Origin of the sequence: Tardiphaga sp. P9-11 (assembly GCF_008329525.1) — a bacterium.
In the GTDB taxonomy this organism is placed as follows: domain Bacteria; phylum Pseudomonadota; class Alphaproteobacteria; order Rhizobiales; family Xanthobacteraceae; genus Tardiphaga.
This window is the reverse complement of sequence record NZ_NPKQ01000006.1, coordinates 1-56657: the sequence shown is the minus strand read 5'-3', so window position 1 is coordinate 56657 and position 56657 is coordinate 1. Positions and strand designations below refer to the sequence as shown.

General features: G+C 59.6%; 51 protein-coding genes and 2 pseudogenes (1 of these 53 running past the window's edge). 35 read left to right on the top strand and 18 right to left on the bottom strand.

Going from position 1 to position 56657, the window contains the following annotated elements; all coding sequences use genetic code 11:
* The 10 genes and pseudogenes from ilvN to CIW50_RS19740 all read left to right on the top strand — a co-directional run.
* Positions 1-344 carry the 3' portion of an acetolactate synthase small subunit gene (gene ilvN, locus CIW50_RS19785; RefSeq protein ID WP_116660748.1) on the top strand. It extends 199 nt beyond the left edge of the window, so the window shows 344 of its 543 coding nt (coding positions 200-543); the start codon falls outside the window, past its left edge; its stop codon occupies positions 342-344.
* 20 nt (positions 345-364) lie between these two features.
* The gene (locus CIW50_RS19780; protein ID WP_149532909.1) at positions 365-1237 is read left to right on the top strand and encodes an EamA family transporter; all 873 of its coding nucleotides are present in this window, start codon (positions 365-367) and stop codon (positions 1235-1237) included.
* Between the two features lie 7 nt (positions 1238-1244).
* On the top strand, positions 1245-1847 hold the full coding sequence (locus CIW50_RS19775; protein WP_149532908.1) for a LysE family translocator: 603 nt from the start codon (positions 1245-1247) through the stop codon (positions 1845-1847).
* A gap of 154 nt (positions 1848-2001) precedes the next feature.
* On the top strand, positions 2002-3021 hold the full coding sequence (ilvC, locus tag CIW50_RS19770; protein ID WP_089267877.1) for a ketol-acid reductoisomerase: 1020 nt from the start codon (positions 2002-2004) through the stop codon (positions 3019-3021).
* 89 nt (positions 3022-3110) lie between these two features.
* The gene (locus CIW50_RS19765; protein WP_246664374.1) at positions 3111-3482 is read left to right on the top strand and encodes a lysozyme inhibitor LprI family protein; all 372 of its coding nucleotides are present in this window, start codon (positions 3111-3113) and stop codon (positions 3480-3482) included.
* A 33-nt stretch (positions 3483-3515) separates the two neighbouring features.
* A pseudogene (locus CIW50_RS19760) lies at positions 3516-4365 on the top strand (SDR family NAD(P)-dependent oxidoreductase).
* A gap of 73 nt (positions 4366-4438) precedes the next feature.
* Positions 4439-5161: a FadR/GntR family transcriptional regulator gene (locus CIW50_RS19755; protein WP_149532907.1), complete on the top strand. Its 723-nt coding sequence runs from the start codon at positions 4439-4441 to the stop codon at positions 5159-5161.
* A 131-nt stretch (positions 5162-5292) separates the two neighbouring features.
* Positions 5293-6525 carry an ABC transporter substrate-binding protein gene (locus tag CIW50_RS19750; RefSeq protein WP_149533103.1) on the top strand — a complete coding sequence of 411 codons (1233 nt, stop codon included), beginning with the start codon at positions 5293-5295 and terminating at the stop codon, positions 6523-6525.
* A 159-nt stretch (positions 6526-6684) separates the two neighbouring features.
* Complete coding sequence (locus CIW50_RS19745; protein WP_246664373.1) at positions 6685-8454, top strand: sulfatase-like hydrolase/transferase; 1770 nt, start codon at positions 6685-6687, stop codon at positions 8452-8454.
* Between the two features lie 190 nt (positions 8455-8644).
* Positions 8645-10351 (top strand): sulfatase-like hydrolase/transferase, encoded by a 1707-nt coding sequence (locus CIW50_RS19740; RefSeq protein ID WP_149533101.1) that lies wholly within the window; start codon positions 8645-8647, stop codon positions 10349-10351.
* A gap of 71 nt (positions 10352-10422) precedes the next feature.
* Here the strand turns inward: CIW50_RS19740 and CIW50_RS19735 are convergent, their stop codons facing one another.
* Positions 10423-11982 (bottom strand): ABC transporter permease/substrate-binding protein, encoded by a 1560-nt coding sequence (locus CIW50_RS19735; RefSeq protein WP_149532906.1) that lies wholly within the window; start codon positions 11980-11982, stop codon positions 10423-10425.
* A complete protein-coding gene (locus tag CIW50_RS19730; protein WP_149532905.1) occupies positions 11979-12785 on the bottom strand; it encodes an ATP-binding cassette domain-containing protein in 807 nt (268 codons plus the stop codon). Before CIW50_RS19730 ends, CIW50_RS19735 begins: the two co-directional genes overlap by 4 nt.
* 137 nt (positions 12786-12922) lie before the next feature.
* Between CIW50_RS19730 and CIW50_RS19725 the strand changes: the two genes are divergently transcribed.
* Both CIW50_RS19725 and CIW50_RS19720 read left to right on the top strand, forming a co-directional pair.
* A complete protein-coding gene (locus CIW50_RS19725; protein ID WP_149533100.1) occupies positions 12923-13729 on the top strand; it encodes an ABC transporter ATP-binding protein in 807 nt (268 codons plus the stop codon).
* Positions 13726-14514 carry an ABC transporter permease gene (locus CIW50_RS19720; protein WP_149532904.1) on the top strand — a complete coding sequence of 263 codons (789 nt, stop codon included), beginning with the start codon at positions 13726-13728 and terminating at the stop codon, positions 14512-14514. The genes CIW50_RS19725 and CIW50_RS19720 overlap by 4 nt, the downstream gene beginning before the upstream one ends.
* On the opposite strand, the gene CIW50_RS19715 is transcribed toward CIW50_RS19720, so the two are convergent.
* Positions 14511-15125, bottom strand: coding sequence for a TetR/AcrR family transcriptional regulator (locus CIW50_RS19715; RefSeq protein WP_349636750.1), 615 nt, complete (start codon positions 15123-15125; stop codon positions 14511-14513). The two genes, CIW50_RS19720 and CIW50_RS19715, sit on opposite strands and share 4 nt — an antisense overlap.
* A 119-nt stretch (positions 15126-15244) precedes the next feature.
* Between CIW50_RS19715 and CIW50_RS19710 the strand changes: the two genes are divergently transcribed.
* Positions 15245-16180: a DMT family transporter gene (locus CIW50_RS19710; protein WP_149532903.1), complete on the top strand. Its 936-nt coding sequence runs from the start codon at positions 15245-15247 to the stop codon at positions 16178-16180.
* Between the two features lie 47 nt (positions 16181-16227).
* Here CIW50_RS19710 and CIW50_RS19705 read toward each other — a convergent pair whose 3' ends face one another.
* Positions 16228-16689, bottom strand: coding sequence for a cupin domain-containing protein (locus CIW50_RS19705; protein ID WP_149532902.1), 462 nt, complete (start codon positions 16687-16689; stop codon positions 16228-16230).
* A 130-nt stretch (positions 16690-16819) separates the two neighbouring features.
* Between CIW50_RS19705 and CIW50_RS19700 the strand changes: the two genes are divergently transcribed.
* The 11 genes and pseudogenes from CIW50_RS19700 to CIW50_RS19645 all read left to right on the top strand — a co-directional run bounded on the left by CIW50_RS19700 (position 16820) and on the right by CIW50_RS19645 (position 28234).
* A complete protein-coding gene (locus CIW50_RS19700; protein ID WP_149532901.1) occupies positions 16820-17875 on the top strand; it encodes an ABC transporter substrate-binding protein in 1056 nt (351 codons plus the stop codon).
* A 9-nt stretch (positions 17876-17884) separates the two neighbouring features.
* Complete coding sequence (locus CIW50_RS19695) at positions 17885-18592, top strand: NUDIX hydrolase (RefSeq protein ID WP_149532900.1); 708 nt, start codon at positions 17885-17887, stop codon at positions 18590-18592.
* Positions 18593-18658: 66 nt separating this feature from the next.
* The gene (locus CIW50_RS19690; RefSeq protein WP_149532899.1) at positions 18659-19615 is read left to right on the top strand and encodes a polyphosphate kinase 2 family protein; all 957 of its coding nucleotides are present in this window, start codon (positions 18659-18661) and stop codon (positions 19613-19615) included.
* Between the two features lie 546 nt (positions 19616-20161).
* Positions 20162-20639, top strand: a pseudogene (locus tag CIW50_RS19685) (YciE/YciF ferroxidase family protein).
* A gap of 96 nt (positions 20640-20735) precedes the next feature.
* Complete coding sequence (gene uvrA / locus CIW50_RS19680; RefSeq protein ID WP_149532898.1) at positions 20736-23279, top strand: excinuclease ABC subunit UvrA; 2544 nt, start codon at positions 20736-20738, stop codon at positions 23277-23279.
* A 269-nt stretch (positions 23280-23548) separates the two neighbouring features.
* A complete protein-coding gene (locus CIW50_RS19675; protein WP_149532897.1) occupies positions 23549-23956 on the top strand; it encodes a BLUF domain-containing protein in 408 nt (135 codons plus the stop codon).
* Between the two features lie 654 nt (positions 23957-24610).
* Positions 24611-24859 carry a hypothetical protein gene (locus CIW50_RS19665; RefSeq protein ID WP_149532895.1) on the top strand — a complete coding sequence of 83 codons (249 nt, stop codon included), beginning with the start codon at positions 24611-24613 and terminating at the stop codon, positions 24857-24859.
* Positions 24859-25473 (top strand): cell envelope biogenesis protein TolA, encoded by a 615-nt coding sequence (locus tag CIW50_RS19660; RefSeq protein WP_149532894.1) that lies wholly within the window; start codon positions 24859-24861, stop codon positions 25471-25473. The genes CIW50_RS19665 and CIW50_RS19660 overlap by 1 nt, the downstream gene beginning before the upstream one ends.
* Before the next feature lie 335 nt (positions 25474-25808).
* A complete protein-coding gene (locus tag CIW50_RS19655; protein ID WP_246664379.1) occupies positions 25809-26276 on the top strand; it encodes an alpha-ketoglutarate-dependent dioxygenase AlkB in 468 nt (155 codons plus the stop codon).
* Positions 26277-26303: 27 nt separating this feature from the next.
* Entirely contained in the window at positions 26304-27548 is a 1245-nt protein-coding gene (locus CIW50_RS19650; RefSeq protein WP_149532893.1) for a DUF763 domain-containing protein, read from the top strand.
* Positions 27545-28234, top strand: a complete 690-nt coding sequence (locus tag CIW50_RS19645; protein ID WP_149532892.1) for an alpha/beta hydrolase family protein — start codon at positions 27545-27547, stop codon at positions 28232-28234. The genes CIW50_RS19650 and CIW50_RS19645 overlap by 4 nt, the downstream gene beginning before the upstream one ends.
* Positions 28235-28265: 31 nt before the next feature.
* Here CIW50_RS19645 and rpoH read toward each other — a convergent pair whose 3' ends face one another.
* A complete protein-coding gene (gene rpoH, locus CIW50_RS19640; protein ID WP_149532891.1) occupies positions 28266-29147 on the bottom strand; it encodes an RNA polymerase sigma factor RpoH in 882 nt (293 codons plus the stop codon).
* Positions 29148-29256: 109 nt separating this feature from the next.
* Complete coding sequence (locus tag CIW50_RS19635) at positions 29257-29709, bottom strand: Hsp20 family protein (RefSeq protein ID WP_149532890.1); 453 nt, start codon at positions 29707-29709, stop codon at positions 29257-29259.
* A 661-nt stretch (positions 29710-30370) separates the two neighbouring features.
* Between CIW50_RS19635 and CIW50_RS19630 the strand changes: the two genes are divergently transcribed.
* Together CIW50_RS19630 and CIW50_RS19625 are read left to right on the top strand one after the other, a co-directional pair.
* A complete protein-coding gene (locus CIW50_RS19630) occupies positions 30371-33553 on the top strand; it encodes a GAF domain-containing protein (protein WP_149532889.1) in 3183 nt (1060 codons plus the stop codon).
* A 352-nt stretch (positions 33554-33905) separates the two neighbouring features.
* Positions 33906-34244 (top strand): integration host factor subunit beta, encoded by a 339-nt coding sequence (locus CIW50_RS19625; protein WP_149532888.1) that lies wholly within the window; start codon positions 33906-33908, stop codon positions 34242-34244.
* 380 nt (positions 34245-34624) lie between these two features.
* On the opposite strand, the gene CIW50_RS19620 is transcribed toward CIW50_RS19625, so the two are convergent.
* The 6 genes from CIW50_RS19620 to CIW50_RS19595 form a co-directional block, all read right to left on the bottom strand.
* Positions 34625-34975, bottom strand: a complete 351-nt coding sequence (locus CIW50_RS19620; protein WP_149532887.1) for a hypothetical protein — start codon at positions 34973-34975, stop codon at positions 34625-34627.
* A gap of 65 nt (positions 34976-35040) precedes the next feature.
* Entirely contained in the window at positions 35041-35265 is a 225-nt protein-coding gene (locus CIW50_RS19615) for a hypothetical protein (RefSeq protein ID WP_149532886.1), read from the bottom strand.
* 48 nt (positions 35266-35313) lie between these two features.
* Positions 35314-35553, bottom strand: a complete 240-nt coding sequence (locus CIW50_RS19610; protein ID WP_149532885.1) for a hypothetical protein — start codon at positions 35551-35553, stop codon at positions 35314-35316.
* 525 nt (positions 35554-36078) lie between these two features.
* On the bottom strand, positions 36079-36540 hold the full coding sequence (locus tag CIW50_RS19605) for a low affinity iron permease family protein (RefSeq protein WP_149532884.1): 462 nt from the start codon (positions 36538-36540) through the stop codon (positions 36079-36081).
* Positions 36541-37258: 718 nt separating this feature from the next.
* Positions 37259-37498, bottom strand: coding sequence for a hypothetical protein (locus CIW50_RS19600; RefSeq protein WP_081422159.1), 240 nt, complete (start codon positions 37496-37498; stop codon positions 37259-37261).
* 167 nt (positions 37499-37665) lie between these two features.
* Positions 37666-38415, bottom strand: coding sequence for a DUF1236 domain-containing protein (locus tag CIW50_RS19595; protein ID WP_246664371.1), 750 nt, complete (start codon positions 38413-38415; stop codon positions 37666-37668).
* Between the two features lie 204 nt (positions 38416-38619).
* On the opposite strand from CIW50_RS19595, the gene CIW50_RS19590 reads away from it, so the two are divergent.
* The gene (locus CIW50_RS19590) at positions 38620-38865 is read left to right on the top strand and encodes a hypothetical protein (RefSeq protein ID WP_149532882.1); all 246 of its coding nucleotides are present in this window, start codon (positions 38620-38622) and stop codon (positions 38863-38865) included.
* 272 nt (positions 38866-39137) lie between these two features.
* On the opposite strand, the gene CIW50_RS19585 is transcribed toward CIW50_RS19590, so the two are convergent.
* Positions 39138-39770: a response regulator transcription factor gene (locus tag CIW50_RS19585; protein ID WP_149532881.1), complete on the bottom strand. Its 633-nt coding sequence runs from the start codon at positions 39768-39770 to the stop codon at positions 39138-39140.
* A gap of 26 nt (positions 39771-39796) precedes the next feature.
* Between CIW50_RS19585 and CIW50_RS19580 the strand changes: the two genes are divergently transcribed.
* Positions 39797-41182: an ATP-binding protein gene (locus CIW50_RS19580; RefSeq protein WP_149532880.1), complete on the top strand. Its 1386-nt coding sequence runs from the start codon at positions 39797-39799 to the stop codon at positions 41180-41182.
* On the opposite strand, the gene CIW50_RS19575 is transcribed toward CIW50_RS19580, so the two are convergent.
* From CIW50_RS19575 to CIW50_RS19565, 3 genes are all read right to left on the bottom strand, one after another.
* Entirely contained in the window at positions 41179-41367 is a 189-nt protein-coding gene (locus tag CIW50_RS19575) for a hypothetical protein (protein WP_149532879.1), read from the bottom strand. The two genes, CIW50_RS19580 and CIW50_RS19575, sit on opposite strands and share 4 nt — an antisense overlap.
* 360 nt (positions 41368-41727) lie before the next feature.
* On the bottom strand, positions 41728-42132 hold the full coding sequence (locus tag CIW50_RS19570) for a DUF1236 domain-containing protein (protein WP_068738747.1): 405 nt from the start codon (positions 42130-42132) through the stop codon (positions 41728-41730).
* 1175 nt (positions 42133-43307) lie between these two features.
* Positions 43308-43547 (bottom strand): hypothetical protein, encoded by a 240-nt coding sequence (locus CIW50_RS19565; RefSeq protein WP_068738743.1) that lies wholly within the window; start codon positions 43545-43547, stop codon positions 43308-43310.
* Positions 43548-43810: 263 nt separating this feature from the next.
* Here CIW50_RS19565 and CIW50_RS19560 point away from each other — a divergent pair, with 263 nt between their 5' ends.
* The 4 genes from CIW50_RS19560 to mdoH all read left to right on the top strand — a co-directional run bounded on the left by CIW50_RS19560 (position 43811) and on the right by mdoH (position 48983).
* The gene (locus CIW50_RS19560) at positions 43811-44125 is read left to right on the top strand and encodes a hypothetical protein (protein WP_149532878.1); all 315 of its coding nucleotides are present in this window, start codon (positions 43811-43813) and stop codon (positions 44123-44125) included.
* Positions 44126-44140: 15 nt separating this feature from the next.
* Complete coding sequence (locus CIW50_RS19555) at positions 44141-44752, top strand: hypothetical protein (RefSeq protein WP_149532877.1); 612 nt, start codon at positions 44141-44143, stop codon at positions 44750-44752.
* A gap of 593 nt (positions 44753-45345) precedes the next feature.
* Positions 45346-46809 (top strand): glucan biosynthesis protein G, encoded by a 1464-nt coding sequence (locus tag CIW50_RS19550; RefSeq protein WP_246664378.1) that lies wholly within the window; start codon positions 45346-45348, stop codon positions 46807-46809.
* A gap of 14 nt (positions 46810-46823) precedes the next feature.
* Positions 46824-48983, top strand: coding sequence for a glucans biosynthesis glucosyltransferase MdoH (gene mdoH / locus CIW50_RS19545; RefSeq protein ID WP_149533098.1), 2160 nt, complete (start codon positions 46824-46826; stop codon positions 48981-48983).
* 142 nt (positions 48984-49125) lie between these two features.
* Here mdoH and CIW50_RS19540 read toward each other — a convergent pair whose 3' ends face one another.
* Positions 49126-50136 (bottom strand): DUF1236 domain-containing protein, encoded by a 1011-nt coding sequence (locus CIW50_RS19540; protein WP_149532875.1) that lies wholly within the window; start codon positions 50134-50136, stop codon positions 49126-49128.
* An 811-nt stretch (positions 50137-50947) separates the two neighbouring features.
* Here CIW50_RS19540 and CIW50_RS19535 point away from each other — a divergent pair.
* The 3 genes from CIW50_RS19535 (at position 50948) to CIW50_RS19525 (ending at position 53607) form a co-directional block, all read left to right on the top strand.
* Positions 50948-51196 (top strand): DUF3606 domain-containing protein, encoded by a 249-nt coding sequence (locus CIW50_RS19535; protein ID WP_349636749.1) that lies wholly within the window; start codon positions 50948-50950, stop codon positions 51194-51196.
* A gap of 563 nt (positions 51197-51759) precedes the next feature.
* Entirely contained in the window at positions 51760-51897 is a 138-nt protein-coding gene (locus CIW50_RS29130; RefSeq protein WP_172980395.1) for a hypothetical protein, read from the top strand.
* 1413 nt (positions 51898-53310) lie between these two features.
* On the top strand, positions 53311-53607 hold the full coding sequence (locus tag CIW50_RS19525) for a hypothetical protein (RefSeq protein ID WP_149532874.1): 297 nt from the start codon (positions 53311-53313) through the stop codon (positions 53605-53607).
* Between the two features lie 109 nt (positions 53608-53716).
* On the opposite strand, the gene CIW50_RS19520 is transcribed toward CIW50_RS19525, so the two are convergent.
* On the bottom strand, positions 53717-54043 hold the full coding sequence (locus CIW50_RS19520) for a nuclear transport factor 2 family protein (protein WP_149532873.1): 327 nt from the start codon (positions 54041-54043) through the stop codon (positions 53717-53719).
* Positions 54044-56657: the final 2614 nt, after the last annotated feature.

The following is a 56657-nucleotide window of genomic DNA, read 5'->3' as shown; positions in this document are numbered from 1 at the left end:
TCACCACCGGAACGCCGATGGTGATCACGCAGATCAAGCATCAGCTCGATCGCATGATTCCGGTGCATCGCGTTGTCGACATGACGCTGACCGGCCGCTCCATCGAGCGCGAACTGGCGATGGTCAAGCTGCGTGGCACCGGCGAGCATCGTGTCGAGGCGTTACGTCTGGCCGAAGCGTTTCGCGCGCGCGTGATCGATGCCACCATCGAGAGCTTCGTGTTCGAGATCACCGGCAATACCGGCAAGATCAACCAGTTCATCGACCTGATGCGACCGCTCGGTCTCGTCGAGGTCTCGCGCACTGGTGTGGCTGCGATCAGCCGCGGCCCGGAGGGGATGTAGCCTCCGCGCGCATCGCAGTCATGAAACCCTTCGACATTGCACTGGCCGTTGCGGTGGCCGTGATCTGGGGCGTCGGCTTCGTGCTGACCCGGATGGCGGTCGACGAGATGTCGTCGACGCTGCTCACCACGCTGCGCTTCGGCATTACGGCGCTGCCGTGCCTGTTCCTGCCGAAGCCGAAACTGTCATGGCTCTTGATCGTCGCCACCAGTTGGCTGCTGGTGGCGCAGTTTCTGGCCCAGACCTATGGCATGGCACATGGCGTGCCGGCGGGGCTGACGGCGGTGATCGTGCAGAGCCAGGCGCTGTTTACGGTGGGCTTCGCCGCGCTGTTCTTGCGGGAGATGCCGACGCCGCAGCAGGTTGCGGGGATCGCGATCGCGATGGGCGGACTGCTGTTGATCTGCTTCACCGTCGGTTATGACTTCAGCGTGTTCGCCTTCGCGGTGCTGATGACTGCGCCGGTGAGTTTTGCCTTTTCCAATCTGCTGCTGCGGCGTGCGCAGGGTGTCTCGATGCTCGATCTGTTCGCCTGGATCAGTCTCGTCGCGCTGCTGCCACTGCTGGTCGTCCTGTTCAGTGTCGATGGCGCCAGCGCGACCTGGCAGTCGCTCACGCATGCATCGTTGAAGGCCTTCGCCTGTGTGCTGTTCCTCGCAGTGATCGGAACCACGCTGGGCTACTGGATCTGGGGCCGGCTGCTGCGCGACTATTCCGCGGCGCAGGTGGTACCGTTTGCGCTGCTGGTGCCGTTCATCGGCGCGGCGGCGTCGAGCATCACCTTCGGCGAACAGTTCGGCCCGTTGCGGCTCGCGGGCATGATCGTCGTTGTTTGCGGGATTGGTGTGATGCTGCTCTCGAAGCGGCCACCGCAACTCGTCGAAGTGGCTTGAGGCAAACATGTCGCAGCAACTGTTCTACGCCTTTATCGTGTTCGCCATCGTGATGTTCTTCACGCCGGGGCCGAACAACATCATGCTGCTCGCGTCGGGGCTCAATTTCGGCTTTCGTCGTACGCTGCCGCATGTCTTCGGCGTCACCGTCGGCTTTGCCTTCATGGTCGCCGTCACTGGCCTCGGATTGGGGGTGGTCTTCACCTCCTATCCGGTGCTGCACACCATCCTGAAATATGCCGGCGCGGGGTATCTCGTCTATCTCGCCTTTGCGATCGGGATGTCCGGTCCGCCCAACCCGGGTGACGCCGAACGGCGACGGCCGATGACGTTTTTCGGCGCGGCGCTGTTTCAATGGGTCAACGTCAAGGGCTGGGTGATGGTGATCGGTACCATCACCGCCTATGCGGCGATTGCCAACTATCCCTGGAACATCCTGCTGCAGGTCAGCCTGTCGCTGCTGCTCGGGTTCGTGTCCTGCGTGACCTGGGTGCTGTGCGGCACCTCGCTGCAATCGCTGGTAAAATCGCCTGGCGCGGTCAGGGCTTTCAATATCGTTATGGGGCTGCTGTTGCTGGCCTCCCTGTATCCCGTGCTGGTCGAGCTATGAGCCCGACGCGCAGCGCAAAATCACCGTCGCGGGCTTGTCTCGCGGCACCCGTCGCCCTAGAAACCGGCGGCAATTCATGGTCTTCAGCCATTCGGCGGATGACCGGTTCGAACGGGCAGCTTTGAAATATAGTTGCTGAAGAGAGGAAATACCCATGCGAGTTTATTACGATCGCGACGCCGACCTGAACCTGATCAAGGGCAAGAAGGTCTGCATCGTCGGCTACGGCAGCCAGGGCCATGCCCATGCGCTGAACCTCAAGGACTCCGGCGTCAAGGACGTGGTCATTGCGCTGCGCAAGGGCTCGGCCACCGCGAAGAAGGCGGAAGCCGCCGGCTTCAAGGTGATGGAAGTCGCCGAGGCCGCCAAGTGGGCCGACCTGATGATGATGCTCACCCCCGACGAATTGCAGGGCGACATCTATCGCGACCACATGCACGACAACATGAAGAAGGGCGCTGCGCTCGTCTTCGCACACGGCCTCAACGTGCACTTCAACCTGCTCGATCCGCGCGAAGATCTCGACGTGCTGATGATCGCACCGAAGGGCCCGGGCCACACCGTGCGTTCGGAATATCAGCGCGGCGGCGGCGTGCCCTGCCTGATCGCGGTTCACAAGGACGTCTCGGGCAACGCCCATGACCTCGGCCTCAGCTATGCTTCGGCAGTGGGCGGCGGCCGCGCCGGCATCATCGAGACCTCGTTCAAGGAAGAGTGCGAGACCGACTTGTTCGGCGAGCAGGCTGTTCTCTGCGGCGGCACCGTCGAACTGATCCGTGCCGGTTTCGAGACGCTGGTGGAAGCAGGCTACGCGCCGGAAATGGCCTACTTCGAGTGCCTTCACGAACTGAAGCTGATCGTCGACCTGATCTACGAAGGCGGCATCGCCAACATGAACTACTCGATCTCCAACACCGCGGAATACGGCGAATACGTCACCGGCCCGCGCATCGTCACCTCGGAGACCAAGGCCGAGATGAAGCGCGTGCTCACCGACATTCAGTCCGGCAAGTTCGCGCGCGACTGGATGCTGGAAAACAAGGTCAACCAGGCCTCGTTCAAGGCAACCCGTCAGCGCAACAACGCGCATCCGATCGAGGAAGTGGGCGCCAAGCTCCGCGACATGATGCCGTGGATCAAGGAAAAGGCGCTGGTCGACAAGACCAAGAACTAAGCGCCACTTCAGACGCAGTTATCGACGGGACCGCGGCAACGCGGTCCCGTTTTTTATTGTATGGTCGTTGAGCCCAATCGGAGTTTGCCATGCGCGTCATCGTCGCTGCCGCCGTTTTCTCCTTACTGGCTTCCGCCGCCTACGCGGGTGATCAGGGTGATACCGAGAGGCTGTGCAACAGCGGGAACACGTTCGACATGGTCGAATGCCTCAAGGCCAAGACGGCGCAATGGGACAAGCGGTTGAATGTCGCCTATCAGCAGGCGTTAAAGGACGCGACGTCCGACAAGCAGCGCGGCCAGCTGCGCGATGCGCAGAGGCTATGGATCCAGTATCGCGACGCCAACTGCCTGTACTTCGGCCTCGGCGAAGGCACCATCGCACGGCTCGAGGCCGGGGAGTGCATGCGCCGCACCACCGAGGCGCGTGCTCGCGAGTTGGAAGACACCAGCAAGCAGTGACTGGCCGCTTGGCATATCACCTGGGAAACGATCATGCGATCCATCGTCATCACCGGCGTCTCCACGGGCATCGGCCATGCCACGGCGAAGCTTCTGCTCGCGCGCGGTTTTCGCGTGTTCGGCAGCGTGCGCAGGCCGGTCGATGCGGAGCGCTTGCAAGCTGAGTTCGGCGCGAACTTCGTCCCGCTGCTGTTCGATGTCACGGATGAGGCCGCTGTGTTGGCTGCCGCTGCGCAGGTACGCGCCGCGCAGAACGGCGAGACACTGGCGGGTCTCGTCAACAATGCCGGCGTCGCCGTCCCCGGCGCGCTGCTTGATCTGTCGGTCGACGAGTTTCGCCGGCAGATCGAGATCAATGTGATGGGCCCGGTGATCGTCACCAAGGGCCTTCGCGCCGCTGCTCGGTGCCGATCCCGCACTGGCGGGCACGTCCGGACGCATTGTGATGATGAGCTCGGTGTCCGGCCAGTTTGGCAATCCGCTGCTGTCGCCCTACAGCACGTCGAAATTCGCGCTGGAGGGACTGGCCGAGAGTCTGCGCCGCGAATTCATGCTGTTCGGCATCGACGTGCTGGTGATCGCGCCGGGGGCCGCGCGCACGCCGATCTGGGACAAGGCCGAGGCGATCGATATGGCGCGCTTCAATGCGTCGCCGTTTCTGCCGGCGCTAACGAAGCTGCGCGAGATGCTGATGAAGCTGGCGAAGAGCGGGTTGCCGCCCGAGCGGATCGCCGAACTGGTGTACCGGGCGCTGACCGCATCCCGCCCCAAGGCCCGCGTCGTGGCATCGCCGCAGCCGGTCCGGACATGGATCGCTGGCCGTCTGCCGCGACGCTGGCTGGATGCGATCATGACGAAGCAGTTGGGACTACAGCCAAAATAGCGGGGCCATTTGTCGCCTCGACAGCGCGGTCAAAATCGCTTAACTGGTCCTACCAGATTGGTAGGGTCAATCCATGCTTGCCGCGTTCAGTACCGAAACATCCGACGCCGTTCGGAAAACGCTCGAATTCGTCCGCCATCACCGGCTCGCGAAAGGCGACCGGCTGCCGTCGGAGCGCGATCTGTCGGAGCGGTTCGGGGTGACGCGCGGGTCCGTCCGCGAGGCGCTGGCGGTGCTCGATGCCATGCGCATCACCGAGCGGAAGCCCAAATCAGGCATCTATCTGCGCAACGCGCTGGAAGACAGCGGGCTCGATGCGCTGGTGCTGCAGGCCGACCTTGGCCTTCCATTCGATGCGCAGGTGACGCGCGACGTCACCGAGGCCAGAATCCTTTGCGAGGAACAGGCGTTCCGGCTGGCCTGCCAGCGCCGCACCGACGCCGATCTCGCGAAGCTGCATCAGCTGCTCGACACCTATGCGGCGCTCGTCGCCAATGGCAGCAACCTCGCTGATGAGGACGTCGCATTCCATCTCGCGGTTGTCGCGGCGAGCCAGAACCGTGTGCTGGTGCGCACGCTGACGCCGCTGATGCTGATGAGCACGGGCTGGCGGCGCCGCTATTTCGCCTCCGCGGAGATCCGCCAGCGCTCGCTCATTGATCACCGCGCCTTCGTCGCGGCGATCGCAGCGCGCGACGAAGCGACAGCCACGATGCTCGTGCATCGCCACGTGCAGACCGCCGCCGAAGACGTGCGGGCGCTGGCCGAGCAGGGCGCCGCCGACCGTACGGACTGAGGTTCACGAACAACAAACACACCTGACGAGCCGCTCAACAATCCCGACGAACGGGAAGGCTCGGTTCGAATACGGCAACGGCCGTAGCGGTAATCACCGCAAGCACTGGAAACGCAAAAGAAGGACGCATGATGCGTATGACGACAACTGCCATGACCGCGCTCGCGGTTGCGATTTCTGTGGCGGCGACCAGCCCGGTGCTGGCGCAGAAGAAATACGGCCCCGGCGCCAGCGACACCGAAATCAAGATCGGCAACACCGTGCCCTATAGCGGTCCGGCATCCGCTTACGGCATTCTCGGCAAGTCCTATGCGGCCTATTTCAAGAAGATCAATGACGAGGGCGGCCTCAATGGCCGCAAGATCGTCTTCATCAGCTATGACGACGCCTATTCGCCGCCCAAGACCGTGGAGCAGACGCGCAAGCTGGTCGAGAGCGACGAGGTGATGGCGATCGTCGGTAATGTCGGCACCGCCGCGAATGCCGCGATCCAGAAATACGTCAACGCCAAGAAGACGCCGCAACTGTTTCTGGCGACCGGCGCCACGCGCTGGAACGATCCGAAGCAGTTTCCGTGGACCATGGGCTGGCTGCCGAGCTATCACGCCGAAGCTGTGGCCTATGCGAAGTATCTCCTGAAGGAGAAGCCGGATGCCAAGATCGGCGTGCTCTATCAGAATGACGATTTCGGCAAGGATTATCTGAAGGGATTGAAGGAAGGTTTCGGCGACAAGGCGTCCTCGATGATCGTGATGGAGGCAAGCTATGAGGTTTCCGAGCCGACGATCGACTCGCAAATCGTCAAGTTGAAGTCCGCCGGCGTTGATACGCTGTTCTCCTTCGCTGTCGGCAAATTCGCCGCGCAGTCGATCAAGAAGGTCGCCGAACTTGGCTGGAAGCCGCTGCATATCGTGCCGAATGCAAGCTCGTCGCTGGGCAGCGTGATCCGTCCAGCGGGTTTCGAGAATGCGCAGAACGTTTTGTCGGCAACCTTCGCCAAGGATCCGACCGATCCGCAGTGGAAGGACGATCCGGGCATGAAGAAGTTCTACGCCTATGTCGAGAAGTACATTCCGGAGGGGAAGGCGATGGAGAGCACCGTGCTGTCCGGCTACAGCATCGCCCAGACCATGGTCGAGGCGCTGCGCCTGTGCGGCGATGACCTCACCCACGAAAACCTGATGAAGCAGGCCGCCAACCTCAGGAACGTGCAGCTCGACGGGCTGCTACCGGGCGTGACCGTCAACACCAGCCCGACCGATTTCTCGCCCATCGACCAGTTCCAGATGATGAGCTTCAAGGGCGAGCGCTGGCAGCGCTTCGGCGAGATCATCAAGGGCGAGACGCCGACCGCAGTGCGGTAGAGGCGAGGGATGACGACGGCAGGCGGCACCCGGACCGGCACCGCCTGCGTCGAAAGGTTCATTGTCCGTTCATGACGTCTGCAATACGGTTTTGTGACATTCCGCAGGGGTCCGGGCGCGGTGTGAGCCGGCTGGCCGTTGCCAGACAGGGCAGTTTTCTTGCCGGGTGTTCGCGGGCAAGCGATGCTGCCGTCGTCGATCTCAGTCTCTCCGGCACAAGCCGGCCGCCGCTTCAGGGAGCGATTGGCGGCGTCCTGGCAATATGTTCGGCAGCGGCCGCTGCGCACGGCGCTGATCGCTGCGATCCATGTACTCGCGATCTATGTTCTGGCCTCGGTCGAATACGGCCCGTTCGCCATGACGCTGGCTCTGTTGACCTTGGCCTTGCTCAATTTCCTATTCCTTGCGCTCTTCAAGCGGCCGGGCGTCAGTGCGATGCTGTCGCTGCTGCTGGTCACGGTGCTGATCGTGCTGTCGCAGTTCAAATTTGGCATCACGCAACTGACGCTGACCTTTCTGGATTTCCTGATCATCGATCGCGACACGATCTCGTTCCTGCATTCGATCTTCCCGCAACTGCGCACCTGGCTGCTGATCGCCGCCGCCGTCGCGCTGCCGATCCTGTGGCTGATCTGGCGCGCCGATCCGTTCCGCCTGCGTCGCCGCACGGCGCTGGCCTGTGCGGGCGTCTGCCTGGCGGGGATCGTCGGACTTTCGGCGGCCAATCCCGAAAAGCCGTGGGAGCCGTTCCAGGGCGTCAATCACATTTCCAATCTGGCGCGTTCGGGCGTCGTCTCGGTCTCGCATCTGACGGCGACAGGCTGGATCGAGGCGGATTCCAAGAGCCTCGTGAGCTCGGCGCTGGCATCGCCGATGACCACCTGCGAGCCCGACGTAAAGCGGCCGAACATCGTGATGGTGCTCGACGAGTCGTCCTTCGACATTTCGGCGGCGCCCGGCATCAAGGTGCCGGCCGGCTATCACGATAACTTCAAGTCGTCGGATGGGCAGCAGCGCGCGTTGATCACCGAGTCCAGCGGCGGCCCGACCTGGTACACCGAGTTCAACATCTTCACCGGGCTCTCTGCGCGCTCCTTCGGTGCCCTGAAATTCTATGTGACGCGCATCGCCGCCGGAAAGATCTCGCGCGGCCTGCCGCAGGCGCTGCAGAGCTGCGGCTACAAGACCTTCTCGCTCTATCCGACCTACGGCAATTTCCTCAGCGCCCGCAGCTTCCAAGAGGGTGCCGGCATCGACGGTTTCATCGACATGGCGGCGATGGGCGTCAACGAGGACATGCAGCCCGACAGGTTCTATTTCGATCAGGCTAGGGATCTCATCGCACGCGAGAGCAAGACCGACCAGCCGATCTTCGTGCTGGTTTATCTCACTGCCAATCATTTCCCGTGGACCTCGATTTATCGCGACGACCTGACGCCGGCCGGCTGGCAGGCGCCGGGCAATACGGCCGAGGTGGACGAATATATCCGCCGTCAGGCGATGACGGCTGCGGACTACAAGGCCTTTGTCGCGCAGCTGAAGAAGGATCATCCGACCGAGCCGTTCCTGCTGGTGCGGTTCGGCGATCACCAGCCGGCGATCGCGCAGAAACTGCTGGAGCCCGATCTGCCGCAGCGGCAGCTTGCCGACCGGATCATGACGCATGATGTCAGGTACTACGCGACCTACTACGCCATCGACGCGCTGAACTACCGACCCGAACAGGCATCGGCGCTGCCGGTGCTGGACGCCGCCTATCTGCCGCTCATGGTGCAAGAGGCCGCGCGCGTGCCGCTCGATCCGTCCTTTGTCGAGCAGAAGAAGATCATGCTTCGCTGCAAGGGCGTGTTCTACGGCTGCAAAAGCGGGGATGAAGCCAGCCGGTTCAATCGCTGGCTGATCGATGCAGGGCTGATCAAGGATCTCTGAGCCAGCCGGGCTGCAACGGGTGAGGGCGGGTGCCTGCCTGTTCCGGGGACCCCGTTCGAGCAATTTCATTGCTCGTTCATGACCAGTCCATTACAGTTTTATGACATACCGCAGTTTCCGGCTGCGACATGCGCCTTCTGGCCGTCGCCAGCCCAGGCCCGAGGCCTCGCCGGTGGTGTTGCGTGCCACCATGGCGCCTCCGCTCAATCCAGTACCCAGCGTCTCGACAACTGCTGTCGCCGCGCCGACCAGCGTGTGGCGGCTGTTGGCCGTGGCTGCGCCGCATTTCGGCGCGCTGCTGGTGATGGTTCAGACCGAGACCGATCTGGTCGGCCGGGTAGGCTTCGTGCTGGCCTGGGCCATCCTCAATTGCTTCTGGATTGCGCTGCTGCGCCGTCCCGCGCTTTCGGGAGCGCTGTCGCTGACCTTGGTCGTCATCCTCGTGCTGCTGTCGCGGCTGAAGCACGATGTGGTCCAGATGACCGCGAACTTCGTCGACCTGATGGTGATCGACCGCGACACCGCGGCCTTCCTGTTCACGATCTTTCCGAACCTGCGCTGGTCCGCCATTGGCGCCGCCGTGTTGGTGCTGCCGTTGATGTATGCGCTGTGGTGGCTCGATCCGTTCCGCATCCGGCGGATGCCGGCGCTGGCCGCGCTGATGGCCGGTCTTGCCGCATTGACTGGCTATGCGTTGGTCTGGCCCGATGAAGCCTGGCGCGGCTATTACGATGACGGCTATCTGTCGAAATTCGCGCGCTCGGGCGTCACCGCCGTGTCGGACTTCAGCAGCCACGGTTTCATGGAGTCCGACGCGGTCATCACCGAGCGGCTGAAGCTGCCGCTGGAGGATTCCTGCCATCCGGCGGGACGTCGTCCGCACATCATCATGGTGCATGACGAGTCGTCCTTCGACATCCGTCAGGCCGCCGGCGTGAAAACGCCGAAAGGCTATGGCAGTCACTTCAATTCATGGGATGGCAAGGCGCGCAAATTTCTCGCCGAGAGCAATGGCGGGCCGAGCTGGTTCACCGAATACAACGTACTGGCCGGACTCTCGTCGCGCTCGTTCGGGCCGTTCTCCTATTTCGTCACGCGTATTGCTTCGGGCCGCGTCGAGCGCGGATTGCCATTGGCGCTGCGCCGCTGCGGCTACAGCACGATCTCACTCTATCCGGCCTTCGGCGCCTTCATGAGCGCGCGCAGCTTCCAGACCACCACCGGCGTCGAGCGTTTTCTGGATGCCAAGGATCTCGGCGCGAAGGGCGTTGAGCCCGACAGCTTCTTCTACGATTCAGCGGCGCGCCTGATGGCCGAGCAGCCGCCGACCAATCCGCTGTTCATATTTGTCTATCTCGCCGCCAATCACTTTCCGTGGGAAACCAAATTCCGCCCCGACATGACGCCCGGCTGGCGCGCGCCCGGCAACGTGCCGGTGGTTGATGAATATCTGCGTCGGCAGGCCATGAGCGTCGATCACTACGGAGCCTTCGTCGCGAAGCTGAAGAAGCAGTTTCCAGCGCAGCCGTTCCTGATCGTACGTTATGGCGACCATCAGCCGGAATTCGCGCCGGGCATTCTCGATCCCAACATGGATGAAGCGGGCCTCGGCAAGAAGCTGCAGAGTTACGACCCGCGCTACTACGCGACCTATTACGCCATCGACGCGATCAATTTCGAACCGGTGAAGAGCGCGACGGTGATGGACACGATCGACGGGCCGTATCTGCCGCTGGTCATTCAGGAGGCCGCGGGCATTCCGCTTGACCCGTCCTTCGAGGAGCAGAAGAAGATCATGCTCCGCTGCAAGGGACTGTTTTACGCCTGCAAGGACGGCGCGGAAGCGCGACGGTTCAATCGCCTGTTGATCGATGCGGGGATGATCAAGAATTTGTAATGCGCTTCCTTCTCTTTCGCTCTCCCGCCTAGCGAAGCTTCGCTTCGCACGGGAAGAGGGGAAGAGAAGTGTTACTTCTTCCCGATCTTTTCCCACATCCACCGCGCCACGCTCTCCGGTGAACTCGTCGCATCGTTCCCGGCGGCGCGGAGATTGGCCTCGCGCATCAGCGGCAGATCGATCCTGCCGAGCAGCGGCTGCAACGCCGCACGCAGCGTCTCGTCGCCCGCACGCTTCGGCGCCAGCAGCATGATCGCGTCATAGGGCGGGATCGCGTGTTGGGGATCGTCCAGCACCACGAGATCGTATTTCGCGATCAGCCCGTCGCTGGTGTAGCCGGCGATGACGTCGACCTCGCCGGAGGCGACGGCGGCATACATGAAGTCCGGCTGCATCGTGCGCTGGGTCTTGAATGACAGGCCATAGGCCGTTTTAAGCCCGGCCCATTCCGGCCGCGAGAAGAATTCGTAGTCGCCGGCGATCGTCATGTTGCCGCTCAGCGCCGCGAGGTCGGCGGCGGTCTTGATCCCGAGCGCCTGCGCCTTCGCACGCGGCATCACAATCGCATAGGCATTGGCGAAACCGAGTTCACCGAACAGTGTGATGTTGGCTTTCGCCAGCGTCGTCTTCAGCTCGGTCAGCAGTTGTTCGCGCGGCAGGATCTCGCTGCGGTGAAACTGGTTGGCCCATAGCGTGCCGGAATAGTCGATGTAGACATCGATATCGCCCGAGGCCAGCGCATCGTAGATCACGCTGGAGCCGAGACCCTGCCGCGTAGTGGCAGGCAGGCCGACCGCCTGCAGCCGCTGCGACATCAGCGCGGCCAGGATGTATTGTTCGGTGAAGGTCTTGGCGCCGACCACGATACGTGTGCCGGAGTGAGCGAAGGACGGCGCCAGTGTCGCGATCACCAGCGCCGCGATACCGAGCACGCCGATCGCAGTCCGGACGCGGCTGCGCAGGCGGATGCCGGTCTCGATCAGCGCCAGCAATTGATCGACGGCCAGTGCAAGCACTGCCGCGGCGACGCAGCCGAAGATCACCAGAACCCAGTTCTGTGTCTGCAAGCCTGCAAAGATGTAGTTGCCGAGGCTGGTCTGGCCGATCGGCGTCGACAGCGTCGCGGTGCCGATGACCCACACTGCCGACGTGCGGATACCGGCCATGATGACGGGCAATGCCAGCGGCAGTTCGACCATGGTCAGCGATTGCCGCGGCGTCATGCCGACGCCTTGAGCCGCCTCGGTCAATGCTGGATCGACGCCATTCAATCCGGTGATGGTGTTGCGCAGCACCGGCAGCATCGAATAGAGCGCCAGCGCCAGTACAGCCGGCAGGAAGCCGAAGGCCGAGAAGCTGGCGCCGAGATATTGCAGCGACAGCGCCGCAAGCGCGAGCAGCAGCGGGTAGAACAGTGCCAGCAGTGCGAGGCCGGGGACCGTCTGCACGATGCTGGCGAGGCCGAGCAGGGCGCCGCGCAGCACCGGCCGGTGCCGTGCGACGATCGCCAGCGGCAGGCTCATGATGAGGCCGAGCGCCAGCGCTGCAAGGCTGACACGGACATGATTGCCGAGATAGTCCGGCAGATGCCCGAGCGCGTCGCTCCAGCGTGGATCGCTGAACAGGCTCATGGCGCGCTGCTGCGCGCTGCGTCGTCTTTCGGCAGCAACATTTGAAGTCGTTCAGCTTGCCGGCGCGGCGTACCCAGCAACTCGCCGACATAGGGATCGGTGCTTTCGGACAACTCAGTGGGCGTGCCTTCCGCGAGCAGTTTTCCGGAGCGCATCACCGCGATACGATCCGCGAGCAGGATCGCTTCCGTCATGTCATGGGTGATCATGATGGTGGTGAGGCCGAGGCCGCGATGCAGCGCGCGGTAGTCGTCGCCCAGCGCATCGCGGGTCAGCGGGTCGAGCGCGCCAAATGGTTCATCCATCAGCACGATGCGCGGTTTCGCGGCGAGAGCGCGTGCAACGCCCACGCGCTGGCGCTGGCCGCCGGAGAGTTCATGCGGTAAGCGATCGCGATGCTGCGTGCGATCGAGGCGCACGAGATCCAGCAGTTCATCGACACGTGCAGCGATCTCCCTGGGGGGCGTGCCGAGCAGTCTGGGCGTGATGCCGATATTGTCGGCGATGCTCATATGCGGAAACAACCCGCCACTCTGGAACACGTAGCCGATGCGCCGCCGCAGTTCGATGGGATCGACCTGCGCGACGTCCTCGCTGGCGATGATGATCTTGCCGCTGTTCGGCGCGATCAGCCGGTTGACCAGCCGCATCAGCGTGGTCTTGCCGGAGCCGGAGCCGCCCACGATCGCGAGGAACTCACCCTCCGTGACATCGAGCGAAACGTCATCGACGGCTTTGATAGCGCGGCCGTCGAAGCTCTTGCTTACATGCTGGAAGGCGATCAGGGGCGGGGCGGAGGTCATATCCCGGACTATCACAGCCGTGGCAACCCACCAAGCTCGGCCCAGACGTTGAATTGTCCGCCCTCCAGCGCTAAGCCAGTGCTGGAACAGAAACACTTTGGGGAACGCGCGTGCAGGCAGGTGAGGCCGCGACATCGATGGCGGTGGCGCTTGACGACGCGACGGTGGCGTTCGGTATTGCCGAGAACCGCGTCTATACGGCGGTGGAGCAGGCGACGCTCCGGGTCGCGGATGGCGAGTTTGTTGCCATTGTCGGGCCGACCGGCTGCGGCAAATCCACCTTGCTTAATGTCGCTGCCGGCCTGCTGGCGCCAGCCTCCGGTGCTGTCAGGATATTTGGTCAGTCGCTGGGCGGACTGAACGCACAGGCCGGTTACCTGTTTCAGGCCGATGCGCTGTTTCCCTGGAAGACTGCACTGGACAATGTCGCCATCGGGCTGGAGATCGCGGGCGTCACGCGAGACGAGGCGCGGGCGCGTGCGCAGGAGTGGTTGACCTCCGTCGGTCTCGGCGCCTTCGCCGGGCGCTATCCGCATATGCTGTCGGGCGGTCAGCGCAAGCGCGTCGGTCTTGCGCAGGTGCTGATCCGCAATCCGAAAATCCTGCTGATGGACGAGCCGTTCGGCCCGCTCGATGCGCAGACCCGGCAGATCATGGGCAATCTGCTGCTGGATCTGTGGACGAAAGATCGCAAGGCGGTGCTGTTCGTCACCCACGATCTCGAAGAGGCGATCGCGCTGGCCGACCGGGTCGTCATCATGTCGGCGGGGCCGGGCTCGCGCATCATCGGCGACTGGAAGGTGCCACTGTCGCGACCGCGCGATATTTTCGAAGTGCGGCTCGACAAGGAATTTCATGCGCTTCATCGCGAGATCTGGAGCGTGCTGAAGGACGAAGTGATGAAGGGCTATGCGCAGTCGGCTGGCATGGGAGCCGTGTCATGACGCGTCCTGTATTGCTGCTGTGTCAGGTGCTCGTCGCCGTGGTCGTCATCGGACTGTGGCACCTGCTCACCACCGTGCCGGTGTTGGGCCGCATTCTGCTGCCGCCGTTCTTCTTCTCAAATCCCTGGGATGTCGGCAGCCAGATCTACAGCTGGTTCGCCAGCGGGATCATCTGGAAGCATCTTGGCATCACGCTGCTCGAGTCGGTGCTGGCCTTTGTTATCGGCTCGACACTGGGTGTGCTGATCGGCTTCTGGTTCGCGCGCCAGCCGCGGCTGGCCGCGATATTCGATCCCTACGTGAAGATGGCCAATGCGCTGCCGCGCGTGGTGCTGGCGCCGATCTTTGCGCTGTGGCTCGGCCTCGGCATCTGGTCGAAAGTGGCGCTCGGCGTCACGCTGGTGTTCTTCATCGTATTCTTCAACGTCTATCAGGGGGTCAAGGAAGTCTCGCCGACGGTGCTTGCCAATGGCCGCATGCTGGGCATGAGCGAGCGGCAGTTGATGCGCCATGTTTTCTGGCCATCGGCGCTGTCGTGGATGTTCTCGTCGCTGCACACCGCGGTGGGCTTTGCCGTCGTCGGTGCGGTGGTCGGCGAATATCTCGGCTCGGCGGCGGGGCTGGGTTACGTGATCCAGCAGGCGGAGGGTACGTTCGATGTGGCCGGCGTCTTCGCGGGGATGTTCGTGCTTTCGGCCTTTGTGATCGTCATCGATATTTTCGTGTCGATAGTCGAGAAACGATTGCTGGTGTGGAAGCCCGATGCATCGAATTCACGCCACTAGGGCTGGTCGAGAAGCGCCGCGACCGGTTTGAGTATCCCGCGCAGGAGGTCTGGTTCCGGCCGGGCGCGGGCGAGCACGCGGATGCCGAGCAGGGTGCCGAGCAGGAGTTTGGCAAGATTGTCGGCCGACTGGGATTTTGTGATGGTACCGTCGCGCTGGCCGGCTTTCACGCAACGCAGGAAGAACCGTTCCATCTCCAACAGCACATCGGCAATCACGCGTCCGAGGCGTTTGTCATGGGGGGCCATTTCGACCGCCGAGTTGATCAGCATGCAGCCCTTGCGTCTGGAGTCATCGAGTGACCGCGCGATGATCTCGTCGAAGAAGGCGGTGATTGCCTGGCGCGGCTGAAGATGGTGTTCGATCCGCTCGACACGCGTGCCAAAATTCTGCGCTACGTAGCGATCGAGCGATTTCCTATATAGCGCGCGCTTGTCGCCGAAGGCATTGTACAGGCTGGCGCCGGTCATACCCATGGAATGTGCGAGATCACGTACCGACGTGGCCTCATAACCGCGCGACCAGAAGCACTGGATCGCTGCGTCGAGCACTTTCGTCTCGTCGAATTCCCTCGGCCTTGCCATCCGGCCCCCACATGCATCGACGTGCATATCAGCCACGTCGCCATCACGGCTTGAGTTATAGATCGAGTGATCTAAAACGCAATGGAGAGGCATTCAAGGCGCGGCTGAAAAGCTCCGGTGACCTCCGTGAATCGCGTGAACATGGCATGAGTATCAAGGTCATTCCCGCGCCGCAGGTTGCGGTCGCGTCCGGCAATCGCCAGCGGTTGTCAGGTTTTCTCTGGGCCGCCTTGTCGGTCGGCATCTTCTCTGGCTGGTTCGTGGTGACGCGCTTCAGCATGAGCCATGAATTGCGGATCTGGGACATCATGGCCCTGCGTTTCGGGATTGGCGCTATCCTGTTGTTGCCCTTTCTGTTTGGAGGAAAGACCCCGCTGCCGCCCGGTGCCTGGCGGGAAGGAATTCTGTTTGCTGTTCTGTGGGGCGCCCCGTTCGTGTTTCTGGTCGGCCTCGGTTTACAGATGACATCCGCGGCGGCAGCGGCGGCGATCTCGCCGGCCCTGATGCCGGTGTTTGCCGGGTTGATGGCATGGCCGCTGTTCGGCGAGCGGCCAAGCCGCTGGCGTCTGCTTGGCTATCTCGTGATCGTGCTGGGCCTCACGGCGCTGGTGGCCGGCCACGCGCGACTGCATGGCTGGCCTAGCCCGGCGGGTCTATCGCTGCTGATCGGCGCTGCGCTGACATGGGGTGTCTATAGTCTGCTGTTCCGTCGCAGCGGCCTCTCGCCATTGCAGGCCAGTGCGCTGATCTGCTTCTGGTCGGCGGTGTTCTACGTGCCAATCTATGTCGTGCTGGGCTGGTCGCGCCTGGATCTCGCATCGACGCAGGAGTTGATCTTCCAGGTTATCTATCAGGGCCTGATGATGAGCGTAGTCGCGACGATCGCCTACAACCGCGCCGTGACGGCACTGGGCGCGGCAGCGGCGGCCGCGATGATCGCGCTGTTACCGGTGATCGTCTCGTCGGTGGCGATTCCCGTACTCGGCGAAGTCCCGTCATGGCTCGAAGGCATCGCGATCGTCGTTATCGCGGCAGGTGTGATTTTCGCGGCACGGCCGGCGCCGGTGCCCGCGTCGCCTTAGGCGGCGCGAGCCTGACCAGCCGCTCTCGCGGCCGATGAGAGTATGCCTTATGGCAGGACCTTGGTATCGTCCGGTGCCTGCGGCGGGGTCTTGATGGCGATGGCGCGGAACGGCTTGCCGTCCGGCTTGGTGCCGCCATGGGGCGTGCCCTTCGGGATGATAATGAGGTCGCCGGCCTTGACCTGAACTTCCTTGTCACCCAGCCACACGGTGCCGGTGCCTTCCAGGATATACTGGATCTCGTTGGTGTTGGGATGCATGTGCTTCACTACATTGCCATCCTGTACCGAGATGGTCGCGCCGTCGGCGGCCATGAACATCTTGGAGCGGAAGCCGGTGGGTGATGCCGGGCCGAGCGCGTCACCGATGAGTTCGGGGACGTGCAGGACCTGTGCGGTGATGTTTTCCGCTGCCTGTGCCGGCGTGATGCCCTCGGGCACGAGATGCGTGATGAGACAACCGGCGGCGAAGGCTGCGGTGATCGAGAGTGTCGCAGTGATGCGCTTCATGAACGTTCCCCCTGGATGACAATGATTTGCCGCGCGGATGCTATGTCGCGGAATGTGCGTTGACCAGTGCCGGCTTTTCAACCGGCAGAGGCTCATCTATCCTCCGCGCCTGATCGCAGCGGAGGAAACAATGACAACGAACATAAAAACCGGCTTGAGCCGTTTATTCCTTGCACGTCTTTTTCTTGCGAGCCTTTTGTCACTGTTTCTCGTTCATCCCGCTGCAGCGCAAACCAAGGTGACCATCGCCATCGGCGGTGGGGCCTGCCTGTGCTATCTGCCGACCGTGCTGGCCAAGCAGCTCGGCGAATACGAGAAGGCGGGTCTCGCCGTCGAATTGGTCGATCTCAAGGGCGGCTCCGATGCGCTGAAGGCCGTGCTCGGCGGCAGCGCCGACGTGGTCTCTGGCTATTTCGATCATTGCGTCAATCTCGCCGCGAAGAAGCAGGAGCTGCAGTCCTTTGTGGTCTATGACCGCTATCCCGGTCTCGTGCTGGTGGTGTCGCCGAAGCACACCGGCAAGATCACGTCGATCAAGGATCTCGCAGGCAAGAAAGTCGGCGTCAGCGCGCCGGGCTCATCGACAGACTTCTTCCTGAAGTATCAGCTCAAGAAGAATGGTCTCGATCCGGCCGGCACGGCGGTGATCGGCGTTGGCCTCGGCGCGACCGCGGTGGCGGCGATGGAGCAGGGGCAGATCGAAGCCGCCGTGATGCTCGATCCTGCCGTCACCGTGCTGCAGGGCAGTCACAAAGATCTCACGATTCTCAGCGATACCCGAACGCAGAAAGACACGCTCGCGGTGTTCTCCGGCGAATATCCCGGCGGCGCGCTGTATTCGACGACGGCCTGGGTCAAGGGCCACGAGAGAGAAGTGCAGGGGCTGACCAACGCGATCATGAACACGCTGAAATGGATTCACAGCCATACGCCCGAAGAGATCATGGCGAAGATGCCCGAAGGTATCGTCGGCAAGGACAAGGAGCTCTATCTCGCGGCGCTGAAGAACACGCTCCCGATGTATTCGGAGACGGGGCTGATGGATCCGAAGGGTGCCGCTGCCGTGCTCGCCGTGTTCAGCGAAGGCTCGCCCGAGGTGGCCAAGGCCAATATCGATGTCAGCAAGACCTACACGAATAAGTATGTCGAGCAGTTCACCAAAACGATGGGGACGAATGCGAAGTAGGTTCTTCGTATGATGACGCCGGTCATTCACCGCGTCTCACAACTCGATCTCACACGCAGCGATTGGCAGTGGCCGTTCGCGCGTGAGCGGCGGGACGAGATCGACGCTCACTTCGCAAGCAAACGCGCCGAGAAACCGCAACTATTCAATGGCCGCGTCCTGCTCGCGCGCAATGCGCTATTCACCGGCGACCAGTTTAGCGCGGAATATTTCGAGACTGATTTTGCCAGCTTTCTGGCATGGCGCGATTGGCGCTGTCCCGATCCAGACGTGTTCAACGGTTTTGGCATGGGCGCGCTGCGTGCCAGCGACGGCGCCTTCGTGCTCGGCGAGATGGGACAACATACGTCCAATGCCGGGCGCATCTATTTCGCGGCCGGCACGCCCGACCTGAATGACTTGCGCGGCGATGTGGTCGATATCGCCGGCAGTGTGACTCGTGAAGTCGAGGAAGAGCTCGGTCTTGCGGAGACTGATTATCGGGTGGCCGAGGGCTGGCACTGTGTCGTGACGGACTTCTCGGTCGCGATGATGCGTCTTCTCGATGCGGATCAGCCGGGTGAGACGCTGCGCACCACCATCGAGGCCAATCTTGCCGGTCAGGCGTCGCCTGAGCTGAGCGGAATTCATCTGGTCCGCAGTGCAGCCGACTTCACCCCGAAGATGCCGCTGTTTGTGACAGCGTTTATGACAGCGCAACTGACACCAGCGACGTGATCTGCTGGTATTACCGGGATCGGCACGCTACGCTTGCAATCCCCGTGTCCCGGAGGTGCCGATCTCATGTCTGCCAAGCCAGTTGTGTCCGCGTTGAAGTCCTATATCGAGCCGTATCGGGTCGACGGTTCGAAAGCTTTCCACCTCAAGGCGCATGACACCAATGGCAGCGGCGGACTGCACAAGGAAACCGGCAAGAAGATCATTGAGGCCAACCGCCGCCGGTTGCAGGAGCTGCAGGAAAAGCTCTATGCGCAGGACCGCTGGTCGCTGCTGCTGATCTTCCAGGGCATGGATGCCGCCGGCAAGGACAGCGCCATCGAGAGCGTGTTCGACGGCATCAATCCGCAGGGCTGCGAGGTGCATTCGTTCAAGACGCCGTCGTCGAACGAGCTCGATCATGATTTCATGTGGCGTCACACCATCGCACTGCCGCAGCGCGGCCGCATCGGCATCTTCAATCGTTCTTACTACGAGGAATGTCTGGTGGTGCGGGTGCACCCGGAGATTCTCGCAAAGCAGAAAATTCCGGCGGAGCTGGTGACAAAAGATATCTGGCGCGAGCGCTTCGAAGACATCACCGCCTTCGAAAAGTATCTCGCGCGTAACGGCACCGTGGTGCTGAAATTCTTTCTCAACGTCTCCAAGGAAGAGCAGCGCGAGCGCTTCCTCGATCGTCTCGAGCAGCCGGCCAAGAACTGGAAGTTCTCATCGGCCGATATCGCCGAGCGCGCACTGTGGGACAAGTATCAGGAGGCCTATGAGGACTTGATCAAGCATACGTCCTGCGAGGAGGCGCCATGGCATGTGGTGCCGGCGGATCGCAAATGGTTCTCGCGCGTGGTGATCGGCTCGGCCATCGTCAACGCGCTGGAGAAGCTGGACTTGCACTTCCCGACCGTGGACGGCGAGGCGAAGAAGGATTTTACGCTGATCCGTGAGGCGCTGGAGAAGGAAGGACCGCCGCGGGACAGCGGCGCGGTGGTGAAGAAGATCGCTAAAAAGAAGATGGCGAAGCACTAGCTCGTCGTTCCGGGGCGTGCGAGCGTAGCTCGCGCGAAACCGGAATCCGGGAGCGCTTGGCTCTAGGGGGGCTCCCATGTTGAGATTCCTCGCCACTCTAATTGAAGTGGCTGAGGTTCGGCCCCGTCGCCTGCGGCGCCGGTCCCGCCCCTGGGCACTAAGAGTTTATTCCTTTTATCCGGTCCGCAACATGATGCAGAGCAACGACTGCTAACTTTCGCTGAATGGCGTAACCCGCGCATGGACGTGGTAGTTGCCGGCTATTCCGACTCGTCGAGCGACTGAGTATTTCGAGCATAGCCGGATCCTGATCTTTGTGCCGGGCTGCGCGCGCACGGATGATCTCATCCTACCAATCAAAATGCAGGGGCGGGCGGATTGGTGATCGTGCTGGAATGTCTTACGGATGTCCCATGTCGCATCAGGAAGAGCCCGATCGACGGGGAACTCTCCGTTGAAATCCGCGTTCGCAATCCGCCGTCGGGATCCGGCAGTCATCGATAACAGGAGGATGCGATGGGTCTGTTCACTAGAGACATTTAGACCATGGAAGACATGTTCATTCACGGCCTGCGGACATCTATATGTTGAAAACCAGATCACGAAGGCATTGCCGCGAATGAGCGAGCAGGCGACCAATCGAGAGCTTGTCGCAGGCCTTAAGTCGCACCTTGAAGAGACCGAGAAGCAGGTAGGTCGTCTGGAGCAGGTCTTCAAGAAGCTTGGCAAGGAGCCAAGCGCTACGGATTGCCCAGCCATCGACGGTATCATCAAAGAAGCAAAGGAGGCGGTGGGCGAGATTGACGATAAGGCGGTCCTGGACGCCGCCATCGTCGCGAACTCTCAAGCGGTCGAGCACTACGAGATCGCTCGCTACGGCACGCTTATCGCCTGGGCAGAGGAACTGGGTCATGACGACGTTGTGCGGCTCCTGACGACCCACCTCAACGAAGAAAAGGCGGCTTACACCAACCTGAACACCATCGCGCTTCGTAAGGGCGTAAACAGGAAGGCGGTGGCCTGAAGACACTACCGATCGTCGGTCGCGATGGAACGGCACTCGTCCGCCAAAGTTTCATCTGCGGTTGATATCACACGCCAATTTGCGCGGAAGGGCAAGATGCACGCAGGAAGAGGTGGTTCGTACGGTGCCGACTCGGCCGTCGATGAGTGCTTCGTGCGGGTTCGCGGAGCTCGCGAGCACAATCTGAAGAATATCGACGTCGACATTCCCCGCAATGCACTTGTCGTTTTTACAGGAGTGTCGGGATCGGGCAAATCCTCGCTGGCCTTCGGCACGCTCTATGCCGAGGCGCAGCGCCGTTATCTTGAGTCGGTGTCCCCTTACGCGAGAAGATTGTTCAATCAGATGTCCATTCCAGAGGTGGACGAAATCGAAGGTCTGCCTCCGGCCGTGGCTTTACAGCAGCAACGCGGATCTCCGACGACCCGCTCGTCGGTCGGCAGCGTGACGACGTTGTCGAACCTGCTGCGCATGCTGTATTCGCGCGCCGGCGACTACCCGCGTGGACAACCACTGCTCTATGCCGAGTCATTTTCGCCCAACACTCCCGAAGGAGCTTGTCCTCACTGTCATGGAATCGGTCGGATCCACGATATTACCGAGGCCTCGATGGTCCCCGATGACAAGCTCACCATAAGGGAACGAGCCGTGGCGGCTTGGCCAAGCGCCTGGCAGGGACAAAATCTGAGGGACATCCTGGTAACTCTCGGTCATGACGTAGACACGCCTTGGCGCAAACTGCCGAAGAAGACCCGCGACTGGATACTCTTTTCCGAGGAACAGCCCACCGTCCCGGTATACGCAGGCTACACGCCAGTTGAGGTGAGGCGTGCCCTCAAACGCAAGGAAGAGCCGAGTTATCACGGCACCTTCACCGGCGCGCGCAAATACGTCTTGCAGACGTTCGCAACAACGCAGAGCGCGATGATGAAGAGGCGGGTTTCGCAATTCATGCTGAGCGGCCGTTGCCCGGTATGTCGGGGAAAACGGCTTAAGCCCGAAGCCCTCTCGGTCAAATTCGCAGGCTTGGATATTGCGGAACTGTCTGAGCTTCCTTTAAGGGGCGTTCGCGAGTTGATCGTGCCGTATCTCGAAGGCAAAGCTCATACGCCCAAAGACCATCCGGAGAAAGCTCTCGTGGTCCAGCGCATCCTGGAAGATCTGAACGGAAGATTGGCGGTTCTGCTCGATCTCGGCCTGGGATATCTCGCCCTCGAGCGCAGCACGCCGACACTGTCCCCCGGCGAATTGCAGCGGCTCCGGCTGGCGACCCAAGTCAGGTCGAACCTGTTTGGCGTGGTGTATGTTCTGGATGAGCCCTCCGCTGGGCTTCATCCAGCCGACACCGAAGCTCTCCTGCGAGCGCTGGACCGGCTCAAGGCAGCAGGCAATTCGCTTTTCGTCGTCGAACATGAATTGGATGTCGTCCGCCACGCGGACTGGATAGTTGATGTCGGCCCCGCCGCGGGCGTTCACGGGGGCGAGGTGCTTTACAGCGGCATCCCTAAAGGACTTGCCGACGTCGAGGCGTCTCAAACAAGGCGCCACCTGTTCGGAAACGCCAAGGCCATCGACCGCAGGCGCCGTCTCCCGCGAGGTCAGCTACAACTTCGCGGTGTCACCCGCAACAATCTCAACGACCTCGACGTCGACATTCCTGTCGGTGTGTTTACCGCGGTGACCGGCATCTCGGGGTCGGGCAAGTCGAGCTTGATCACTCAATTTCTGGTCGAGAAGGTTGGGGAAATATTGGGGCACACGAGCGGCGAAGAGGACCGGGGCGCTCCGGACGAAGGAGACCTTCTGGAAACCGCCGTTCAAACGCTTGGCGGCAACATCGTCGGGGGTATGGAGCACATAAAACGTCTCGTTGTCGTCGATCAAAAGCCGATCGGGCGCACCCCGCGGTCGAATCTCGCAACCTATACAGGACTTTTCGATCACGTCAGAAAGCTGTTCGCGGCCACGAAGCAGGCCAAGACACGGCACTATGATGCCGGCCGCTTTTCTTTCAATGTCGCCAAAGGACGTTGCGAAACCTGTCAGGGTGAGGGCTTCGTCACCGTCGAATTGCTTTTCCTCCCGTCAGTCTACGCGCCATGTCCGACCTGTCATGGGTCGCGCTACAACGCGAAGACGTTGGAAATCAAGATCCGGGACAAATCCATTGCCGACGTGTTGGGCATGACGGTGGACGATGCGCTCGCTTTTTTCGAGAAAGATGCCCAACTCGCACGTTCGCTCGGTGTCATTCGAGAGGTCGGCCTCGGCTATATCAAACTCGGTCAGTCCGCAACGGAACTCAGTGGCGGCGAAGCCCAACGGATCAAGCTCGCTACCGAGTTGCAACGAGCTCAGCGGGGGTCGGCACTATATGTACTGGATGAGCCGACGACTGGATTGCATCCCTCAGACATCGAAAAGCTAATGCTGCAGCTTCAAGGCCTGGTGGATGCCGGTAACACGGTGGTCGTCGTCGAACACGATATGGCAGTGGTCGCCGAAAGTGATTGGGTAATCGATATGGGCCCCGGCGCAGGCAATGAGGGCGGATCCGTCGTGACCGCTGGCGAACCGCAACATGTTGCGCGCAACGCCGAAAGCCGCACGGCCAGATTTCTGGAAGCCTCAATCGGTTAGAGACCCGATCAACTTACTCCCGTCTTTCTGAAGAAGCCGGCGCCAGACATGCCTTATCGCAACGTCACCGGGATCGTACCGTAAAATGGGGTGATGAGCGGGCATTGAAGCCGCCGTGGTCATGGACAAGTCGGGGGGCCAGCCGTCAAACTTGATGACACCTGTTTCGGTGAGCTCAGGGGCGCGGCGCCGGTCAGGGGCGGCGTGATCGTCTACGGCACGATTGAACTCTCTTTGGAACCCGGCGTTGACGGGTATGGAGGTCGTTCGTGTTTCGAATTTTGTATCTTAGCACTGCAAATGAGCCATTTTCATCCGGGGATCTTTCGGAGCTACTGCAAAAGGCAAAGGCCCGAAATGATGCGGCGCATATAACAGGCATGCTTGTCCATTCGGACGGCGACTTTCTTCAGGTGCTGGAGGGAGAGCCGGAGAATGTGATCGAAGTTTACAGCCGCATCAGCGTCGATCCGCGGCATCGAGATATCAGCTTGCTCCAGCGCGGCCTTGCATATGGTGATCGACTGTTTCCGAACTGGGCAATGGGTTTCAAGCGGGTGCCGGATCAGACGTTAGTTAACGAGGCCGTTGGGTTGAACGGCCGTGTGAAATTGCGATATCTAGATGCTATGTCGGCTCTGGATTTCCTGTTGGCGTGCAGCCAAAACCAGACCTAAACAATCCCTCAGATGGGCGCCCTGAACTTGAGATGGACCTCCAACCTGATGTCCGGCACCTGAGGGGAAGCGCCGAAGCCGCGTGCGTCTCCACGAATGATGGTCCCGGCGAAGCACAGCGTCGCCTCGTCCAGCCCGAACAGGGACGGGATTTCGTTGGCGTGACGCGATGTCCGCACAGTCGCTTCGAACTTCCCGTCGCTTTGCGAGTAAGCGCCTTTGTACAGCAGAGAAGAATCGCCCCCAAGCAAAACGCCGTCACAGAGCACGACGACGCCGGCACCTCCGGACCCACCGAGACCGGCATTGAACGCAATGCTATAGAGCCCATTTTGTAGCAACGACCTACGCCCTTTGGCCGCGGTGGATAGCTACTTGCAATCGCTCAACTCGCTGTCTGGTTCCATCGACCCGAGGCTTTAGAACACGCCTTCGAAAGTCCGGCGACCGCCGGTATCGCCGACGGAAGCTCTGACGCAAGGCATGGTGAATGCCTTTCCGACCGAGAAGGAACTCAAGAATAGCTTAGCTGTTTTCAAGCCGTGCCCGACGATGACAACATTCTCGAATGTCAAAACACCGAAACGGCATGTCTGATTTCCGGTCAACGCCAAATCCCATTCTCGGGACGAAATGCCCTAGAGAGACGTGACTATGTCGAAGAACACGAACGACGCCGAGACTCTATCCATGTGGGCGACGGATATCCTCCTTGAGGCCCACGCCATCGCGCCCTGTCCGGATCACGGCTATCTGCGCCTTCGTCACAGCCACCATGCCGTGGATTATGCAAGATCGATCGCCGAACATCGAAAGTTCTCCGGTAAGAACAAGGAGCAACGGGTGAAAGCCATCGAGAAAGTACTCGATGGCCTAGCGGACACCTGTCCGGCCTGCGAGTGATGGCCCGGAAGCTCAAGACCTACCAGACATCGATCGGCTTTTTCGACCTGGCCGTTGCCGCGCCGTCCATGAAGGCCGCGCTCGAGATCTGGGGCGCCGACAGCAACCTGTTTCACCAGGGCTTCGCCGAGGAGACCGACGACCCTGCAATCGTCTCGGCAACAATCGCGCATCCCGGCATCGTTTTGCGGAGAGCAGTCGGCACCAGTGGCGCGTTCAAGGAGACGAGCGAACTTCCGAAAGGCCTTGCGGCCGGCAAGAAAGTGTCAATTCCGCGGAAGCGGGTGGCTCCTCAGGCCAAAGCGACCAAAGTCGACCACGCGGAAGCACGTAGAGCCGCGGCCATCTTCGACAAACAGCAGCGGAAACGCGAAGCCGACCAGCGCAAGGAAGAGCGAGCCAGGATCAAGGAGCGAGAACGGAAAGCAGCGCAGGTTGCAAGCGCACAAGTAGCCTTTGATGCCGCTGAACAGGAGCACGACGCGAGAGATGCCGCGATACAGGCGGAACGCGACGAAATCGACAATCGCGCGGAGGCCGAACGACGGCGCTGGGAGCAGCAACGGGAGAAGCTGGGCGCCGCGCTACGTCGGGCCAAGAAGGGCGGCGACTGAGGCGGGAATTGGAACGGAACTCCGATTGTTCGGTTTCGTAACCATGCAGCCTCGCAACATGGATACAATCTTCATTGCAACCGCTTTTCCACTGGCGCTTATTCTCCTCGCGATCGCGTATGCCCCGTTCTTACTTGGTTGGTTATGATGTGCGGGATCCCCTGACCTTTGACTTTGCGCTGCGGCTCCATAATTAGGTCGTAGATCCACAGCCTTGGTAGAATCCACTGTCCGACCAATTCAGTTTGTTTGCGGAAAACACGCCAGGTCCCGATGGACTCCGGTATGCCGAAGACTTCGTTTCGGCAGCGGAAGCGCTCGACCTTATAGCCCAAGTGGCCGACTTGCCCCTCCAGCCGTTTCAGTTCGGCCAGTATGAGGGCAAGCGTCGCGTAGCCTCCTTCGGGTTCAGCTACGACTATACGGCACGCCACCTCGTTGAAGCCGAGCCAATTCCTCAATGGCTCTCCGATGTCTCACATCGCGTCGAGACTTTCGGTGGACCCAGTACGCGAATACAGCAAGTTCTCTGCACCGAATACGACGTCGGCGTCGGGATCGGTTGGCACCGGGACAAGCCGCACTTCGACCGGATATTCGGCCTGTCGCTGGGCGCGATATGCAAGTTCCGATTTCGCAGGCCCGCTTCGACCAAGTTCGAGCGTTTCACCCTCGAAGCGAAGTCCCGTTCGATCTACATGATGTCCGGCGAGGCGCGGTCGGTATGGGAACACAGCATTCCGGCCGTCGAAGCCAAACGCTACTCCATCACCTTCCGGACGATGGTCGAGCGTAGCCCCTAATGGCAAAGAATCGGATATCGAGGACGAATGGCGAAACGGACCGGCAGCGCCGATCTTCCTTTGCATGGTGGACGGGTTCCGCCATGGCTGGCGTCGCGCATGTCAGCGCTCGGTGCCATCGTCACCCAGGCGATCGTCCACCATTACGGTCGCGACGAATTTTTGCGGCGGCTGTCCCATCCGTTCTGGTTTCAATCCTTCGGTGCCGTGATGGGAATGGACTGGCATTCGTCGGGGATCACGACCAGCGTCATCGGTGCTCTCAAGCGCGGCCTGGGTCCGCTGCAGGACGAACTCGGCATCCACGTCTGCGGAGGTCGGGGCCAGCATTCGCGGAAAACTCCTGACGAACTTCACGCGCTCGGCGACCGCATCGGATTTGACGGGGCGGCCCTGACGCGCGCGAGCCGTCTCGTCGCCAAGGTCGATAGCGCAGCGGTCCAGGATGGCTTCGATCTCTACCTGCACGGCTTCTTCGTCACCGACGAGGGCAAATGGACGGTGGTCCAGCAGGGCATGAACGGCGACAAGAAACAGGCCCGTCGCTATCATTGGCATTCCGAGAACCTGACGAGTTTCGTCGACGAACCGCACAGCGCCATCGATGGTCCGTTTCAAGGAAACGTCGTCAATCTGACGGATGGGCGCGCCGCGCCTTCCCGAACAGCGCAACTGGACCTGCTGATGGCTTTGGGACCCGACGGCATCGTCGACGAGTTCGCGGCGCTGACTGGCAGCGCGCCTGCCCAGCCTCTCCTGCCGCATCTCGTCATGCCGGCGCATCACGATGTCCGCTCGAGCGATGTGTTCACCCGGCGCCTTCATGGCACGCTCGCCGCGGCTGCCGAGCGCGGGCCGCTCGACTTTCCCGAGCTACTGCTCACGCCGGGCGTCGGCGCACGGACGGTCCGCTCGCTTGCGATGGTGGCCGAGGTCGTCCATGGCGCGCCGTACCGCTTCCGCGACCCGGCGCGGTTTTCACTCGCCCATGGAGGCAAGGATCGTCACCCGTACCCGGTGCCGATCAAGGTCTACGACGAGACCATCCGCGTGCTGAAGACAGCCGTCCAGAACGCCAAGCTCGGCCGAGACGAGGAGATGCAGACTCTGAAACGGCTCGACGACCAGGCTCGCCGCCTCGAACAAACGGCAAGCGGTCCGTCCTTCGAGGATTTCGTGGATGGCGAATTACAGGCATCCTCCGCGCTCGGCGGTCGCTCGGTCTTCGGCTTGGAGGAGGAGCGATTCGGCGAGCGCTCGACAGCGAAATGAACACCCGGCTGCCGCGCGTAACGCCCCTGACGCTGAAGAGCAGGGACGCGCTCGCGCTTTCAGCCCTCCTGATGAAGCCGCGGAACGCGCAAGCCTGTTTCGTCTTCGCCCACGGTGCAGGCGCAGGCATGACGCATCCGTTCATGGAAGATGTCGCTGCAAAGCTTTATGGCCATGGCATCGCGACCTTGCGCTTCCAGTTCCCGTTCATGGAGAAGGGCAGCAAACGCCCCGACACTCCGGCTGTTGCGCATGCGGCCATACGATTTGCCGTGGCGGACGCCCGCCGTCGATGCCGCGGCATGCCTATTATCGCGGGTGGCAAGTCATTCGGCGGGCGCATGACCTCGCAGGCGCAAGCAGAAGATCCGATCGAAGATGTGCGCGGGCTGGCCTTTGTCGGTTTCCCCCTACATCCGACCGGTAAACCTTCGATCACAAGGGCCGAACACCTTGCAGGCATTCGGATCCCCATGCTCTTCATCCAGGGAACGCGTGATAAGTTGGCGGAGCCCGTGCTCCTTCGCCAAGTTTGCAAGGGACTGAGATCGAGGGCAACCTCTCACCTAATCGATGGCGCCGATCACGGCTTTCATATCCCGGCCCGCAGCGGACGGACCGACCAGGACGTAGTGGCGGAAATTGCGCTCACCATCTCCCAATGGGTGGAGCGCTTGGAAAGCTAATGTCGCCCCCGTCGAGCCCGCTCGGATCGAATTACTTCGCGCCGATGTCTCCGGCCAGCAAAGCTGCATACGCCCGGGCCTTTTCGAGTGCCCTGACTTCCACCTGCCGCACACGCTCGCGTGACACGCCCAGTTCTGCGGCCAGGTCGTCAAGTGTAAGAGGGGTATCCGACAGCCATCGTGCTTCGATGATTTGCTGCTCTCTCGGTTTCAGATGGGCGAGCGCTTGCCCGAGGATCTGCCGCCTCCAGTTGAGTTCGCTGCGTTCCGCGACGTCGTCTTCAAAATTCGACGTTGGGTCGGCCAAGCGCTCCTGCCACTCAGCGCCTTCTTCTTCGTCCATTCGTGAAGCCGCATTGAGCGACATGTCTCCGAGGAACCGCCGGTTCATCTCGATGACCTCGCGTTCGGGCACATTCAAGCGACGCGCTATCGTTGCTACGTGGTCGGGCTGCATATCGCCTTCTTCGAGCGCTGCGATCTTGCTCTTCAAGCGACGCAGGTTAAAGAACAGCCGCTTTTGGGTGGACGTGGCGCTAATCTGGACGATCGACCACGACCGCAGGATGTAATCTTGGATCGTTGCCTTGATCCACCAGGTGGCGTAGGTCGCAAGCTTGAAACCTTTAGACGGATCAAATCGCTTCACGGCTTGCATCAGGCCGATGTTGCCTTCCGAAATGACGTCAGCGATGGGCAGCCCATAGCCGCGATAGCGCATCGCCAATTTGGCGACCAGCCGGAGATGGCTGGTCACAAGATGATAGGCAGCCTCCCTGTCGCCCCCTTCGCGTAAGCGCTTGGCGTAGGCGAACTCCTCTTCAGGTTTGAGGAGAGGAAACTGCTTGATCGCGGTGAGATAGTTTGTAAGGCCTTCTCCAGCGGCTAAGGCTGGAAGTGCGAATTGGGTCATCACTGCCTCCTGTTGACTTCACGACGATCAGCGCGCCATTCGAATATCGCGCGTATCCGCGACGGCCGAAGCCATCGCGGAACGATTGCACGAAGTGATCGAATAGGCGTCAGGCCGCCTTGGCTTCAAGTTGCTCGACGTTTGAGCTCGGGCCTGCGTTGATGGCGATCTTTCGCGGCTTCATGGCCTCGGGAATCTCGCGGATCAGGTTGATCTGCAGAAGGCCGTTCTCGAAAGTCGCGCTGGTTACCTGGACATGGTCGGCGAGGTTGAATTGCCGCTTGAACGCGCGACCAGAAATGCCCTGGAACAGGAAGTCACGCTTCTGTTCGCCTTTGCGGCCCTCGACCGTCAGAACGTTCTGCTCTGCCGTCAAGCTGATCTCGTCCGGCGAAAAACCCGCCAGAGCAAGCGAGATGAGGTATCGGTCATCCCCGACACGTTCGATATTGTATGGGGGGAAACTGTCCTCGTTCGCGCGCTGAGCGGCATCCACGAGGTCAAACAGGCGGTCAAAACCAATGCTTGAGCGCCAAAGCGGAGCAAAGTCGTAAGTCTTCATAGCCAAATCCTCCAATGAGCAAGATGGGTATGAGCGGGCGCCGGACACCCCCGGCGTCCGCCTCACGCTGGACCCAACCTCTGGCGTCCAGCGCACCTAAAATAAAAAAAACTGGCGGAAAGTTTCAAGGGGGGTGGGGCAATTTTTTTTGGCTTCCGCGCGGGCGAATTCTTGACCGCCCGGTCGACTGCTCTATATCGCTGATCGCCGTCTCAAACAGAAAGGAGTGAAGGAGGCGACCACTAAGCTTACGTCGATCCATGACGCCTAGTAAGGGGCGATTAGCCGATTGCGGTCGAGACGACTGATCCCGGCAGATGCGGTGGGCTCCTAGCGCCGACGGGGCGTTTCACCACTGGCTTTCCTTCTTCGACGGCAATGCCATCCGAATGCCCAAGCGGTATGAACGCATTCCTTGTCTGGGATGTACGGACTCCTCAACTCACTGACAGTCGCAAACCCTATCAGCTGAATATTTGGCAATCGCGGCGATCAGCTAACATGGCCAAACGGATAATTGGAACCTGACGGCCGGCAACGAATTGACCAAATTCCGAATTTTATTGAATTTATGGGGTCACGTGAGCCTTTTTCTCAGTCCCGTTCGAAACACTTCGAGCCGTCGCGACCTTGTACAGCTGCCGCCAGCTGAGGACTTGGCATGACGGCAATGATGGCTTCGGGGCTGCGCAGGGATGTGCTATCCGCATTAGGCGATCATATCCGCCAGATATCAGACCCTGACGATCTTGCGTACGCCGCTGCGGAGACCTTGGGACGGGCTCTCGGTGTCAGCCGCGCGGGTTACGGCACGATCGACCTTTCCGCTGAAACCATTACGATAAGCCGGGACTGGAATGCGCCGGGCATAAAAAGCCTTGCTGGGGTTCTGCAATTCCGGGATTACGGCAGCTACATTGAGGACTTGAAGCGCGGCGTAACCGTGGTGTTCGCCGACGCCGAAAAAGATGGTCGGGTAGGAGATCAAGCGAAGGCCCTTGAGCTTATTTCGGCACGCGCCTTGGTGAACATGCCCATCCTTGAGCCAAACGGCGTGGTGGCATTGCTCTATCTCAACAATGCCGAAGCACGAGAATGGTCAGACGCCGAACTTGACCTCATGCGGGAGGTCGCTGACCGGACCCGGACTGCGGTAGAACGGCGTAGGGCAGAGGCAACTATTCGGGCGAATGAAGCCCGTCTTGTCTTTTTGGATGACCTCGGCAAAGAAACTGCGAAATGCCGGAGGGCCGACGAGATTCTATCGGTCACGACCCGGATGCTAGGCCAGCACCTCAACGTGTCTAATTGCGCCTATGCCGACATGGATGAAGATCAGGATGGCTTTACTATTCGCGGCGACTGGGCAGCACCTGGTGCGAAACACATCTTAGGTCACTACAGCCTTGCTGACTTCGGCAAAAAAGCTGTTCAGGAGCTGGGTAACGGCCGCCCGCTGATCATCAATGACAATCTTGAAGAATTGGAGCCGGAAGAAGCCCGAACCTTCCAAGATATTGGGATCGGATCCACTATTTGCATGCCCTTCGTGAAAGAGGACCGCTTAACGGCATTGATGGCAATACATCATCAGACCGCCCATCGCTGGGCAGCTGGCGAGCTGGCCCTGCTTGCGGAGGTTACCGAAAGGTCGTGGGCGCATATCGAGCGAGTCCGTTCAGAAGAAGCCGCGCGAGAAGCCGCAGAACGCCTCGGCCTTGCTAACAACGCAGCCGGTATCGGAACGTGGGACTTTGACCCGGTAAATAACGTCCTTCGCTGGGACGCGAGATGCAAAGCTCTGTTTGGCCTCTCATCCGAAGCCGAGATTTCATATGAAAAATCGTTCCTTGCAGGGCTGCATCCTGACGATCGCGAACGTGTTCATCGCGCGGTGACCAACGCCTTGGATCCCTCCTCCTTGGCTGCATATCGCATCGAGTATCGGACGATTGGAATCGAGGACCGGATCGAACGATGGCTCGCCGCAACGGGCGACGCAATATTCGTCAATCACAACGCAGTGCGCTTTGTTGGCACTGTCATCGATATCACGGCGCGCAAGAAATCCGAACGACATCTCAGGATCTTGAATGACACGGGGGCAACCGTCGCCAGGGAACGCAATCTTGAGACCATCGTCCAGACCGTTACGGATGCCGGGCTGGAGCTCTGCGGTGCGGAATTTGGCGCGTTCTTCTACAATGTTCTCTCGCCTGAGGGCGAGAGCTACATGCTCTACGCGCTCTCCGGCGCGCCCCGGTCTGCATTCGCGAATTTTCCGATGCCGCGGAATACAGCAGTGTTTGAGCCGACGTTTCTTGGCACGGCGGTTGTACGATCAGAAAACATCCTCGCCGACCCGCGATATGGCAAGAACGCTCCCCGCAAAGGAATGCCCGAAGGCCACCTTCCGGTTCGCTCGTACCTTGCGGTACCGGTCATCTCACGCACCGGAGACGTTTTGGGGGGGCTGTTCTTCGGCCATCAGGAAACCGGCAAGTTCCAAGAAGAGCATGAGGCTGCTCTCTTGGGGATTGCGGGACACGCGGCGACGGCCATCGACAATGCGAGGCTGTTTGCGGCTGTCGAAAGGGAGCTCGCCGAGCGAAAAAGGGCCGAGGCGGAGCTGCAGGCGCTCAATATCGATCTCGAGCAGCGCGTGGCCACGGAGATTGGCGAACGTTCGAAGGCGGAGGAGCAGCTGCGACAGGCTCAAAAGATGGAGGCGGTTGGTCAATTGACTGGCGGGATAGCTCACGACTTTAACAACATGCTCGCCGTGATCATCGGAGGCTTGAATCTAGCCCGCCGGAAGCTGGCAAAGGGTGACATTGACATCACCCGCTTCATTGACGGAGCCTTGGACGGCGCTAACCGGGCCGCTACCTTAACCCAGCGCTTGCTGGCTTTCTCCCGCCTGCAGCCCTTAGCTCCAGAAGTCATCGTAGTGAATCGTATGATCGCGGGTATGAGCGAGCTTCTCGATCGGTCGCTGGGCGCGACCATTGCAATCGAGACAGTGCTCGCAGCGGGGGTATGGAACGTCCAAGCCGATCCGGCTCAACTTGAGAGCGCTTTACTCAACCTCGCGGTCAATGCGCGGGACGCGATGCCTCAAGGAGGAAAACTCACGATCGAAACGATGAACGCGTCTGTGGATGCGGCGTATGCCCGACAATACTCAATTGAACCGGGACAGTTCGTTCTCATCGCAGTGACCGACAGCGGTACCGGTATCAACAGCGATGTGCTGAGCAAAGTTTTTGATCCGTTCTACACGACCAAAGAGGTCGGAAAAGGCACGGGCCTTGGCCTAAGTCAAGTATACGGCTTCGTGCGTCAGTCGGGCGGTCATGTGAAGATTTATTCGGAACTTGATGTTGGCACCACCGTAAAAATCTACCTGCCGCGTTTCTACGGCGAGGTTACGACCGATGCTTCGACTGGCGCGGTGCGCGCAGACGTGGGGCAGCATCAAGAGCTGGTCCTGGTGGTTGAGGACGAAGAACGCGTGCGAGCGATCTCTGTCGAGACGCTTCGAGAACTTGGCTATTCGGTCATAGAAGCTGCAAGCGCGCGAGAAGCCATTCACCTCATTGAGAACGGCTCACGGCCCGATTTGGTTTTCACGGACGTTGTGATGCCCGAAATGACAGGCAGTGAGCTCGCAAAAGTCCTCCAACCGCTGTTGCCCGACGCCAAGATTTTGTTCACCACGGGCTATACGCGAAACGCCATAGTCCATAATGGCGTTCTGGATGCGGGTACGCATCTCATCTCAAAGCCTTATACAATCAACGATCTTGCAGAAAAGGTCAGGGCGTTGCTTGACGGCCTCTAAAACCAAAGCTGCGGCGCCTTAAGCTGAACGAAACAACAGATACAGGAGCTCTGGCTGCCGACGTATTCCCCTCGATCGACGCGATCAATTGACGCTCCTCGGCTAATGCCCATCGGCCAGATCGAAGGTGCACGGAAGCCTCAATATCGGGAACAGACAGGAAATCGATTGGGATATCGCACTTGGATTATGTAAACAGAAGTGGATGATTTGGTTCCGCTCCAAGATTGGTGAGTGCAGATCAACCGGTCTCGCCGGGTCAGGTTTTTCGACGATTCCCCAATTTATTGCATCTTGACAGTGCAAGTCAGATCGAGGAAATGCGGCCTCCCGCCAAATTTCCGACGTCACGATGGTCAAATCCGAACTTGTTCAACGCATCGCTAAACATAACCCGCGCCTCTACCAGCGGGACCTTGAGAACATCGTGAACGCGATTCTCGATGAGATCGTCGCTGCGCTGGCACGCGGTGATCGGGCTGAGCTTCGCGGTTTCGGCGCGTTCTCGGTAAGGCATCGCCCCGCTCGTGCAGGCCGCAACCCACGTACTGGAAAACATGTTACCGTGCACCAAAAGAGCCTTCCGTTCTTCAAGGCCGGAAAGGAAATGCGCGAGCGCCTGAATCGCGAAAATGCTGCGCCGGAAATGAGCGCTGCCTCAAGACCGGCCGCCGGTTTTTCGGGGAGGTAAACCAACTTGGTCTAACCGTGGGGAGTCTGAAAACATTTTAGGCGCAATCGCCAAGGACGGCGCTCTCCTCACGCGCAGATTTTTGTCTCGGGAAAATGCGTTCTGCGTACCACGAAACGAATCGGCGGAAACCTCAACGACATCCACCAGTTGAGCTATTTCATGGACGGCGAGGTATGCAGCACTGGTGCGCCTGCGTACTGCGTACCATAGGTAAGGTCTAGTGCGGGGTGCCTTAGCGGCGGGTGCCTTTAATGAATTTTTTGAGACGGGCTTCGAAAAAAAAAGCCGTTTCCGATACAGAAGCTACAGCTCACGAGATGTCTTTTGCTGTTTGCTATCGGACGCGTCCATTTCTCCGCATTCCGCGCGCACGATGCCTATTGATCGTGAACGTTTAGCCACAACTGGATTGCTCGCGCGGCACGCATCCACTCGCTGGAGCTTTGGGGGACGCTTCGTCCGTGCTGATATCCAGCCAGATCGCGGATCGCAGTCAAAGCTACTCGTTCAGCCTCGGCCATCGCGGGAGAGGTGTTTGTGGTAACCTGCTCGGTGGCCAGGCCGTTCAGTAAAATGCGGGCTTCCTGCTCGGTGCTGATCGCGGCGACCTTCAGGATCGATCTGCAGTAACGGGCCTTGATCAGGCTTTGATCGTCGCTCATTCGAGAGCGCTCGGCGGCGTGAGCATGGGGCAGCGTAGGAAGGTCAAACTGGTTGGTCTTGTTCAAGATGCAGCCTTGGTCGATGGGACCATAGAACAATCGCCGGCTTAGTTCCCGCCCGTGAAGGCAGATCAAACCTCTTTCAGGAGGTAGCGAGCGCGGAGCTGCCTCTCTATTCGCACCACAGTCTTTGCCAGATCGGGATAGTGCCGGCGTTCGGTGGCATTCGTCAGCGCCGACCAATTGCCGTTACCGATTGGAACAATCGCAATCCCGGCATTGGGGAAGTTGGAGCCTGCAAGCTTCTCGTGAAAGAGCCAGATCAGCTCGTTGGCGGTCGCTTTCTTTTTAAGCATGGAGGTCAGACTTCAGGGCGAGGTGGGAGTCTGACTTCCTATAAGGGATCACTCCGGGGCGCGCAGTTCATATTGATGGCGCAGTTTGTCTACGGTCATTTCCAGCGCGCTATGCAAAGCACCTGGATCAATTCGACCTTCTGTGAAGGCATACAGAGTCCAGTTCGTATCGGCTCGAAGGTCACTGTATTGGACGTCGACTGCCTTCAGCGTCTCGCAACCTGGGCGTTTTCTCATCTCCGCGAGGGCTTCGCGCTCCAACTCCTTTTTAGAAAGTATCGCTTTCATCGATTGGCTCCGGCGAGTTTTCCAGAAAACAGCCGCTGTGGCGGATCGTTCCCGGTCGCGAAGGTTCAGCAATGAATGATCACTCTGTCGCCATGTTTCACGCCGCTCTTAAGGTGGTCATCAAACGTGCAATCATCGTCCTCGATGCGCTCGGCGACTCCGAGATGAGGTGTCAGAATCAGGGGCAGGTCTGGATAGGGCGATCAACGCTGCGCGCTGGCCGATGGGTATATTCACTGACAGCTCACCTTGAATGAAGAAATGCGCCCGCCCTGGAGATGTCCGCGGCGGCCGCAATTGTCCGCGACCATCGTGACAGTCCTGCGGTTCGTGTTCGGAGGCTAGCCGATGCGGATTTCCAACTTGCTTCGTTGAAGGTTGCGGCGAACTTGACACCCCGGCCCGTGAACGGGTCGGCAGGATGCCGAGCGTCATCTGGTCCTGAGCCGCGCATGGACATGGCGACGACGAAAGTTACGATGAGGGGGTTTGCGAAGCCAGGACGGAGCCCGCATCATCCGTCCATCAGGACCCGGCGGCGTCCGCGGCTTCGCGAGCCTTCTCGCCCATGCGTTGCACACTCCTTTCACCGACCTTCTCGGCCGCAGCGCGTGCCTCGCACTTGGTCCGGATATCCTCTAATTCCTCGTCGGTCAGATGCTCGATGCCGACGAATGAGTTATGAGCGGCACTCGTTCGGATGAGTTCGTCTAGCTTCACCTGAATGGCGGCGCTGTCTCGGTTCTGAGAGTTCTGGATGAGAAAGACCATCAAGAACGTCACGATCGTCGTCCCAGTGTTGATGACAAGCTGCCACGTGTCCGAGTAACCGAACAGAGGACCGGTCACGGCCCAGATGATCACGACGGCGGCTGCGACGATGAACGTCGTGGCTCGACCCGCGAGTTGAGAAGTCTTGTTAGCAAGGTCTCCAAAAAGGCGGGCAAATCCGCTGCGACGTTCGTTGTTTGACACTATTGAATCCATTTGCTGGTGCGACCTTCCACAACATGCCGAGCAAATTCAAGGCAGACCCGCGTTCTGGAATGGTAGTTTATTGGTCGAGCGCTTGGTCGCGCCAGGCGCCACATTTCTTAGCACCTATGGATAACGTGACGCTCAAAAGCCCAACAATCATTACGCGTAAACGCTGTAGCAAGCTCACCAGGTCAAGGGCAGTTGCTCGGAATCCTCAGGTTGCATTACTTGTGGCCTTGAAATGCGCCGGCTTGCATAGTGGGGCGTCTGGCGCATCTTACGCCGGCGGGGCGTTTCGGTGACCTGCCGGAACTCAGTTGGCTTGCGCTCGGCGGTGTTTGTAGAGGCGAGGATAGGCGTCGGCGTCGCCGGCTCGACAGCAGCCGGTTGTAGGTGAACTTGACGCGGAGCGGATCCGCCACCTTCGCCGCGCAGGCATTCTTCGGAGTAGTATGGCCAGTTTTGCTTTTCGCACACGCTATCGGCAGCAGTTTGCGAAACCCGTGCGGCGTCTTGGTCCATAGGCGCTCTGCCTGATGTGATTAGCGCGTCAGAAGCTCCTGCGGGGGCAGTAGGCACCGCGGAGCCCTGGGTCGCAAATGCTAACGTGATGAAACCAGCGAAGATGATTAAGCCAGCTGCACGTCGATCGAATGTCTTTAGAAAAGTCATGCGGATAACCTTGTCAGAAAAGGAGGAGGTGGCCCATGCGGGCCACCTCCTTGGATCAATCCCAACGATGACGGCGCTGCTTAATCACTACCACCCGGTCGCGATTGCGCCAGCCGCGGTGCCATCCATGATCGCGGCGATATTCCGCGCGAGGGCCGCGGTAGCCGCGGTCATAGTCGCGGGACATTCCGTGATCCTCGCCAATGCGAACGCGCACGTCCTGCGCACTTGCAAAGGTCGGGGTAGTTATGGTCGCCACGACGGCAGCGGCAAATGCGTAAGTTGACAACTTCATCTTCAAGCTCCCTTGTTCAACCGAGACGCCAACGGGATAAAGTGGCAATCGTTCCGCTGTAGCTGCATTGATCCGCACAAGGCCAAAAAAAACTGCCCGCGGATGTGGACCCGGGGCAGTAGAGTGAACGAGGAACGAGTGTCTAGCGCCACAAGGCGGCGCCGGGCCTAACCTTCGATGATGTAGACGATCTCATGCGTCTGCGGTCGAAGGATAACGTAACGACCATTGACCAGAATGAAGTCGTATCCGCGCCATTCTGGATAGATTTCGATCACTCGCGTCGGGAGCGGGTGCACGCGCACTGTAGACGGTACCGTCACGCCTACTGAGATGTTGAAGTTCACATTGCGAACTTCCTCGACCTTTTCTTGCCGGATCGCACTAGTGATCTGCGTGCGCTTTTGAGCAGGAAGGGCAACGGTTGCAGACGTCGCGGCATTGCCCGTCGTAGACGCGGAGCCGGCCTTGCCGTCGCCGGTCTTCGCGTCAGTGGCAGCCTTGGTATCCGTTGTCGACTTGGTGTCCGTCGCGGACTTCGCGCCCTTGGTGTCGGTGCGCTCTTGCGCAGAGGTCCCGGCTTTATCCGACGGAGCGACGGCAGGCTTATCCTGGGCGGTCGTTGCTGGTTTGGCAGGCGCGGCCTTCTGGTCGGAGGCGGCCTTGGCATCAGGTGCAGACCTGGAACCGGTCATCGGCTTAGCGTCACTTGCCGTCCCCTTTGCGGCGGGCATGTTGGTCGAAGGAGCCTCGCCGGCCCGCGGTGCTGACGCGGCAGGTGCATCGCCCCCCTTTGATCCGCTCGCGCCGCCGCCCTGCGCCAGAGCGAAAGCAGTCGTGGCAATCAAGGCAATGGCCGCAGCCGATCCCATCAATCTCCTATTCATTTTGTGACCTCCACTGTCGAGACCGCTCATTCGGTCTTGCGCAACAACAGCGAAAGCAGTTTCTTGGTTCCGTTCTCGGATGCCGCTTCCGGGTAAAAGAGGCAATATGGCCGGCGCTAGACTCTAAGTTCGCCGCTTATATCAGCAGCTGTCTCCGCAATGCCGAGCTCAGAAACCCATCGCAAACCGGGAACTTGTGTCAACGGCCGCTTGGTGCGGTCAAAGGAGAGCAATATGAAACGGATGACGATCGCCGGGGTCGAGGCCCTTTTGCTGACGGCGGGAAGCGGAGCGGCCGTGGCCGCTATGCCGCTAGCGCCGATGACAGCTTCGGGCGATGCGATCGAGATAAAGGGCGGCCACGGTCATGGTCATGGCCACATGCATCGTGGTGGACGCGGACATCATTACGGCTGGTCCCGCGGTCGCGGGCATCATTACGGCTGGAGCCGCGGTCGCGGTCATGGTCATCATTGGTGATAAGTCCAGCGGACGCGATTAAGCCTCCGCCGCTCGTTCCGCGCCTGGCGCTGTTGTTGCGTTGCGCCCACGCACGCAATGCAGCAACGTTTCCGCAGTGAATTTCGAGCGGATCCGGCGACAGGCGTCGCACCTCCCTAAGGCTGTAGCGGCACCTTCTCCCAATGTCATAGGAACGCTAGCCACTTGTCGATCCACGTCCTTCGGCTTTAAGCCTGCGGCTGATGTGAGCTGTGCGGAAAGAAGTGGCCAAGACTCTATCGTGAAGAACTCTAATTTAAGCCCATCTCGACGGCTATACGGATGAGATCGGAGTGGTTCCGTGCGCCCAGCTTCTGCTTCAGTAGGGACGTGGTATTTGCTACCGTCTTGTAGGAGATGCCGAGCGCGTCGGCGACCTCAACGATCTTGTCGCCCCGGCCGAGGAGCCGGAGAATTTCCAGTTCCCGGGCCGACATGCTGGTGGCCGGATTTGCACGGATAGCAGCGCCTGAGAACGTTACTGTCTTTGCGAGATGCGGAGAAATGAAGTTCTCCCCCGCAGCCACTTTGCGTACTGCCTTGATGAGCAGGCGCGGATCGTCGCCCTTAGAGACATAGCCTTGGGCACCGAGCTCGATGGCTCGGACCACAAAGGCTGGATCGTCATTCATGCTGAACATGATAATACGCGCGTCGGGATCATCCTTGCGGATACGACGCATCAACTCGAAGCCGGAAAGATCCGGCAGATTGATGTCGATGATCGTCACGTCGGGCCGTTTAGATAGATAGGCGCGGTGTCCCGATCTCTCATCGACCGCCTCATCGATGGATATTGTAGGGTCCGACGCAAACAGCGAACGGCAGCCCGACACCACGACGGGGTGGTCATCGACAATCAGGAGTTTCACAGGCTGTGCCATCGGCGGGACAATCTCGCAATTATGCTATGAATATTGGATTTCAACGCTTTGACCAGAGGAATGGTGCCGGGTTGACCAATTTAATGATTCCAATGTGGACGACTTTGTCGCTGCGTGCACGCATTTGCGTGCTGCTGGGCGGCATGTTTCTGAGCGCCCTGATTGCCGGCCTCGCTTTGCTATGGATTTTCTCCTCGGATCAAATTTTGGAGGAGAACGAGTCATCGGCGCGGTCGGCGATCACCGTCGCGGCGGGTTTGAACGCCGCTCTCGCGGCCTCCACAAGACCCGACGCAATCCTTGCGGCGTTCGTCGATCAGCTCGGTTCGACACCTGCGGACGCGATCCGGTTTCGCCGCGATGGCGAGGTGCACGCACCGGAGCGGGGCAAGACGTCCGGCAGGGTCCCGGAATGGTTCGTGAAAGCCCTGTTCGTGCCTGACCTTGCGCAGTATGTCCCCGTCCTGGTCCAAGGTCGCCGGGTCGGCGATCTTATTTTCGAACCAGATCTCTCTGCGCAGATCTACGAGAAATGGATCGGCTTTCTCTCGCTTCTCGGGTCACTCGTCGGCATGGCATTGCTTGCCGGCCTCTTGTCGTTTGTGACGATTGGCGCAGCGCTGCAGCCCTTACGCGATCTCGCGGAGGGGCTGGCACGGCTCCGCACTGGTGACTTCTCGAAGAAAGTCGATTGTTCCGGCCCCCCTGAAGTTCGGGAAAGCTGCTTGTCCGTGAACGAGCTTGCTTTGACTCTCGGTCGCCTCAGTTCAGAGAACCGAAGTCTATTACGAAAGATGATCTCCATCCAAGATGAGGAGCGACGTGACATCTCGCGTGAGTTGCACGATGAACTTGGTCCACTTCTGTTTGCTATCCGGGCTAACGTTACTGCTATGATCGACGACCGCGGCAGCGGCACCAACCGGTCCATGGGAGAGGAGCGCGTGCTGCAGGCGGTGGAGGCTTTGCAAATCGCCAACCGCCGCATTCTTGAGCGGCTGCGACCAATGCTCATCGAAGAGCTGGGTCTCGATGCTAGCATCCAAAAGCTTTTGCGTGACGTACACACGCAGGTGCCTGAAATGGCCGTGACATTCGAGATCGATCCCCGGATCGTCACGGCGGACAGTGTGGTCGCTCAGACCGTATACCGTTTGCTGCAGGAAGGCATCACCAACGTCCTGAAGCATGCCGGTGCGTCTAAGATGAGCGTGAAGACCGAGGTGACGAACGAAGCTATTCTGGTCGAGGTTGCCGATAATGGTGCGAGGGCGCCCCTAGAGCCGAAATTCGGCCGGGGCCTGACGGGAATGCAGGAGCGCCTCCGCGCCTTAGAAGGAAAGTTTGACTACATCCGTGCCGACGGATGGACAACAATCCGGTGCAGCCTACCGCTGGCAGCGCCGGATTAGGTTGGACCGGCCGTCTTTGCCATCGGCGTGATCTCAAAACCGGCCAGCGAGAGAGCCGTGATCACTACCTTTGCAACGCAGGTGGCTTGCTCGCTCGTTATCGGCAATTTTTCTCCGTTGCGGTTCTCGATAGCACAAGTGCTGATAGCCTGGGCTATGATCGTCATTCGCTGGAAATCATCCACCTCTAGCAACTCCTGAACAAAGCAACGACCCGCTTAAGTCTTTAGGAAAAGGCACGTTGAGCAGGCAGGGCGTCGCGCCTCCGATCTATAGTTGACGATGCGAAACGCCGCGTCCCGGGCACGTGCCGGGTCTTCCGGCTGACGATGTTGCGCCATGCTGCGCAGTGAATCGGTGGGCCTCCAGCCCTTTGCGGAGGAGCTTTTTGTCGGAGAGCTGTCGCTTTCGCCGATGGCAAATAGAACTCCCAGCAGTACGGCGCCGACCCACGCGAGATATTGAAGTATGGGCAAGATGATCCTCCCACAAAGACGTATCGAACTGGTCGAGGCGGCCCTTTCGGCCCGCCTCGAAAAGCGCGCTTAGTCGATCACTTCGACGATACGATGGGTGCCCGGGTCGACCAGTACGGTCCGATCGTTGACCACCGTGTAGCGATAGGCAGTGGAACCGTACTCTCGCGGAACTTCATAATAGGTGACGCCGCTGTCGGGCAATACGGCACCGACACGTAGCTCGCGGTCATACCGGTACGACGGGTGACGGCGCTCGGTGACGTAGCTGTGGAAGCGGGGACGGTTGGCCTCGGAAATGCCGCCTGCCGTGGCGCCGGCGGCAGCGCCAACGGCGGCACCGACAGGGCCACCGACGGCGCCACCGACGATTGCGCCGCCGACGGCTCCGCCCGCCGCTCCATTCTGAGCGAGGGCAGGCGAGAAGTAGGCCAGCGAAGCGATTGCAATGGCAGCCGTGGAAATGAATTTCATGATCGTCCTCCTGGTGTGTTGGCGGAGTGAAAACTGCCAACACTTAAGGTCGTTCCGTCGAATTGCCGCTTTATCCCGATATTTTCCATCGACCGTGTGGAAGGCGGGGAAACGGTTTCTAACCGAATGATCGGGGACCGCGCGCCACGTTGGTACTCGCCAATACATTGACTTATATGGCCTATCATAACTATTGGATGTGTTTCAGAAAACGTGGTGCTGACTATTATGAGCCCTGGCAGAAATGGACGAGCGGGAAATCCTGGTATCTCGATTGGTGCCGAGGAGGAAGGCAGCTGCATATAGAGCGCGGGGATTTGGACGCGCATCCGGCGTCGGAGGAATTGTTTGTCGACATCGCCGAGGCGGCTGACGCTCCATGCCGGGATTGACCGCTATGAGCTGGTGGAAGGTCAGATTTTCTGACGTTAGAACATAGTGGGACCGATAGCCGACTAATGCATAACCGAACTATAAACAGAAATCCTAGGCGCGAAATGAACACAGACAATGGTGCGGACGAACACGTCATCTACCAAACCAGATTTCAGGGAAGGGTACTGGATTTCCGCGGGCGTCCCGTTTTCCTGAGATACGACTGCTGTGAGTTCGTCAAATGCCAGATACTGGTCGATGAGGGGACCACCAGCGTCGCTTTCACGTACTGCACGTTCGAAGATTGCAACATCGATGCAATCCAAGCCGACGAGCATCGAGGCGTGGTCGCTCGCGACAATATTTTCAAGCCGCCAATAGAAGATCGCAGGATTGACTTAGAACGACGCTTAGCGTTGGCGCTCGCTGCGAGGGATGTGTCACTCGGACGGAGGTTCCCTTGATCGATCGCTGTCTTCCTGAAATTTTTGAATCACAACGGAGGCGTGATGTCCGCTCGATTAGCGCTTCGGCAACGAGATTCAAATGTTAGCCCATTGAGTGATCGATTCATGCGTGTCCCGCTTTTCGCTACGCGCGAAGGCGGTTGGGCACTGCCGTGCACTAAGGCTCGAGCCGCGCCGACATGTGCTGCAGACGCGATACGTCGTGGAGCGCTGGACATGCGATTGCGCATCCTTGCGATTAGTCGCGTCGACTCTTGTTAATCGGAGCTGCGATACCGCGGCCTGTCGGCACAAGCACCCGTCACCGATCGAAGTGACGGGTGCTGACGCGCGTCAGTTCTCTGTGCAGACCTTCATGGTCTTCATGCCGGTCTCGGCTTCCGTTCTGGTCTTGAACGTTCCGTTGTCGACAATCGTCGTTGTCGTGGTCGTTGGCTTCTTATCAACGATTGTGCACTTCTTGGTGGTGGCATCGCGCACTACGTAGTAGTCGCTGGAAACCGTCGTCGTTTGAGCGAAGGCCGAGGTACAAGCGAAAGCAGCTAGTGTTCCGGCGAGATAAAGCGTTTTCATGATGGTATCCTCCAATTGCAAAATTTGCGAGACGCAAACGCGTCAAATAATCCGCGCAATTGCCGAAAGTTCCCGACTATGGTTTGGCGAGGAGTTGAGCAAAGGCACGCAAGCCAGCCATATGATCCGCCGTTGCGGGAAAGAATGGCATAAGCAAGGGATGTCGCGCCGCTATCGTAGGTCCAGGCCTTTTTCGGCAATCAATGGAACGCGTCAGCTAACAGCTTGTTGGAGGAGCCCAAACACCAACCTATGAGGGACCTATGAAACGCGTTTCGACTATCTGTGTCGCCGCTCTCCTGATCTCGGGAGTAGCCCATGCCCAGAGCTCGGCGGCAAAAGATCGTCCGGGCAACAATGCCGTCAACAGCGAGCAGAAGAACTCCAATGCGCCGGTCGCCGGCCGTAACTCCTTCACCGAGGGGCAGGCCAAGAGTGCTATCGAAAAGGCTGGCTACACGAACGTCAGCGAATTGAAAAAAGACGACAACGGCGTATGGCGCGGCAAAGCGACCAAGGGTGGCTCGACCAGTGCGATCAGCGTCGATTTCCAGGGCAACGTCAACGCAGCAAAGTAACCGGAAGGTAATCTCATGACCGTGACCATTTCACGTTTGTACGACTCGTACCCGGAAGCGCAGAAAGCTGTCGGAAGCCTTGAGGCCGCCGGCGTTCCTTATGGGGACATCAGTATCGTGGCCAACAACTCCGAGGGCTGGTTCGACGGCAAAAAGGACCGCGACGGTGATGGCGTCGATGATCGCGCCGAAGCAGCCGGCGCCGGTGCCGGAATCGGTGCAGGGATCGGCGGCGCTGCGGGCCTTCTAGCCGGACTAGGGCTGCTTGCTATTCCCGGCCTTGGACCAGTTGTCGCGGCAGGATGGCTTGCCGCTACGGCAGTCGGCGCTGCCGCCGGAGCAGCAACCGGCGGCATTGTTGGTGCTCTGACCGAGGCTGGCGTCTCCAAGGAAGATGCACCGCTTTACGCGGAAGGCGTTCGCCGCGGCGGTACGTTGGTCTCGGCAAAGGTCAACGAGGCCGACCGCGCGCGCCTCGAGGCGCTGATGAGCCCATCGTCAGTCAATCTCAATGATCGCCGTGTGGCCTGGGAGAAGTCGGGGTGGAGCGGGTATGACCCGGCAAGCCCGCCCTACGATGCGGGGCAGGTGCGCAAGGAGCGAGAATTGTACGGTCGTTTCCGATAACAGCGATGGCCCGCTTCGGCGGGCCATTTTTTTCACCGGAGGTCAAGCTCAGCAGTTAGGGCGGAGTGTTGGTAACCCAAAATCTCGTGTGGCGTGTCAGGCGGCCGACGCGAGAAACCGGGCTACGCGGCGGGGAATTATGAACAACCGGCGGGATAAATTGGCAGCATTAATGCGGATCAATGCAGCATCGTCGAAGCGCTGTGTCCGTCGTTGAAAGCTGATCTTGAGGGTTTTCGTGAGTCATCCGGCAAGGGGCGTCTTGGCTGCGGCATCGAATGCTGACTTAGCGGCGTCGCACGGCCTGGACCGAGTGATTCAACGTCTATCGACAACAGCGCTATTTTCACCCGTTCTATGGTCAGTTCGCGCGCCGTCGACTGGCATTTGACACCGGCCGACCGCGGGTTGGAAACGCCAGCGTTTGGTGAGGTAGAGTCGGGAAACACCGGCAATCATGGCAAGCGCAGAGCGCTGAATGTTCCAGCTCGCGGAACTCGATGGTGCAGCGCGTGTTATTGCATATCACTCTGGCGTTTGGAGACACCTTGAACCGCAGACAACTTCTCGGCGCTTCGGCCGCTTTGCCATTGATGACGATGATCCCGCGCAGCGCTCGCGCAGCTCCCGGGCCTGCGGCGTTCGACGCCGCCGTGGTGCGGCAAATGGCGCGGGAAGCCGCCGCCAAGGCATTCAAGGCGCCAGACAACAAGCTGCCAGACTCCCTCAAGGATCTGGACTACGACCGATACCGCGCGCTGCGCTTTAATCCGGAGAAGGCTTTGTGGCGCGGCGAGAAGCTGCCCTTCGAGGTGGAGTTCTTTCATCGTGGCTCGTTCTACACCAATCGCGTCGATATCTATGAAGTGGCCAATGGCCAGGCGACCGTAGTCCCTTATCAACCTGAGAATTTCTCCTTTGGCGCTACGCCGCCCCCGCCGGCCGGGGCCGACTTAGGCTTCGGCGGCTTCCGGCTGCATGCCCCGATCAACAAGCCCGATTACTATGACGAGGTCTGCGTTTTTCTCGGCGCCAGCTATTTCCGCGCGGTGGCCAAAGGCCAAGTATACGGCTTGTCCGCGCGGGGCCTGTCCATCAACACCGGCGAGGCCGCCGGCGAGGAATTCCCACAGTTCAAGTCCTTCTGGATCGAGAAGCCGGCGTCCAACGCCAACTCGATTGTGGTGCATGCGTTGCTCGACAGTGAAAGTGCTGCGGCCGCCTATCGGTTCACCATCCGGCCAGGCGATACGACCATTTTCGATGTAGAGATGGTCATTTATCCGCGGGTGGAAATAAAAAACACTGGCCTCGCGGCGATCACGAGCATGTTCTTCTTCGGTCCGAACGACCGCAAGGACGTGGACGATTTCCGCCCTGCCGTGCACGATTCCGACGGTCTGGCAATTTTCAACGGGCGAGGCGAACAGCTCTGGCGACCCCTGCATAACCCGCGCGATCTGCAGATCAGCTCTTTCGGAGACCGAAATCCGCGAGGCTTTGGACTGATGCAACGGCAGAAGGACTTCTCCGACTACCAGGATCTCGAATCAAGTTTCGAACGGCGCCCCAGTCTCTGGGTGGAACCGATTGGCGATTGGGGCGAGGGATCGGTGCAACTGCTGGAAATTCCGACCAAGGAAGAGATTCACGACAATATCGGTACCTTTTGGCGTCCGAAAAACCCGCTTCCAGCAAAGAGCGAACTCGCGTTTACCTACCGCCTGCATTGGGGGCCCGATCAACCGAAGCCGTCGGCGCTGGCGATCTTTTCACGCAGCGGCATCGGCGCGCGCGGGGACGATACCAAAATATTTGTGCTCGATCTGATTGGCGACAAGCTCAAATCCATCGATCCCACCAAGATCAAAGGCGTTGTCACGGCCGAAAAGGCTGAAATCCGCAATATCGTAACACAGCGGAATCCGCAAAACGGCGGCTGGCGCCTGAGTTTCGAGATGCCGGTCAAGAGCAAGGCGCCGGTCGAATTGCGCGCTTCTTTGATGCAGGACGATCAGGCGATCTCCGAAGTTTGGGTCTATCGATGGACACCATGAACGTGAAGAACCAAATGCCGTTGGTTACCGTGCCTGCGGCTGCGTTGCCGGCCGGCGCGGGCGAGAGGTTTCTACCGCCAGAGATGCCGCTGACGATGATATCGGATGGGCTCGCAGGGCCAGCTTCCTCCCAACGACGCGCGCAGCTCAGGCCCATGCCGACTGTTCTGCGGCGCGCTTACATCCTCCTTGGCACCGTGGCCCTGACCGCGGCCGGCGGCTACGAGATGTTCGAGGTGCTGAAGGTCGGCGGCGTGACCATCCTCGAAGGCATGGTACTGGCGCTCTTCGTGATGCTGTTCGCCTGGGTCGCGTTCTCGTTCTTGTCGGCGTTGGCCGGCTTCGCCCTACTGTTGATGCGCGCACGGGATCCGCTCGCCATAGAACCGCTTACGCCACTCGCGATGATCTCGAGCCGCAACGCGATGCTGTTACCGACCTATAACGAAGATCCCCATCAGATCACGGCACGGTTGCGGGCGATGTGGGAATCTATATCGGAGACCGGTTACGCCGCGCAGTTCGACTGGTACGTGCTGAGTGACAGTACTGACCCTGCAATCTGGGTGGCCGAGGAAAAAGCCATATTGAAACTGCGCCGCGAGACTGCCAGCGATCGCATCTTTTATCGCCATAGGATGCGCAACACCGCGCGCAAATCGGGAAATATTGAGGATTGGGTCAAGCGGTTCGGCGCTGGGTATGATCACATGATCATCCTGGACGCCGACAGCCTCATGACCGGTGACACGATCGTGCGCCTGGTCGCCGGCATGGAGCAGCATCCCGGCGTCGGTCTGATCCAGACGCTGCCTATCGTTGTCAATGCGCGGTCGCTGTTCGCGCGGATGCAGCAATTCGCTGGCAGGCTTTACGGCCCGGTAATCGCCTCCGGAATCGCTTGGTGGCACGGCTCGGAAGGCAATTACTGGGGACACAACGCCATCATCCGCGTGCGCGCCTTTGCAGAACATGCCAGCCTGCCCGAACTTCCCGGGCGCAAGCCGTTCGGCGGCCATATTCTCAGCCATGACTTCATTGAAGCAGCTTTCATGCGGCGCGCCGGATGGGCGATCCACATGGCACCGAAACTGGGCGGCAGTTTCGAGGAATGCCCGCCGTCGCTCCTCGATTTTGCAGCGCGCGACCGCCGATGGTGTCAGGGCAATCTGCAGCACCTGGCTGTGCTGGCAGCGCCGCGGCTTCATTGGGTCTCGCGGTTGCATCTCCTGACCGGCATCGGTTCTTATTTAACTGCGCCGCTGTGGCTTATGTTTCTGGTGCTCGGGATTCTGATCTCGCTGCAGGCCCAGTTCGTCCGTCCGGAATATTTCGCAAAGGGATTTTCGCTGTTTCCGCAGTGGCCAGCCCAAGATCCGGTTCGCGCAGCCTGGGTGTTCGCCGGCACGATGGGTCTTCTGATCGTACCAAAACTGCTTGCCTACGTTTTGCTGCTCACCCAGGCCGAAAATCGAGCGCGGTTCGGCGGCGGCTTTCTTGCTTTGTCCGGCATCATCGTCGAGACTTTGCTGTCCGGCCTGATCGCGCCAGTGATGATGATCTTCCAATCGTCCGCGGTCGGCGAGATTCTGCTTGGTCGGGATGCCGGCTGGCAGGTCCAGCGTCGCGACGACGGCGTTGTCCCGATCCGCGAAGTGGTCAGAAAGTACGCGGTACCGACCGTGTTCGGTGTACTGATGGCGATGAGCGCTTATGCCGTGTCGCTACCGCTATTCCTGTGGATGACGCCGGTAATCGTAGGTCTGTGGCTGTCGATGCCGCTGGCCATCGTGTCGTCGAGCGCGCTGCAGCCAGGCCAGCACGCCGGCTTATTCGGAACTCCCGAACAGAATCTACCGCCGAAAGTACTGATTCGCGCTAAAGAGTTGGCCTTGGCGGCACCGATCTACCGCGCAAGCTCGCTGCATGAATTGCGTAAGGACATGGATCTGTGCGCGGCCCATTTGAGATCGCTGGTTGATGAGCCACGCAGCCGCGGCCAGATCGATGCCGACCTCGCCATCGCGCGAGCAAAAATTGTAGAAGCTGAGGATTTTGACGAGGCCGTCAGTTTTTTCAGTACGCGCGAGACTTTTGCGGCACTGAACAGCCGGATTGCGCTTCAGCAATTGGCTGCACTGCCCGATAAGGCACACGCCACGAAGTCAATCTGAGTAAGACCTGCCAAAATATAATACCGAAAAGTGCGCGAGCCCTCCATATGACAGCCATCGCACCCGAGGTTTCGGCCTTTGTAATGACATTGCGAAAAAAAGGCGGCCCACTGGCCGCCTCGATTCTCTTTGTGAAGTCGTGTCAGTCAATTTCGTCGATCACCACGCGCTCTCCGGGGTCGATCAGATAGGTGCGATTTTCGCGGTGGATGTAGCGGTAGTCGCGCAGTGAGGGAGCCTCTCGGTAAACGACGTCGGGAAATTCTTCAATCTCGACCGTTTCCGGTAGATGCTCGCCGCGGCGGATAACCGTCTTGGCCGTACTGCCGGTCGTTTGGCGCTCGGTTATCCTCGTCCTGACGTGCTTGCGCACAACGTCCCGGTCCTTGTCGGTAAACGAGACCTTGGAGCGGGCCGGTGCAGGCGCGGCGGCCGTTGATCCACCGGAGCGCGGCAGCACAGTTACGATCTGCAAGGTCGAAGGTTCAACGATGACGATTTCGTCGCGCACCACAAAGAAGCTGTAGCCTCGATATTGCGGTACGACTTCGACGACCTCAGAGGGAAGCGTCTGCAGACGGATGTCGCGGGGAACAGAGGTGCCCACGGTCAGGGAAAAATTAACGTTGTTAAGAGGCTGCACGTTGAGGCGCGAAATCGACTGGGTAACACGCGTGCGCTGCTGGTCGTCGATATTGACGGAAGCATTGAGGCTGGTCGATTGCGATTGCGCATTGTTGTTCGTCGAGGGAGCTTGCGCCGCGTTGTTAGAAGGAGACTGCGCCGTATTATTCGTTGTCGTTGGCTGCGCTGCAGCGTTAGCACCGCCGCTGGTCGGAGCCTGCATCTGGCCGCCGGCCGTTGCGGGCGGCGTTTTGGTCTGCGCCTGCGGGGGCTGCGATGTCGAAGACCCGGCCGCCGATGATGGAGCAGTCGTCTGCGCCTGCGAAGTGCTGGTGGAAGAGCTTGGTGAGGTGGACGTGGACCGATCGTTGGTCGTATCGGGTGCCTTCTGAGTCGTAGGCGAAGAGGTGCTCGGGGACTGCGTTTGTTGTGTGCTAGGGGAGGTTGCTGTCGCGCTTGGTGACTGAGCAACTGCTGCGGTCGCCAACACCAAGCCGACCGCGGTGCTAAATAAGAAACGCGCCTTCATGATCAATTCCTCCATTTTTTGTAGTCATCGTGAACGAGGAAGACACACGGTAGTTCCGATAGAAATCGGGAATAAGTGGCAAATTCTAATGACAAGGGGTCTTCTCGGTCGCATATGCTTTGATGGCCGCTTGGACAGAGCCGGAGAGCGAGGGCCTTGCGCAATTGCACGGCGCCTGCTGATCGTTAATGCAAGCTGCGGCATCGTTCTGCTCGACGCCGTCCCTGCGAGTTCAAGCCTGCTAACCGGCTCCCTCCTTGTATTCTCGCAAAATCCGCCGGACTGCTCCGGCAATCAAGCAACCATGGTAATTGGTGAGTACGTCAGGGCAGACACACGCTTGCGGCGCACCGGCGACGCTCGCAAAGGACCCAATCGCCCGAAAATGACGTGACGGGAACCGTACTATGGTGTTTTAGCGGGACCAAAATTATTTGCGGGCGGGATGCATTGCGGGCCTACTGAGAACGGCGTCTCAACGACCCGGCTTCGGAACTAGACGACCTTCAGCCGGTCCCCAGCGGGGGCGCAATTGCATACCTTTCCTGCGACGGACTCGTACTGGCCACGCTGGAATTCAACGTAGAAAGTCAAATAAGCGTTTTCAAATCTGGGCCACCGAAACGTGAGTCGCTGGGAACAACGCTCAATTAGAGCTCTTGATCCCACGTCCTTGCATGCACGCAAACTCTTGCATAGACGAACTCGCCGCGCGGACCTTTGGGTTGGCGCGGCTCCTTTATGTGATCGTAAGGCTTTTACAGAGCGCTAACCTGCGCGGCTGGCGGCAGCAATTCGCTGACCGTGCCAGATGACTTTGAAACGTTCTTGGCGGGAACTTGATGCCGCTTTGCGCCGTTCTAACACGCGAATCGAGGCTGTTATGGACGATCTTAAAAAGAAAACGCGGCAAGATCGCAGCAAGATCAACATGCACGAAGAGCATCAAGTTCGACACTGGACCAAGCACCTCAAGGTTACGAAGGAGGAGTTGCAAAGCGTTGTCGAAAAAGTTGGTAACTCTGCCGCGACCGTGCGTAAAGAGCTCGCAATTTCATAATGGGAGGCGACCCTGACTACTATCTCGCTCCCTGCGCTTCTTGATGAGTCCGTCGATATCGCTTTCGATTTTCTGCGGCGCTCCGGAGACCTGAACGATGTTGGTGAGGCTAGCCAGTTCCTCACATTTCACGTAGCCAGACTGATGCGAGAGGGCATCACGAGCCGCCTTCTGTTGTCCAATCGGGCTATCGCAGCATATCGATCTCGAGCGGCCAATGGCCCGCCACGGGATGTCAAGCGTTCAGCGGGCTAGCGTGGAGTCTTGCCGGTCCACCTTCACGCGTCGCCGAAGGTTGGAGGTCTGACGCCGACTTGGCCTTCGCCAACTGAAGGATCCCCGGCTAAGTCCTCAGGTCTAACTCTGCGCTCATTCTGGCCGCAACGCTCGTTGGATGGGCGCTCATTCAACGTCGAGGCCAAGCTCACGCAACTCCCGCGCTGGCTCAACCGACCCGAATGCGTCTCGGCGCTCCTCGGGATCATAGCGTCTTAACCGAAACGGAGAGCGGCGCCGCTTTTGTACCGCAGTATCCGGAATCCTCTCACCCAGATGAGATGGGAATGCCGTTCGACGACGGGCCGAGGAAAGCTCCCGGATCCGTGAAAAATCAACACACCCATTCGTTCCTAGGGAAGGATCGGCCCGGCGGCGGATGGATTTCGCCGCCGGGCCGCTTCACCGAACTCGGTGCGGAATGATCCCGAGCCCAGCGATTGAAACTGGAGAGGCTCCGCGACGGTCGAGTTGATCGGCAGGGACGCCGCTGAGCCCGGCCAACAGCTTCTGCAAAAGCTGCCGGCTTGTGAAAATTGGGATCAGATGGTTTCGTTCCGGCGTAGCTTCATCAGCCTTCCAATAATATAATGGAAGGCCCGGCCGACTGAGGTTGAGGGGCGACAGCTTAAGGATCATCTGCCAGCCGCCGGAAAAACAAAATACTTGGAACTCCTTCCTGGGCCGACGGAAATGATACGGCCCCGAGGTCATTGAGAGCAACGCCGTCGGGCCTGACCGGATTGTGTGACCTTGGAGGAACGACCATCCGGCTCCTTAAATAATCAGATCTGATCGACAACGTTCCGGTCGACGTCCGCCTAGCTTAGTGGGGCCGCTCATATTGCAATTGAGCGACCCCGTGCCACGCAATTGAAATGTTGCCGGTACGAACGACAAGTCCGGCAACGTCACGCGACACTTTTGACGCTAAGCCCTTCGTTCATGCGCACAACATAAGCCGCTCCTTAACCTAACTACTCAAACTTACCTGCGAAATTCGTTAGCTGCTTCTCGCCGCTTGCGGAGCGGATTTCGCCATCGCCTGTCACCGGCGGCGCAGGGCACATCAGCGGAGTACAATCATAGGAAGCTCGGCGGCGTTGGGTTTTGGGGGTGGGGAAGCCGCCGAGCCCGGCCGACAGCACCACCCAACTGCCGACCGCAGGAAAAAGCGGCAATAATAGATTTCGTTCCATCAAATAGCAGCCAATGAAATGGCCCGACGCTCAGCCGAATCCTTGAGCGGCGGGCCGACCGTCGCGTGTGCTTCCTGGGATCGCTCCGGCCGGGAAAATCTAGCATCAACACAAATGGAAACTCAATCCCCACGCTTTTAGCGGCAGCCTGGCTGTGCGTGCTCTCCGTCAGTCCTGCTGTTGCTCAGAACTTCCTCGAAGGCGTCGTATCCCTCAACGTCACCATGACCAAGGAGGAAACCTGCATCGCTAGCCATACGGCGTAGGAGATGGCTATCACAGCCGCAGGACGGCCTCGGGCGAACGGTTCAACTTACGCCCTGGCGGCCGCACGCCGCACCACGCGCTTCGGCAGCCACGTCACGGTGATAAAGCCAATGATCGGTCGGTAAAAGTTCGGATCACGGATCGCGGCCCGTTTATCAAGGACGTTGCATCGATCTGTCTCGAGCAGCAGCCAATGCAATCGGCATGGGCGGTATCGCGCGCGTCACCGTCCGGTAGCCCCACGACCGGGTGACCCGGTCGTGTTTGCCTCCGGAACTTGCCCGGCTGTCGAACGGAGGCCGAGCTTTTTGTAATCCGTTGCGATGGAGTGTCTAATAGCCGGACAGGCACGGTGCCGACAAGGAGGTTGCAATGCGCGAGCAAAATCCATCCCGGACGATTAACTTTGGTCAGGCCATCGTTTTGATCGTTCTGTTCGCCATGCTGCTCTTCGCAATTGTCTGGTCGATGATGGCGTGGACGTCAGCTGAGGACGCTGAGATGTCGATCCATGGTTGGATCGCGTTGGCGCTCGGGACGGTTTTCTCACTCGTTATTGGATGCGGCCTGATGGCCTTGATGTTCTACAGTAACAGAAGCGGCTACGACGACACGGCAAACACCGATTGGCGCAGCGAAAAAAAACAGCCAGATGATGAACTCGGGTAGGTACCCGCGATTAGCCTGCGGCCGCTCTTGCTCGGCGCCGGCGATGGTAACCGGGCTTTTTATTCGACCAGCCTGATGACCCTTAGCCGGTTTGCGCGGTCAAGTCGCCCTAATTTGGCGGGCCGCATTTTTGGAAGTTGATCCGGCCAGCAGCATCAAATTCAAAGTCAGCCCGGATATTTGAGCCGTGGCAAACGTAAGTAATGGCAACGCCATCACGGGCCGGTTCGAGATTATCCAAGTCCGCGGCCGGAGAATCTCTTAGGCGCTGCTCCCAATATGCACGTAAAGCCTCGCGACCATTTATCGTCGTCGCGCCGCCGCAACCACATTCGATCGTAGCGGCGTCGGCATAAAGGCCGAGAATACTTTCAAGGTCGCCTGAGCGATAAGCATCTAGCCAATCAACTACCGCTGCCATCGGGTCAAAGGACATTTTCTCACCTACTTGCCAAACCTTAGCGTCTAACAAGCGATTTAGAAGTAGTCCAATGAATGCGTCCTGAATGGTTTATTCAGGAGCGATTCTCAACCGGCGAGAATTCAGCGGCGTGGCCAGACGTCGGCGCTCATCATTGGTACCGCCGGTCACGGAGGCGCATCCGACGCGTTTGGAGAGAATACCATTTGGACGTCGAGGCTTGTGCACGTGCGGCAAAGAGCTAAACTTCGCGAAGCATGGAGGCTCTGCGATGTGGATAGCATTGGCGTGCTCCGCTTGTTTTCTGATCGGAGGGTATGGGGGCCTATGCCTTGGCTACTGCGCCGGCAGAGAAATCATCCGGAACGAGATACGAGAACTGTTAGACAGAGCGTGGCCAATCGCCGATGGCGAGCAAAGCGGTAATCATGCAGATGAAGCTGGCGTCATTCGATGACCTGAACGGTCCAGGCAGCTACCGCGACATCTACTGGTCAAGTAAACGGCCCGACGTCATCGGGGGCAATGCCGTCGGGCCTGACCGGGTTGTTATGTGATCTTGGGGGAACGGTACCCGGTCTTTCGAAGAACAAAATCGCTTAAAAAATGTTCCCTAAAGGCCCGGCGAGTAGGTCGCTCTACCGCCGAGCCGACCGAAGCGAGGCTTCTGGGATCAAGATTCGGTCGCTGTTATCCTGCTTCAACCCGCGCAGGAAATCCATCGACCGTTAGTTCGACGCAATCCGTTCGATTTTATTTATGAAGAGCAAACCTGGAACAACCTTGGAGCGAAGTGCTGTGGCCAGCATCTTGCAGACGCCATCGGTTCGCCTTTCACGGTAGTGCATTTGCATGTGTCGCCGTATGCAAACGTTATTAGCCTGTCGATGTCCTGATCTGCAATCGCAGCTCCGATCTGATCGTCGTAAGTCAAAGCATTATCCTTAGTGGTCGTGGCACCACTTTGGTGCGACGTTCGAAGCGCTAAAGTTTCACGACCATATCGTCTTTTCAACGCCTAGTAACGTCGTCGGTCCTCGATAGCGCCCTTGTCTCGCAGCTCAGCGCTTACCTTTCGGACGCCGGCCAGCGGAATACCCAGATCGAGCGCTTCCTTCTTACCGATGTAAGGGGCCGGCCGAGCGCGGCTGCGGCTCGAAGAGCAGACGCTCCGTTGTCGGCCAGCCCTTTCAGCCTGGCGACGTCTTCTGTGTCCCATCGTTTCGCAAGCAGGCGCCTGACCACGGCTAATTCTCTGGCGGTCGCAGTTCGCCCTTCAACCAGCCCTTTGCTTGGACCACTGGATCCGGCTCAACAGCGGCGTGGATGAAGCTGCACTTTGGGCACTCGTAGGTGTGCGCAAAACGAAGCCGTTTTCGGGGAGGGAGCATCTGATCCAATAAGTGGCGGCTCCGCAATTTGGACAGGGTAGGGTTCGGGTGCGTCGCATGGCCGCTACTCGTACTAGAGCCGTTACGCGGTAAGGCACGGAGTATCGTCAAAACCCTCAAGGTATCGGTTAGGTTCCCAATAGCGCTAAGCGTAGCAAAAGTTGTGGAAGAGAACCGTGCAACCAGTGTAGAGTCGATGACTTCTCCCCAGGGGAGGTTGATGTGAAAGCAACGAAACTACCTGCGATCAATCTGTTGCTGTGCCGACGCTGCGGGGCGGCTCGCACTCTTACCAAGATTGAGACTCAGCCCAGGGCCAGTCTGCCCGGTGATCGTAGGACGTTTCGGTGTTTCAATTGCATGTTGTCCGAGACCTACCAAATCAACCGTCGCGGAGCGCTGCTGCTATCTTCAGATTGACATAGGCGGCCGAGAACCTTCGCTCGCCTTCACGCTGCCGTCGTGTTTGGGCGGCTGTTTGCTGTGTTTCCGTTTGCCTATTGCGAACTTGTCGTTGAACTATTCACGCTTGGCGCATCCTCGCCAGATGTTGTGCTATCGCCAGCGTTGGTGCCGTTTGGCTTCTCTGCGCGGTATGGCGGCGTTGAGGGTGACGCCTTGCTACGGCTGGCCGCTGCCGACGCGTTACCGGATGTCGGTTTTTCGGCTGCTGGACCGGTCACTGAGGCGCCGGGCGGCGATGGCGGGCTTCGCTTACTCTGTGCAACCGCACTGCTGCTGGACAATGCCAGCGCTAAGATTACGAGCCAATTTTTCATCACGGACTTCCGTTTCGGGCGTGTTCAGAACAGTGACGCTACGATCTGGGCTGCGTCCGGCTTTCCGTCACCTTGTCGACGGGCTGATTGCACTCGATGTGATGCTCGGCAATGAGATCCATCGCCTTATGGTGCCACATCTCGGCTTCGGCTAAATGCTTCCAGCGTTCCCCCGGGAAAGAAGAAGCCCTCTGTCGGCATAGACGCTCCATGTTGCGACAGGTTTGAAGGTCTTTCATTGTACGTCTCCCTCGTGCGGGCTCCCGAATTCGGACTCCAAGGGGGATAAGATCCGTTGGTTTCGAAGCGCGTGGCAAAAAGCCCGCCGGGTGTGTCATTCGGCCTGCAATATTGACCCCGTAAGCCGGGGGATCGGCGTCCAAAATTGACCCCCTACCATTGGCCTGTTGCGCTGCCTGCTTCGTAACAGAGCAGGTGGTCGGAGATGCTGATCGTGGA

What these genes read in the sequence shown, in the direction of transcription:
- CIW50_RS19780 (WP_149532909.1), top strand. Translation starts at nt 365, where the DNA reads ATGAAACCCTTCGACATTGCACTGGCCGTTGCGGTGGCCGTGATCTGG.
- CIW50_RS19775 (WP_149532908.1), top strand. Translation starts at nt 1,245, where the DNA reads ATGTCGCAGCAACTGTTCTACGCCTTTATCGTGTTCGCCATCGTGATG.
- ilvC (WP_089267877.1), top strand. Translation starts at nt 2,002, where the DNA reads ATGCGAGTTTATTACGATCGCGACGCCGACCTGAACCTGATCAAGGGC.
- CIW50_RS19765 (WP_246664374.1), top strand. Translation starts at nt 3,111, where the DNA reads ATGCGCGTCATCGTCGCTGCCGCCGTTTTCTCCTTACTGGCTTCCGCC.
- CIW50_RS19755 (WP_149532907.1), top strand. Translation starts at nt 4,439, where the DNA reads ATGCTTGCCGCGTTCAGTACCGAAACATCCGACGCCGTTCGGAAAACG.
- CIW50_RS19750 (WP_149533103.1), top strand. Translation starts at nt 5,293, where the DNA reads ATGCGTATGACGACAACTGCCATGACCGCGCTCGCGGTTGCGATTTCT.
- CIW50_RS19740 (WP_149533101.1), top strand. Translation starts at nt 8,645, where the DNA reads ATGGCGCCTCCGCTCAATCCAGTACCCAGCGTCTCGACAACTGCTGTC.
- CIW50_RS19735 (WP_149532906.1), bottom strand. Translation starts at nt 11,982, where the DNA reads ATGAGCCTGTTCAGCGATCCACGCTGGAGCGACGCGCTCGGGCATCTG.
- CIW50_RS19730 (WP_149532905.1), bottom strand. Translation starts at nt 12,785, where the DNA reads ATGACCTCCGCCCCGCCCCTGATCGCCTTCCAGCATGTAAGCAAGAGC.
- CIW50_RS19725 (WP_149533100.1), top strand. Translation starts at nt 12,923, where the DNA reads ATGGCGGTGGCGCTTGACGACGCGACGGTGGCGTTCGGTATTGCCGAG.
- CIW50_RS19720 (WP_149532904.1), top strand. Translation starts at nt 13,726, where the DNA reads ATGACGCGTCCTGTATTGCTGCTGTGTCAGGTGCTCGTCGCCGTGGTC.
- CIW50_RS19715 (WP_349636750.1), bottom strand. Translation starts at nt 15,125, where the DNA reads ATGCACGTCGATGCATGTGGGGGCCGGATGGCAAGGCCGAGGGAATTC.
- CIW50_RS19710 (WP_149532903.1), top strand. Translation starts at nt 15,245, where the DNA reads ATGAGTATCAAGGTCATTCCCGCGCCGCAGGTTGCGGTCGCGTCCGGC.
- CIW50_RS19705 (WP_149532902.1), bottom strand. Translation starts at nt 16,689, where the DNA reads ATGAAGCGCATCACTGCGACACTCTCGATCACCGCAGCCTTCGCCGCC.
- CIW50_RS19700 (WP_149532901.1), top strand. Translation starts at nt 16,820, where the DNA reads ATGACAACGAACATAAAAACCGGCTTGAGCCGTTTATTCCTTGCACGT.
- CIW50_RS19695 (WP_149532900.1), top strand. Translation starts at nt 17,885, where the DNA reads ATGATGACGCCGGTCATTCACCGCGTCTCACAACTCGATCTCACACGC.
- CIW50_RS19690 (WP_149532899.1), top strand. Translation starts at nt 18,659, where the DNA reads ATGTCTGCCAAGCCAGTTGTGTCCGCGTTGAAGTCCTATATCGAGCCG.
- uvrA (WP_149532898.1), top strand. Translation starts at nt 20,736, where the DNA reads ATGCACGCAGGAAGAGGTGGTTCGTACGGTGCCGACTCGGCCGTCGAT.
- CIW50_RS19665 (WP_149532895.1), top strand. Translation starts at nt 24,611, where the DNA reads ATGTCGAAGAACACGAACGACGCCGAGACTCTATCCATGTGGGCGACG.
- CIW50_RS19660 (WP_149532894.1), top strand. Translation starts at nt 24,859, where the DNA reads ATGGCCCGGAAGCTCAAGACCTACCAGACATCGATCGGCTTTTTCGAC.
- CIW50_RS19650 (WP_149532893.1), top strand. Translation starts at nt 26,304, where the DNA reads ATGGCGAAACGGACCGGCAGCGCCGATCTTCCTTTGCATGGTGGACGG.
- CIW50_RS19645 (WP_149532892.1), top strand. Translation starts at nt 27,545, where the DNA reads ATGAACACCCGGCTGCCGCGCGTAACGCCCCTGACGCTGAAGAGCAGG.
- rpoH (WP_149532891.1), bottom strand. Translation starts at nt 29,147, where the DNA reads ATGACCCAATTCGCACTTCCAGCCTTAGCCGCTGGAGAAGGCCTTACA.
- CIW50_RS19635 (WP_149532890.1), bottom strand. Translation starts at nt 29,709, where the DNA reads ATGAAGACTTACGACTTTGCTCCGCTTTGGCGCTCAAGCATTGGTTTT.
- CIW50_RS19630 (WP_149532889.1), top strand. Translation starts at nt 30,371, where the DNA reads ATGACGGCAATGATGGCTTCGGGGCTGCGCAGGGATGTGCTATCCGCA.
- CIW50_RS19625 (WP_149532888.1), top strand. Translation starts at nt 33,906, where the DNA reads ATGGTCAAATCCGAACTTGTTCAACGCATCGCTAAACATAACCCGCGC.
- CIW50_RS19615 (WP_149532886.1), bottom strand. Translation starts at nt 35,265, where the DNA reads ATGCTTAAAAAGAAAGCGACCGCCAACGAGCTGATCTGGCTCTTTCAC.
- CIW50_RS19610 (WP_149532885.1), bottom strand. Translation starts at nt 35,553, where the DNA reads ATGAAAGCGATACTTTCTAAAAAGGAGTTGGAGCGCGAAGCCCTCGCG.
- CIW50_RS19605 (WP_149532884.1), bottom strand. Translation starts at nt 36,540, where the DNA reads ATGGATTCAATAGTGTCAAACAACGAACGTCGCAGCGGATTTGCCCGC.
- CIW50_RS19600 (WP_081422159.1), bottom strand. Translation starts at nt 37,498, where the DNA reads ATGAAGTTGTCAACTTACGCATTTGCCGCTGCCGTCGTGGCGACCATA.
- CIW50_RS19595 (WP_246664371.1), bottom strand. Translation starts at nt 38,415, where the DNA reads ATGAGCGGTCTCGACAGTGGAGGTCACAAAATGAATAGGAGATTGATG.
- CIW50_RS19590 (WP_149532882.1), top strand. Translation starts at nt 38,620, where the DNA reads ATGAAACGGATGACGATCGCCGGGGTCGAGGCCCTTTTGCTGACGGCG.
- CIW50_RS19585 (WP_149532881.1), bottom strand. Translation starts at nt 39,770, where the DNA reads ATGGCACAGCCTGTGAAACTCCTGATTGTCGATGACCACCCCGTCGTG.
- CIW50_RS19580 (WP_149532880.1), top strand. Translation starts at nt 39,797, where the DNA reads ATGAATATTGGATTTCAACGCTTTGACCAGAGGAATGGTGCCGGGTTG.
- CIW50_RS19570 (WP_068738747.1), bottom strand. Translation starts at nt 42,132, where the DNA reads ATGAAATTCATTTCCACGGCTGCCATTGCAATCGCTTCGCTGGCCTAC.
- CIW50_RS19565 (WP_068738743.1), bottom strand. Translation starts at nt 43,547, where the DNA reads ATGAAAACGCTTTATCTCGCCGGAACACTAGCTGCTTTCGCTTGTACC.
- CIW50_RS19560 (WP_149532878.1), top strand. Translation starts at nt 43,811, where the DNA reads ATGAAACGCGTTTCGACTATCTGTGTCGCCGCTCTCCTGATCTCGGGA.
- CIW50_RS19555 (WP_149532877.1), top strand. Translation starts at nt 44,141, where the DNA reads ATGACCGTGACCATTTCACGTTTGTACGACTCGTACCCGGAAGCGCAG.
- CIW50_RS19550 (WP_246664378.1), top strand. Translation starts at nt 45,346, where the DNA reads ATGACGATGATCCCGCGCAGCGCTCGCGCAGCTCCCGGGCCTGCGGCG.
- mdoH (WP_149533098.1), top strand. Translation starts at nt 46,824, where the DNA reads ATGCCGTTGGTTACCGTGCCTGCGGCTGCGTTGCCGGCCGGCGCGGGC.
- CIW50_RS19540 (WP_149532875.1), bottom strand. Translation starts at nt 50,136, where the DNA reads ATGAAGGCGCGTTTCTTATTTAGCACCGCGGTCGGCTTGGTGTTGGCG.
- CIW50_RS19535 (WP_349636749.1), top strand. Translation starts at nt 50,948, where the DNA reads ATGACTTTGAAACGTTCTTGGCGGGAACTTGATGCCGCTTTGCGCCGT.
- CIW50_RS29130 (WP_172980395.1), top strand. Translation starts at nt 51,760, where the DNA reads ATGCCGTTCGACGACGGGCCGAGGAAAGCTCCCGGATCCGTGAAAAAT.
- CIW50_RS19525 (WP_149532874.1), top strand. Translation starts at nt 53,311, where the DNA reads ATGCGCGAGCAAAATCCATCCCGGACGATTAACTTTGGTCAGGCCATC.
- CIW50_RS19520 (WP_149532873.1), bottom strand. Translation starts at nt 54,043, where the DNA reads ATGTCCTTTGACCCGATGGCAGCGGTAGTTGATTGGCTAGATGCTTAT.